At 62.2% G+C, this 56,640-nt stretch carries 52 protein-coding genes, 1 tRNA gene and 2 pseudogenes (1 of these 55 only partly in view); 37 read left to right on the top strand and 18 right to left on the bottom strand.

Annotated features, from left to right (window positions below; translation table 11 throughout):
- Window positions 1–507, top strand: partial view of an AzlC family ABC transporter permease gene (locus tag NO357_RS20800; protein ID WP_306737680.1) — the 3' portion only. Its footprint begins 222 nt before the window's first position; 507 of the gene's 729 nt are visible here — the last part of the coding sequence; the start codon falls outside the window, past its left edge; it ends in the stop codon at window positions 505–507.
- Entirely contained in the window at window positions 504–827 is a 324-nt protein-coding gene (locus NO357_RS20795; RefSeq protein ID WP_306737679.1) for a branched-chain amino acid transport AzlD family protein, read from the top strand. The genes NO357_RS20800 and NO357_RS20795 overlap by 4 nt, the downstream gene beginning before the upstream one ends.
- 27 nt (window positions 828–854) lie before the next feature.
- Here NO357_RS20795 and NO357_RS20790 read toward each other — a convergent pair whose 3' ends face one another.
- On the bottom strand, window positions 855–1,505 hold the full coding sequence (locus NO357_RS20790; RefSeq protein WP_306737678.1) for a hypothetical protein: 651 nt from the start codon (window positions 1,503–1,505) through the stop codon (window positions 855–857).
- A gap of 74 nt (window positions 1,506–1,579) precedes the next feature.
- Entirely contained in the window at window positions 1,580–1,714 is a 135-nt protein-coding gene (locus tag NO357_RS20785; protein ID WP_306737677.1) for an aa3-type cytochrome c oxidase subunit IV, read from the bottom strand.
- Between the two features lie 133 nt (window positions 1,715–1,847).
- Here NO357_RS20785 and ttcA point away from each other — a divergent pair, with 133 nt between their 5' ends.
- The 5 genes from ttcA to yihA all read left to right on the top strand — a co-directional run bounded on the left by ttcA (window position 1,848) and on the right by yihA (window position 7,763).
- On the top strand, window positions 1,848–2,726 hold the full coding sequence (gene ttcA / locus NO357_RS20780) for a tRNA 2-thiocytidine(32) synthetase TtcA (RefSeq protein ID WP_306737676.1): 879 nt from the start codon (window positions 1,848–1,850) through the stop codon (window positions 2,724–2,726).
- An 89-nt stretch (window positions 2,727–2,815) separates the two neighbouring features.
- A complete protein-coding gene (locus NO357_RS20775) occupies window positions 2,816–4,378 on the top strand; it encodes a putative bifunctional diguanylate cyclase/phosphodiesterase (RefSeq protein ID WP_306737675.1) in 1,563 nt (520 codons plus the stop codon).
- 153 nt (window positions 4,379–4,531) lie between these two features.
- Window positions 4,532–6,355 carry a membrane protein insertase YidC gene (yidC, locus tag NO357_RS20770; RefSeq protein WP_306737674.1) on the top strand — a complete coding sequence of 608 codons (1,824 nt, stop codon included), beginning with the start codon at window positions 4,532–4,534 and terminating at the stop codon, window positions 6,353–6,355.
- Window positions 6,352–7,113 carry an MOSC domain-containing protein gene (locus NO357_RS20765; protein ID WP_306737673.1) on the top strand — a complete coding sequence of 254 codons (762 nt, stop codon included), beginning with the start codon at window positions 6,352–6,354 and terminating at the stop codon, window positions 7,111–7,113. The genes yidC and NO357_RS20765 overlap by 4 nt, the downstream gene beginning before the upstream one ends.
- Entirely contained in the window at window positions 7,113–7,763 is a 651-nt protein-coding gene (yihA, locus tag NO357_RS20760; protein ID WP_306737672.1) for a ribosome biogenesis GTP-binding protein YihA/YsxC, read from the top strand. Before NO357_RS20765 ends, yihA begins: the two co-directional genes overlap by 1 nt.
- Window positions 7,764–8,049: 286 nt before the next feature.
- Here the strand turns inward: yihA and NO357_RS20755 are convergent, their stop codons facing one another.
- On the bottom strand, window positions 8,050–8,778 hold the full coding sequence (locus NO357_RS20755) for an SDR family NAD(P)-dependent oxidoreductase (protein WP_306737671.1): 729 nt from the start codon (window positions 8,776–8,778) through the stop codon (window positions 8,050–8,052).
- Between the two features lie 124 nt (window positions 8,779–8,902).
- Between NO357_RS20755 and argB the strand changes: the two genes are divergently transcribed.
- The 6 genes from argB (at window position 8,903) to NO357_RS20725 (ending at window position 13,800) form a co-directional block, all read left to right on the top strand.
- The gene (gene argB, locus NO357_RS20750; RefSeq protein ID WP_306737670.1) at window positions 8,903–9,769 is read left to right on the top strand and encodes an acetylglutamate kinase; all 867 of its coding nucleotides are present in this window, start codon (window positions 8,903–8,905) and stop codon (window positions 9,767–9,769) included.
- A 188-nt stretch (window positions 9,770–9,957) separates the two neighbouring features.
- A complete protein-coding gene (locus NO357_RS20745; protein ID WP_306737669.1) occupies window positions 9,958–10,410 on the top strand; it encodes a hypothetical protein in 453 nt (150 codons plus the stop codon).
- A 12-nt stretch (window positions 10,411–10,422) separates the two neighbouring features.
- Window positions 10,423–11,436, top strand: coding sequence for a hypothetical protein (locus NO357_RS20740; RefSeq protein ID WP_306737668.1), 1,014 nt, complete (start codon window positions 10,423–10,425; stop codon window positions 11,434–11,436).
- 458 nt (window positions 11,437–11,894) lie between these two features.
- Complete coding sequence (locus tag NO357_RS20735) at window positions 11,895–12,689, top strand: sterol desaturase family protein (RefSeq protein ID WP_306737667.1); 795 nt, start codon at window positions 11,895–11,897, stop codon at window positions 12,687–12,689.
- Window positions 12,686–13,303, top strand: coding sequence for a ferredoxin (locus tag NO357_RS20730; RefSeq protein ID WP_306737666.1), 618 nt, complete (start codon window positions 12,686–12,688; stop codon window positions 13,301–13,303). The genes NO357_RS20735 and NO357_RS20730 overlap by 4 nt, the downstream gene beginning before the upstream one ends.
- The gene (locus NO357_RS20725) at window positions 13,300–13,800 is read left to right on the top strand and encodes a SixA phosphatase family protein (RefSeq protein WP_306737665.1); all 501 of its coding nucleotides are present in this window, start codon (window positions 13,300–13,302) and stop codon (window positions 13,798–13,800) included. The genes NO357_RS20730 and NO357_RS20725 overlap by 4 nt, the downstream gene beginning before the upstream one ends.
- Window positions 13,801–13,814: 14 nt before the next feature.
- Here NO357_RS20725 and NO357_RS20720 read toward each other — a convergent pair whose 3' ends face one another.
- The 4 genes from NO357_RS20720 to NO357_RS20705 all read right to left on the bottom strand — a co-directional run bounded on the left by NO357_RS20720 (window position 13,815) and on the right by NO357_RS20705 (window position 21,592).
- A complete protein-coding gene (locus tag NO357_RS20720) occupies window positions 13,815–14,870 on the bottom strand; it encodes a T6SS phospholipase effector Tle1-like catalytic domain-containing protein (protein ID WP_376744410.1) in 1,056 nt (351 codons plus the stop codon).
- Complete coding sequence (locus tag NO357_RS20715) at window positions 14,851–17,148, bottom strand: xanthine dehydrogenase family protein molybdopterin-binding subunit (protein ID WP_306737663.1); 2,298 nt, start codon at window positions 17,146–17,148, stop codon at window positions 14,851–14,853. Before NO357_RS20715 ends, NO357_RS20720 begins: the two co-directional genes overlap by 20 nt.
- 257 nt (window positions 17,149–17,405) lie before the next feature.
- Window positions 17,406–18,812: an amidase gene (locus tag NO357_RS20710; protein WP_306737662.1), complete on the bottom strand. Its 1,407-nt coding sequence runs from the start codon at window positions 18,810–18,812 to the stop codon at window positions 17,406–17,408.
- Between the two features lie 344 nt (window positions 18,813–19,156).
- Window positions 19,157–21,592 (bottom strand): GcvT family protein, encoded by a 2,436-nt coding sequence (locus tag NO357_RS20705; protein WP_306737729.1) that lies wholly within the window; start codon window positions 21,590–21,592, stop codon window positions 19,157–19,159.
- 298 nt (window positions 21,593–21,890) lie between these two features.
- Between NO357_RS20705 and NO357_RS21460 the strand changes: the two are divergent.
- The 6 genes and pseudogenes from NO357_RS21460 to NO357_RS20680 all read left to right on the top strand — a co-directional run.
- Window positions 21,891–22,267: pseudogene (locus NO357_RS21460) on the top strand (helix-turn-helix domain-containing protein); the annotation flags it as partial.
- Window positions 22,268–22,494: 227 nt separating this feature from the next.
- Entirely contained in the window at window positions 22,495–22,662 is a 168-nt protein-coding gene (locus NO357_RS20700) for a hypothetical protein (protein WP_306737734.1), read from the top strand.
- 23 nt (window positions 22,663–22,685) lie between these two features.
- Window positions 22,686–23,165, top strand: coding sequence for a phytanoyl-CoA dioxygenase family protein (locus NO357_RS20695; protein ID WP_306737728.1), 480 nt, complete (start codon window positions 22,686–22,688; stop codon window positions 23,163–23,165).
- On the top strand, window positions 23,165–23,785 hold the full coding sequence (locus NO357_RS20690; RefSeq protein WP_306737727.1) for an HD domain-containing protein: 621 nt from the start codon (window positions 23,165–23,167) through the stop codon (window positions 23,783–23,785). The genes NO357_RS20695 and NO357_RS20690 overlap by 1 nt, the downstream gene beginning before the upstream one ends.
- Window positions 23,786–23,830: 45 nt before the next feature.
- A complete protein-coding gene (locus tag NO357_RS20685; protein ID WP_306737661.1) occupies window positions 23,831–24,196 on the top strand; it encodes a hypothetical protein in 366 nt (121 codons plus the stop codon).
- A 105-nt stretch (window positions 24,197–24,301) separates the two neighbouring features.
- Window positions 24,302–25,042 carry a dienelactone hydrolase family protein gene (locus NO357_RS20680; protein ID WP_306737660.1) on the top strand — a complete coding sequence of 247 codons (741 nt, stop codon included), beginning with the start codon at window positions 24,302–24,304 and terminating at the stop codon, window positions 25,040–25,042.
- Window positions 25,043–25,066: 24 nt separating this feature from the next.
- On the opposite strand, the gene NO357_RS20675 is transcribed toward NO357_RS20680, so the two are convergent.
- Window positions 25,067–26,035: a zinc transporter ZntB gene (locus tag NO357_RS20675; protein ID WP_306737659.1), complete on the bottom strand. Its 969-nt coding sequence runs from the start codon at window positions 26,033–26,035 to the stop codon at window positions 25,067–25,069.
- Window positions 26,036–26,143: 108 nt separating this feature from the next.
- On the opposite strand from NO357_RS20675, the gene NO357_RS20670 reads away from it, so the two are divergent.
- On the top strand, window positions 26,144–29,293 hold the full coding sequence (locus NO357_RS20670) for a valine--tRNA ligase (RefSeq protein ID WP_306737658.1): 3,150 nt from the start codon (window positions 26,144–26,146) through the stop codon (window positions 29,291–29,293).
- Window positions 29,294–29,424: 131 nt separating this feature from the next.
- Window positions 29,425–29,805: a DnaJ family domain-containing protein gene (locus NO357_RS20665; RefSeq protein ID WP_306737657.1), complete on the top strand. Its 381-nt coding sequence runs from the start codon at window positions 29,425–29,427 to the stop codon at window positions 29,803–29,805.
- Between the two features lie 231 nt (window positions 29,806–30,036).
- Here the strand turns inward: NO357_RS20665 and NO357_RS20660 are convergent, their stop codons facing one another.
- Complete coding sequence (locus tag NO357_RS20660) at window positions 30,037–30,828, bottom strand: crotonase/enoyl-CoA hydratase family protein (RefSeq protein ID WP_306737656.1); 792 nt, start codon at window positions 30,826–30,828, stop codon at window positions 30,037–30,039.
- A 354-nt stretch (window positions 30,829–31,182) separates the two neighbouring features.
- Between NO357_RS20660 and NO357_RS20655 the strand changes: the two genes are divergently transcribed.
- Window positions 31,183–32,304, top strand: a complete 1,122-nt coding sequence (locus NO357_RS20655) for a pyridoxal phosphate-dependent aminotransferase (RefSeq protein ID WP_306737655.1) — start codon at window positions 31,183–31,185, stop codon at window positions 32,302–32,304.
- Window positions 32,305–32,374: 70 nt separating this feature from the next.
- Window positions 32,375–32,596, top strand: a complete 222-nt coding sequence (locus NO357_RS20650; protein WP_306737654.1) for a histidinol phosphate aminotransferase — start codon at window positions 32,375–32,377, stop codon at window positions 32,594–32,596.
- A 70-nt stretch (window positions 32,597–32,666) separates the two neighbouring features.
- Here NO357_RS20650 and NO357_RS20645 read toward each other — a convergent pair whose 3' ends face one another.
- Entirely contained in the window at window positions 32,667–33,863 is a 1,197-nt protein-coding gene (locus tag NO357_RS20645) for a pyridoxal-phosphate-dependent aminotransferase family protein (RefSeq protein ID WP_306737653.1), read from the bottom strand.
- Window positions 33,864–34,153: 290 nt separating this feature from the next.
- Between NO357_RS20645 and NO357_RS20640 the strand changes: the two genes are divergently transcribed.
- A complete protein-coding gene (locus NO357_RS20640; RefSeq protein WP_306737652.1) occupies window positions 34,154–36,049 on the top strand; it encodes an ABC transporter ATP-binding protein in 1,896 nt (631 codons plus the stop codon).
- Here NO357_RS20640 and NO357_RS20635 read toward each other — a convergent pair.
- A pseudogene (locus NO357_RS20635) lies at window positions 35,985–36,602 on the bottom strand (TIGR04283 family arsenosugar biosynthesis glycosyltransferase); the annotation flags it as partial. The gene NO357_RS20640 and the pseudogene NO357_RS20635 sit on opposite strands and share 65 nt — an antisense overlap.
- 67 nt (window positions 36,603–36,669) lie before the next feature.
- Here NO357_RS20635 and ygfZ point away from each other — a divergent pair.
- From ygfZ to NO357_RS20620, 3 genes are all read left to right on the top strand, one after another.
- A complete protein-coding gene (gene ygfZ, locus NO357_RS20630) occupies window positions 36,670–37,419 on the top strand; it encodes a CAF17-like 4Fe-4S cluster assembly/insertion protein YgfZ (protein WP_306737651.1) in 750 nt (249 codons plus the stop codon).
- A 354-nt stretch (window positions 37,420–37,773) separates the two neighbouring features.
- Window positions 37,774–38,403, top strand: a complete 630-nt coding sequence (locus NO357_RS20625) for a hypothetical protein (protein ID WP_306737650.1) — start codon at window positions 37,774–37,776, stop codon at window positions 38,401–38,403.
- A 62-nt stretch (window positions 38,404–38,465) separates the two neighbouring features.
- Window positions 38,466–39,308 carry a hypothetical protein gene (locus NO357_RS20620; RefSeq protein WP_306737649.1) on the top strand — a complete coding sequence of 281 codons (843 nt, stop codon included), beginning with the start codon at window positions 38,466–38,468 and terminating at the stop codon, window positions 39,306–39,308.
- A gap of 84 nt (window positions 39,309–39,392) precedes the next feature.
- Here the strand turns inward: NO357_RS20620 and efp are convergent, their stop codons facing one another.
- Window positions 39,393–39,956 carry an elongation factor P gene (gene efp / locus NO357_RS20615; protein ID WP_306737648.1) on the bottom strand — a complete coding sequence of 188 codons (564 nt, stop codon included), beginning with the start codon at window positions 39,954–39,956 and terminating at the stop codon, window positions 39,393–39,395.
- A gap of 215 nt (window positions 39,957–40,171) precedes the next feature.
- Between efp and NO357_RS20610 the strand changes: the two genes are divergently transcribed.
- Window positions 40,172–40,495 (top strand): DUF6280 family protein, encoded by a 324-nt coding sequence (locus tag NO357_RS20610; RefSeq protein ID WP_306737647.1) that lies wholly within the window; start codon window positions 40,172–40,174, stop codon window positions 40,493–40,495.
- 228 nt (window positions 40,496–40,723) lie between these two features.
- Window positions 40,724–42,175 carry a cobyric acid synthase gene (locus NO357_RS20605; RefSeq protein WP_306737646.1) on the top strand — a complete coding sequence of 484 codons (1,452 nt, stop codon included), beginning with the start codon at window positions 40,724–40,726 and terminating at the stop codon, window positions 42,173–42,175.
- A 74-nt stretch (window positions 42,176–42,249) separates the two neighbouring features.
- On the opposite strand, the gene NO357_RS20600 is transcribed toward NO357_RS20605, so the two are convergent.
- The 3 genes from NO357_RS20600 to NO357_RS20590 form a co-directional block, all read right to left on the bottom strand.
- Entirely contained in the window at window positions 42,250–43,470 is a 1,221-nt protein-coding gene (locus NO357_RS20600; RefSeq protein WP_306737645.1) for a hypothetical protein, read from the bottom strand.
- Window positions 43,471–43,543: 73 nt separating this feature from the next.
- Window positions 43,544–44,959, bottom strand: a complete 1,416-nt coding sequence (locus tag NO357_RS20595) for a TolC family outer membrane protein (protein WP_306737644.1) — start codon at window positions 44,957–44,959, stop codon at window positions 43,544–43,546.
- A 41-nt stretch (window positions 44,960–45,000) separates the two neighbouring features.
- The gene (locus NO357_RS20590) at window positions 45,001–45,654 is read right to left on the bottom strand and encodes a protein-L-isoaspartate O-methyltransferase family protein (RefSeq protein WP_306737643.1); all 654 of its coding nucleotides are present in this window, start codon (window positions 45,652–45,654) and stop codon (window positions 45,001–45,003) included.
- A 234-nt stretch (window positions 45,655–45,888) separates the two neighbouring features.
- On the opposite strand from NO357_RS20590, the gene NO357_RS20585 reads away from it, so the two are divergent.
- The 5 genes from NO357_RS20585 (at window position 45,889) to NO357_RS20565 (ending at window position 50,274) form a co-directional block, all read left to right on the top strand.
- Window positions 45,889–46,842: a dienelactone hydrolase family protein gene (locus tag NO357_RS20585; RefSeq protein ID WP_306737642.1), complete on the top strand. Its 954-nt coding sequence runs from the start codon at window positions 45,889–45,891 to the stop codon at window positions 46,840–46,842.
- A 57-nt stretch (window positions 46,843–46,899) separates the two neighbouring features.
- Window positions 46,900–46,973, top strand: a tRNA-Cys gene (locus NO357_RS20580).
- 318 nt (window positions 46,974–47,291) lie between these two features.
- Complete coding sequence (locus NO357_RS20575) at window positions 47,292–47,996, top strand: hypothetical protein (RefSeq protein WP_306737641.1); 705 nt, start codon at window positions 47,292–47,294, stop codon at window positions 47,994–47,996.
- A gap of 87 nt (window positions 47,997–48,083) precedes the next feature.
- Window positions 48,084–49,322 carry a hypothetical protein gene (locus NO357_RS20570; protein ID WP_306737640.1) on the top strand — a complete coding sequence of 413 codons (1,239 nt, stop codon included), beginning with the start codon at window positions 48,084–48,086 and terminating at the stop codon, window positions 49,320–49,322.
- A 194-nt stretch (window positions 49,323–49,516) separates the two neighbouring features.
- Window positions 49,517–50,274 (top strand): IS5 family transposase gene (locus NO357_RS20565; RefSeq protein WP_306737639.1). Its coding sequence is split into 2 segments (ribosomal slippage): window positions 49,517–49,853 and window positions 49,853–50,274, totalling 759 coding nucleotides; the frame shifts between segments, so codons are not numbered across the junction.
- Window positions 50,275–50,394: 120 nt separating this feature from the next.
- Here the strand turns inward: NO357_RS20565 and NO357_RS20560 are convergent.
- A complete protein-coding gene (locus NO357_RS20560; RefSeq protein WP_306737638.1) occupies window positions 50,395–51,459 on the bottom strand; it encodes a YaaC family protein in 1,065 nt (354 codons plus the stop codon).
- Window positions 51,460–51,614: 155 nt separating this feature from the next.
- Here NO357_RS20560 and NO357_RS20555 point away from each other — a divergent pair, with 155 nt between their 5' ends.
- Genes NO357_RS20555 through NO357_RS20545 form a run of 3 tightly spaced genes read left to right on the top strand, consistent with a single transcriptional unit; the run spans window position 51,615 to window position 53,877 of the window.
- On the top strand, window positions 51,615–53,099 hold the full coding sequence (locus tag NO357_RS20555; protein WP_306737637.1) for a tyrosine-type recombinase/integrase: 1,485 nt from the start codon (window positions 51,615–51,617) through the stop codon (window positions 53,097–53,099).
- Window positions 53,100–53,138: 39 nt separating this feature from the next.
- Window positions 53,139–53,381 (top strand): hypothetical protein, encoded by a 243-nt coding sequence (locus tag NO357_RS20550; protein ID WP_306737636.1) that lies wholly within the window; start codon window positions 53,139–53,141, stop codon window positions 53,379–53,381.
- Window positions 53,382–53,391: 10 nt separating this feature from the next.
- Window positions 53,392–53,877 (top strand): hypothetical protein, encoded by a 486-nt coding sequence (locus NO357_RS20545; RefSeq protein WP_306737635.1) that lies wholly within the window; start codon window positions 53,392–53,394, stop codon window positions 53,875–53,877.
- A 121-nt stretch (window positions 53,878–53,998) separates the two neighbouring features.
- Here NO357_RS20545 and NO357_RS20540 read toward each other — a convergent pair whose 3' ends face one another.
- Window positions 53,999–55,804 (bottom strand): DEAD/DEAH box helicase, encoded by a 1,806-nt coding sequence (locus NO357_RS20540; protein ID WP_306737634.1) that lies wholly within the window; start codon window positions 55,802–55,804, stop codon window positions 53,999–54,001.
- Window positions 55,805–56,032: 228 nt separating this feature from the next.
- Window positions 56,033–56,599 (bottom strand): tyrosine-type recombinase/integrase, encoded by a 567-nt coding sequence (locus tag NO357_RS20535; RefSeq protein ID WP_306737633.1) that lies wholly within the window; start codon window positions 56,597–56,599, stop codon window positions 56,033–56,035.
- Window positions 56,600–56,640: the final 41 nt, after the last annotated feature.

The following is a 56,640-nucleotide window of genomic DNA, read 5'->3' as shown; positions in this document are numbered from 1 at the left end:
CTGATCTCGGCGCTGGCGGTTAACCTGCGGCTGGCGATGTATTCGGCGGCGCTGACACCGCATCTTGGGGCCGCTCCGCTGTGGCAGCGCGCCTTCGTCGCCTATATGACCGTTGATCAAAGCTTCACCACCTCGATTGCCGCCTATGATCGCCACCCGCATTGGCGGCTGGGGCAGAAAACAGCCTTCTTTTTCGGCGCCTGCACTCCGGTGCTGCCGGCCTGGCTGGCCGCCACGATCGCCGGCGCACTTGCCGGCCAGCACATCCCGCCGGACTTCGCGCTCGATTTCGCCGTGCCAATCACCTTTCTGGCAATGATCGCGCCGATGCTACGCACGCTGGCGCATGTCGCGGCGGCGCTCACGGCGGTGACGATGGCGCTGGTGCTGGCTTGGCTGCCCTATAATCTCGGCCTGCTGGTCGCCGGGTTCGCCGGCATGGTTGCCGGGGCGCAAATCGAACTGAGGGTCGAGCGCCGCGTGATCGGCGAAGGGCACGGCACATGATCGAAAAGACCACGCTTTGGCTGGTGATCGCCGGGCTGGGTCTCGGCAGTTTCGGATTGCGGTTTCTGTTTCTCGGGCTGGTCGGCAACCGTCCGCTGCCGGCCTGGGTGCTGCGGCATCTGCGCTACACCGCCGTGGCGGTGATTCCGGCCCTGGTCGCGCCGATGGTGCTGTGGCCGCAGGCCACCGGCGGCACGCCTGATCCGGCACGCCTGGCCGCGGCGACGGTCACCCTAGCAGTCGGGCTGATCAGCCGCAACGTGCTGGCCGCCATCCTCGCCGGCGGCGCGACGCTATTCGGTTTGCTCTATCTGGCGTGACCCCGCCCGGGCGCGGGCCGCGATCGGTCAGGGGGTTTTCCTGGGCGTCGTCTTCGCGCCGGCTTTTGTGGTGGCGAACCGTTCCGGATCCCATTGCTCGAGCAGCTTGGTATTGTCGTCGTCGTCATACTCGTGCAGCGTCGCCTCGCGGACACCCGGAACCCTGCGGAACTGCTCGGCCAACTTGACCGGGTACATGCCCTGCCGGATGTTCGCCAACCCCGGCAACCGCCGCAGGATGCCGCTCGTGGCGCTGGCGCAATAGGCATTTGGCACCGCGCCGTTTTCCTCGATCAGCTTCAGCGCGGTCTCGGCGACCTCGGGGCTGACGTCGAGTTCCTGCACGATCACGTGCCAGGTCTTGCGGGCATGGTAGCGCGTATAGACATCGGCGATCTTGGGGGTGATGCCATATAGCACATCGTTGCGTTCCGGAACCAGCGGATGCACGAAGCTGCCCGAAGGATCGAAGATCACCCGCTGCGAAGCGTTGACCATCAGAGAGGTATGGCCACCGGCGCCCGTTTCATTGCTGATCATGGTAAACAGCGTTAGCCGCGATGGAGTCGGGTCGCGGTACTGGACCTGCTCGATGTCGCTCTGCGGCGCCCAGACGGGCTCAGCCCCACAGCCGGCCATGGCAAAAAGCGCCACGAGTGCAAACACCGCCTTGCGCATGTTCCCCCAACTCCCGAAACCGAATACTGGGCCCCGCTGTCTGCACCCGGTGCCCCACCGGGCGCAGCGCGAAATCAGGCGCCGACCAGCGCCAGGAAGGCCAGGATCAGGACGATCACGATGATCGTCCGGGTCACGAACTTGACAAAGCCCTCGAAGGTCTTTTCCTGGACAAAGGTATTCATTTCGCCATGCTTGTGTTCGGCCATTTTCGTGCTCCGATATGTGAACTTTTTGCCTCAATACTGGATTCGAATGGTTCTGTCACCCGTCGAGCGTTCCGTTTCGATGCCGGCACGTGGCCCCTTTCCCAAATGCCGCACACATGCGATATGACGCGCCATGCGCGACGAGATCGATGACATCCATCCGCTCTTTGCCGGGGCGCCGAAAACGACCGGGTTCAAGAAGCTGCGCAAGCGGCTGGTCCAGAACGTGCGCGAGGCTGTCGACCGGTACGGCATGGTCGAGCCAGGGGCGAAATGGCTCGTCTGCCTGTCGGGCGGCAAGGACAGCTACACGATGCTGGCGATTCTGCACGAACTGCAATGGCGCGGGCTGTTGCCCGTCGAGTTGCTGGCCTGCAATCTCGACCAGGGTCAGCCCGGCTTTCCCGCGACCGTGCTGCCGGACTTCCTCGAAGAGCGGCAGGTGCCGCACCGGATCGAATACGAGGACACCTATTCGATCGTGAAAGAGAAGGTGCCGCAGGGCCGGACCTATTGCGCATTGTGCTCGCGGCTGCGGCGCGGAAATCTCTATCGCATCGCCCGTGAAGAAGGCTGCTCGGCGGTGGTGCTGGGCCATCACCGCGACGATATTCTGGAAACCTTTTTCATGAACCTGTTCCACGGCGGGCGCTTGGCCACGATGCCGCCCAAGCTGGTCAATGAAGAGGGCGATCTGTTCGTCTACCGCCCGCTGGCCTTCGTCGCCGAAGCCGATTGCGACCGCTTTGCCCGGGCGATGGGCTATCCCATCATTCCCTGCGATCTCTGCGGCAGCCAGGACGGGCTGCAGCGCCAGCAGGTCAAAGCCATCCTCGACGGCTGGGAGAAGAACGCCCCCGGCCGACGACAGGTGATGTTCCGGGCCTTGATGAACGCGCGGCCCAGCCACCTGCTCGACCCGAGGCTGTTCGATTTTGCCGGGTTGCAGCGCGGAGACGCGCGCGCCGGCGACCCAAGCGCGCCCGATCTGGGATCGGTCGAATTTGACTGAAATTTCCTTCGGCTTGCGGCAGTGGCGTTAAACCGATGTTGAGAGACCGGGCGCTAGCGTGATCCTGTTCTGAACAAGGGATCGCTGCCATGGCCCTTCGCCCGGGTAACTCGCTTTTTCCGCTCCGTACCGTGCTGCGCCGGATACTGACTGGCCCGCAGATGCTGGCTTTTCTGCCCGCGCTGGCGCTCGGGGCCTTCTGGACAGCCGGTGAAGGCGCGCTGGTGGCGGTGGCACTGGGCACGCCGCTGCTGGTGCTGCTATCGGGCGGGTTCGCACCGCTGTCGGACATACCCGGCGGGCCGCGCGATTCCACCAACGGCCTGCCACTCGGTGCCGCGCTCGAGGATCATCTTGAACATGCCCTGATGCAGACCCGGCACCGTGGCCTGAAAACCGCCTGCCTGATCCTGCAAATCGAAGAGTTCGACACCTTCGTGACCCGCCATGGCCTTACAGCAGGCGACGCACTTTTGGAACACTGCGCCCGCCGGATTGCCGGTGCGCTGCGCAGCGGCGACCATCTCGCGTGGATCGGGGGCGCCGGCCCCGGGGCCGTGCGGTTCGGCATCGGGCTGCGGGCGATCGCCAATCTCGATCTCGAATCCGCGATCCAGATTGCCGCGCGGGTGCAGGCCGCGGCCGAAGAGCCGGTCGTGCTCGACGGCACCGCGGTCTATGTTTCGGCGGGGATTGGCTTCAGCCTGTCCAACCGTTGCCCCGACGGGACCGGGCAGGGGATGATTCAGGCCGCGCAGGTTGCGCTGGACGAGGCCCTGCATCACGGTCCCTCGGCGATCCGCGTCTACTCACCCGAGATGGTCCGCACCGGCCAGACCCGCCAGGCCGTGCAGCACGACGCCCTCTCGGCGTTGGAAAATGGCCAGATCGTGCCCTGGTTCCAACCGCAGATTTCAACCGACACCGGTCGGGTCACCGGGTTCGAAGCGCTGGCGCGCTGGGTCCACCCCGACCGCGGCGTCATACCACCGCCGGACTTCCTGGCCAGTCTCGAGCAGGCTGGCCAGATGGAACGGCTGGGCGAGGTTATCCTTTACGGCGCGCTAAAGGCAGTCGCCGCCTGGGATGCGACCGGGCTGCAAGTGCCCTGTGTGGCGGTGAATTTCACCGGTGACGAGCTGCACAACCCCAGGCTGGCCGACAAGATCCGCTGGGATATCGACCGTTTCGAACTTACCCCCGACCGTTTGACGGTAGAGGTGCTGGAAACCGTGATGGTCGGCCCGCCGGACGATACCGCCACCCGCAACATCACCCGGCTGGCCGAAATGGGCTGCCGAATCGACCTGGACGATTTCGGCACCGGCAATGCCTCGATCGCCGCGCTGCGCCGCTTCGCCATCGAACGGATCAAGATTGACCGCAGCTTCATCACCCATGTCGACGAGGATGCCGAGCAGCAGCGCATGGTCTCGGCGATCCTCACCATGGCCGAGCGGTTGGGGTTGGAAACGCTCGCCGAAGGGGTCGAGACCGCCAGCGAACACGCCATGCTGGCGCAGCTTGGTTGCCGCCACGTGCAGGGCTTCGGCATCGCCCGGCCGATGCCGTTCGAGCAGACCGTCGAGTGGATTCGCGACCACGAAGCCAAACTCGCCCGGCCGCCCGTCATCGGGCGCAAATCAGGCTGACGGCCATGCACTGTGCATTTGCGCGCCGCCGACGGCGCCTGCCCGCCAACCGAAAGAGGCGCAAATAGCCTCAATCGATCAATATCGGCTTGACCTTTTGCCATACACTCTGTTGAACCTGCCCCACCTTTCCAGGACGCGTGTGGGCCGACGATGGACGATCAGAACAAGAACCTCATCCTTGCCGTGACTCTTTCGATGCTGGTGATCCTCGCCTGGTCGATCATCTTCCCACCGCCGGAACCGCCGCAGGAGGCCCCCGGCACCGAGGTCACCGCGACCGCGACGCCCAGCGCCGACAGCCCCGCGACCGGCGGCCCGGTGGTCGATACCGCCACGGGCGGTGCCGCCGCAACCACCGAAGCCAGCGCCAGCGCGCTGGCCGAGGCACCGCGCATCACCATCGACACGCCCAGCGTCAAAGGCTCAATCTCGCTGCTGGGCGGTCGTATCGACGACCTCGCACTGAAGAATTACCGCGACACGCTGAACGAGGGCTCGGACATCGTCACCCTGCTGAGCCCGCAGGGTGGTGACGGCGCGTATTACGCCCTGTTCGGCTGGGCCCCCGGCGCCGGGCTCGCGCCCGAAGACGTGCCCGGTCCCAACTCGCTCTGGACTCAGGAAAGCGGCGGCACGCTCGCCCCCGGCGCCCCAGTGGTGCTCCGCTGGCAGAACGGCAAGGGCCTGACCTTCCGCCGCACGATTTCGATCGACGAAGAGTTCATGTTCACCATCCGCCAGGCGGTACAAAACGACTCGGACGGCACCGTGACGCTCGCGCCCTACGGTATCCTGGCGCGCCACGGCGAACCGGCCGAGCTGAAAAACTTCTTCATCCTGCACGAAGGCGTCGTCGCCATGGCCGACGGCCAACTGGCCGAGGTCGACTACGGGGATATGACCGATTTCGCTTTCGATCCCAACGAAGGCGCCAAGGCGCAGGTCACCCGGGTCCAAGGCAACGGCTGGATCGGTTTCACCGACCACTACTGGATGACCACGCTGATCCCCGGCAAGGGCGCATTCAAATCCGTTGCCAAATACGACGACCGGCGCGACATCTATCAGACCGAAGCGGTCATGAAGACCCAGAGCCTCGAACCCGGCGGCAGCACCGAAATGAGCGCCCGGCTCTTTGCCGGCGCCAAGGAATGGGCGACGATCCGCGCCTACCAGAACGAGGGCAGCGTCGACAAATTCCTCGATTCGATCGACTGGGGCTGGTTCTTCTTTATCACCAAGCCGATGTTCGCGGTGCTGCACTGGCTCAACGCCATCATCGGCAACATGGGCTGGGCCATCATCGGGCTGACCATCGTGATCAAGATCATCCTGTTCCCGCTGGCCTACAAATCCTATGCCTCGATGGCCAAGATGCGCGAACTGCAGCCGCAGATGGAGGCGCTCAAGGAACAATGCGGTGACGACCGCCAGAAGATGCAGCAGGAAATGATGGCGCTCTACAAGCGTGAAAAGGTCAACCCGGCCTCGGGCTGCCTTCCGATCCTGCTACAGATCCCGATCTTCTTCTCACTCTACAAGGTGATCTTCGTTACGCTCGAACTGCGCCACGCCCCCTGGATCGGCTGGATCCGCGACCTTTCGGTCCCTGACCCGAGTTCACTTTTCAACCTGTTCGGCCTGCTGCCGTGGGACGGCCCACCGCAAGGCTCGATCCTGGCGCTCGTCTTTCTCGGGATCATGCCGATCCTCTTGGGAGTTTCGATGTGGCTGCAGCAGAAGCTGAACCCTGCCCCCACCGACCCGACCCAGAAGATGATCTTCGCCTGGATGCCCTGGGTGTTCATGTTCATGCTGGGCAGCTTTGCCTCGGGCCTAGTGCTCTACTGGATTGCCAACAACACCATCACCTTTATCCAGCAATATACGATCATGCGCAGCCACGGCTACAACCCGGACGTGTTCGGCAATATCCGCTCGAGCTTCAAGCGCGGCGGCGGGGACGAAACGTGACGGCGCGGCTGGCGCAGATCTGGCGCCACCCTGTCAAGGCGCACGGCCGCGAACGCATCGACATGGCAACGCTGGAAGTGGGCAAGGCTCTGCCCTGGGACAGGGTCTGGGCGGTGGCGCATGAGCGGTCCTGCTTCGACGTTGAGCGCCCGTCCTGGGCGCCGCCCGGCGATTTCTCGCGCGGCGCCTCCTCGCCCCGGCTGCAGCAGATCGAATGCTTCTCCGACCCGGCCTATCGCAGCATCACCTTCTTTCATCCCGACCGGCCTTCGATCTCCATCAACCCGCATGACCACGGCGACGGCTGTGAATTCATCCAATGGGTGATGCCGATCTCGCTCGGCGCCAAGCTGCTGCCGTCGCGCTTCGTGCGCGCGCCTGACGAGGCGATGACCGACACCGGTTACCAGTCGATCTCGCTGATCAACCTCGCCTCGCACCGGGCCCTTGCCGAACACCTCGGCCAGGACCTGTCCGAACTGCGTTGGCGCGGCAATTTCCTGGTCGAAGGCATGGCGGCCTGGGAAGAGCTCGACTGGGTTGGCAAGACTCTTCGGCTGGGGGATGCTGAATTCGAAGTGGTCGAACCGATCCAGCGCTGCCGCATGACCGAAGCCAACCCCGAAACCGGCCGGCGCGACGCCGACACCCTGCGCGGCCTATCCGAAGGGTTCGGACACCAGAATTGCGGCGTCTACCTGAAGGTGACCAAGGGCGGCGAGATCATGGAAGGCATGAGTTTCGAGGTGCTGGGCTGATGCAACTCGCCTTTCCCTTGGCTCCGGACCCGGACGACGCGGCGCGCGAAGCCGGCCGCAGGCTGTTCGCCGGCGGGGCCGAGTTTCTCAAGGGCGTGGTCGCCATGTCGGGCCTGCCGCCCGCCGACCGCATCGAGATCTGCTTCGCCGGCCGCTCCAACGTCGGCAAATCCTCGCTGATCAATGCTCTGACCGGGCGCAAGGGGCTGGCGCGGGCGTCGAACACGCCCGGCCGCACCCAGGAGATCAACTTCTTCACCGTCGGGCCTGAACACTACCTCGTCGACCTGCCCGGCTACGGCTATGCCAACGCGCCGCTGGCCAAGGTCGAGAAATGGCAGCGACTCCTGAAACAGTATCTCTCGGGCCGGCCCAGCCTGCGCCGCGCTTTCGTGCTGATCGACGCCCGCCACGGTATCAAGCCGGTGGACGAAGAGATCATGGCGTTGCTCGACAGCGCAGCCGTCACCTTCCAGGGCGTGCTGACCAAGGCTGACAAGGTGAAGGCGCAGGACCGCGACCGGGTTCTGGCACAGGTGCGCGAGAAGCTGTCGACCCATCCCGCCGCCTTCCCCGAACTGGTGCTGACCTCGTCGGAAAAGGGCGACGGCATCGAAACGCTCAGGGCGATCATCGCCGGGCTGGTCTGATCAAGCGGTGCGCTGGCGCGCGCAGGTCGCTTTTGCGTTCGGGCCACGCAGGCCCTGGGGGACCAGTCCCCCAGACCCCCTGGGATATTTCCGGTCAGATGAAGCAAGGGTTTATTAACCTTGTCCGCCTACTGTCATCTTCGCGGTACAGGCGGGGACGCCGATGGCCGCGTCAGGTGAAGGCCCCTCGTCGTCGGCGAGGGGCCGAACCTTTTTCTGGATCCAAAACTTCATCTGACCCGAAATATCCCGGGGAGCGCGAGGGGCTGGCCCCTCGCGTCTTGCATCAGACGTGCTGCCCGCCGTTGATTTCGATTTCGGTGCCGGTGATGTAGGAGCTTTCGTCCGAACAGAGGAAAAAAATCGTCGCCGCCACCTCCTCGGTCTGGCCAAGGCGGCGCAGCGGGATCTGCTCGACCAGCTTTTCCGTTCCCGGCGACAGAATCGCGGTTTCGATCTCGCCAGGGGCGATGGCGTTGACGCGCACCCCCATCGGGCCGAAGTCATTTGCCATCTCACGGGTCAAGGCCTTCAGCGCCGCCTTCGACGTGGCATAGGCGGCGCCGGCAAAGGGATGCACCTGGTTGCCGGCGATCGAGGTCACGTTGACGACCGCGCCTTTCGCCGCCGCCAGTTCCTGCTTCAGCCCGCGCGCCAGCACGACGCTGGCGAAGAAATTGACGTGAAACACCTTGCCCCAAGCGGCCAGATCGGTGGTCAGGGTCGACAACCTCTCGCCCTCGGGTCCTTTCGGAGAAATGCCGGCGTTGTTGACCAGCGCGTCCAGCCGGCCGTCGAGCCGCCCGCGGATGTCCTCGACCGCGCGCATCGTGTCCTTGGGATCGCCCAGATCGATCTGCACATGGTTTTCGGCGCCGCCGCCCCAGGGGCATTCGGCCGGGAAGGGATGGCGCGAACAGGTGATCACCCGCCAGCCCTCGCGGTTGAAGCGCCGCACGGTGGCATGGCCGATGCCGCGGCTGGCCCCGGTCAGAAGAAGCGTTTTTTGCGTCATGGATCCGTTCCCGCTCTTGCTCTGCAGCGACTTTACCACTGCCGGGCGGCGCGGCAATGGGCGCCTTGGCAGCGCGGGTTGAAAGGCGTAAACCGAACGGGCTTACAAGGACCTGTCAACGCCGATGAGAACGCAGACCATGAACCGCGACTGGATTGCCACCGCCCGCACCCTTTCCGAGGCATTGCCCTATCTTCAGCGCTACACCGGCGCCGTCGTGGTGATCAAACTCGGTGGCCACGCCATGGGCTCGGACGAGGCGATGGAGTTGTTTGCGCGTGACGTGGTGCTGCTGCGCCAGGTTGGGGTCAACCCGGTGGTCGTCCATGGCGGCGGCCCGATGATCAACGAACTCCTGAAAAAACTCGACATCCAGTCCGAATTCGTCGACGGCAAGCGCGTCACCGACGCCGCCACCATGGAGGTGGTCGAGATGGTGCTCTCGGGCCAGGTCAACAAGCGCATCGTGCAGGCGATCAACGATCAGGGCGGCCGCGCCGTCGGGCTGTCGGGCAAGGATGCCCGGCTGGTGACCTGCGTCGCCACCGACCCACGGCTCGGTCTCGTCGGCACACCGTCGAAGGTTGACCCTGGAATCCTCCAGACGCTGTTCGACGCAGGCGCCATCCCCGTGATCGCGCCGCTGGGCGGCGGCGAGGCCGGCCAGACCTTCAACATCAACGGCGACACCATGGCCGGCGCCATCGCCGCCGCGCTCAAGGCCGACCGGCTCTTGCTGCTGACCGATGTCGAAGGCGTCAAGGACAAATCCGGCACACTTCTGACCGATCTCGAGGCGGCGCAGATCCACGCGATGATCAAGGACGGCACCATCGCCGGTGGCATGATCCCCAAGACCGAGACCGCGCTCGGCGCGCTCGAAGGCGGCGCGCGCGCGGTGGTCATCCTCGACGGCCGGGCCCCGCACGCGGTCCTGCTCGAGCTTTTCACCGAACACGGCGCCGGGTCGATCATCCGCCTCGGCCGCTGATCCCCCTCGAGGGCTGACGCCCACCCGCGTCAGACATGGTGGAATACCTGACCTCTCGCGAGAGTTGATCTCCGCTATACTGAACGCAGAGCGGCACGCGATTTTTCGTGTCTCCTGCTTGGTGATTTCCAACCTTCAGGCTGCGTCTTCGCGGCCCATTTCAGACATATTTTTCAAGGATTTGACACATGGACAAGGAAAAACGAACCACACGGATATCAACCTCCGAAGATGTTGCTGCGCTCGAACTTGATCTGCGCAGCTTCAAACGCCGACGGGTGGGGCGGCTGCAACTCGACATTCCCGGCATGGACGACAGCACACAGAATCGCCTCTCGCTGGCGCTTAATCGCAACTATGCCGTCTGCGGCTGTGGCGAAGCCACGGCGCTCGGCCTGGTCGGTCTTGTTGTTGGTGCCGGCTATGCTTGGGCGGCCGGGCTGATCCCCGACGCCTGGCTTGCCGCCCTCGGTTACACTCTTGGCGGTTTCACTCTGGGCGTGGCCACGGGCAAGCTGATCGGCAAGTCCATCGCCCGTGCCCGGCTTTCCCGCGCCGTCGAGGAACTGCGTCAGCATTTCGGCCCCGAGGAACTGCCGCCCGAAAAACCCACCGCGCGCTGCGCGGTGCATGGCACTTGAGGAGGCGGTGCGATGAGAATCTGCGTCGAAACCGCCATCGAACAATTCGAGGAATGCTCGGAATGGGAAGACCAGGGATACGAGACCTGCGACGAATGGGTGGATCAGGGCTATGAATCCTGCGACGATTGGGACGACCGCTGCTGCGACTGGTGGCCCTGTTCCTGGGGCTGCAAGCTTATCACCTGGGTCTGTGTCGGTTGGGTCTGGGTTTCCAACCTCGTCTGCGTCGCCTGGGTCTGGGTTTCCAACCTCGTTTGCGTCGCCTGGACGCTCATCACCACCACGGTCTGCGTGCTCTGGGCGGTGATCGAGGTCATCCTCCTGCCCATCGCCTGGATCGTCGAGGTGATCTCCTCGATCCCGATCATCGGCCGGCTGATCGACATGGTGATCAACCTGATCAACACCATCATCAAGCGGCTGATCGACCTGCCCACGGCGATCCTCGACCTGATCGGCATCCGGCCTCTGAAGCGAATGCAGCTTTGCGTCATCATCCTGCGCGACGAAGACGGCAATCCGGTCTCGGACGAGGCCACGCTACGGCCGTTTCTTGACGAGACCGTCGACACCTTCCGGCGCGAGGCCAATATCCATGTCCATATCGCCGGCATCCACACGGTGGAAAACGCCTCGCCCACCTACGCGCTCGATGTCGGCTGCAACGCCGATGCCTTTCTCGAGGATCTCTGGCTGCCCGGCAGCTATTTCCTGTGGACGGCGATGCTGAACTGTCCGCTGGGCGCAACCTCGCGGATCGGGCCGGTACGGCCGCAAATCGTAGTCTTCGCCGTGCGTGAGATTCCCGGCACCACCGCCGGCTGCGCGCTGGGGCCGCTCAACGATTACCTGACGGTCGAAGGCAACAACCCGGTCTGCATCCCGCACGAGGTCGGCCACAAGGTCGGGCTGTGGCATTGCTGCGATGCCACCAACCTGGCCAATCCGAACTGCGGCGGCATCCGTCTGCAAGGCTGGCAAGTCGCCATCGCGCGCAATTCGAAATACGTCAGCTGGTTCTGAGGAAGTGGGGTCACCAACCTGGCTTGCCGCTGGCGCCCGAGCCAAACGAGCCAAGCTGAAAACATGACTGCTACTGGCCTGGAGGGGACGTTGCCTGTTCGGATCGCGAGCCGCGATCCGAACGAGGCGGGGGAGGCGCTGCCTCCCCCGCACCCCCTCCGGGATATTTCAGGTCAGATGAAGGAAAACACGCTTGTCTTCCTCTTTCTCGAAATATCCCGGGGGGACTGGGGGGCTGGCCCCCCAGTCGGTCGGAGTGGCGAAGCCAATTCGAAACCAATGACCCCTCCAGACCAACAACAGACAACGCGACCGCCGCAATCCTAATGGCTCCAAAGCGAAACCGCCGCGCCTTTTCCCAGCACGACCGGTGGTTTTTCCATGGTCCCGCCCCTGGGGTCGGTTGCGCGACACTTTATTGATTTGGCATCGTCACGAAAACGCCTATGTAATCCGCCATGGAACACGAAACCGTCATTCGCCTTGCCATCTTCCTCGGTCTCTTCTCCCTGTTCGCCGCGGTCGAAGCCTGGGTCCCGCGCCGCCGGCGTACCCAGCCGCGGCAGACCCGCTGGACGACGAACTGGGCGATCACCATCCTAAACACGTTGGTGCTGAGGGCGCTGGCCATCGGCCTGCCGCTTCTGGCGGTGGGCGCAGCGATCGACGCCGCTGCCAATGGCTGGGGATTGCTCAATCGGATCGACGGGCCTGTCTGGCTCGAGATCACGGCCGCCGTGCTGTTTTTCGACTTCGCCATCTGGGCGCAGCACCTGATCACCCACAAGGTGCCACTGCTGTGGCGGCTGCACCAGGTCCACCACGCCGACCGCGACATCGACGTGACCACCGCGATCCGCTTCCACCCGATCGAGATCGCGCTGTCGATGCTGTTGAAGATCGGGCTGGTCTACCTGATCGGCCCGGCCGCCCTTGCCATCATCCTGTTCGAGATCATCCTCAACGGCACCGCCATGTTCAACCACGCCAACATGAAACTGCCGCTCTGGCTCGACCGCTGGCTGCGGCTGGTGCTGGTCACGCCCGACATGCACCGCGTCCACCATTCGGTGCAAAGACACGAACATGACAGCAACTACGGCTTTGCTCTGTCGATCTGGGACCGGATCTTCGGCACCTATGTCCCGCAGCCTGACCAGGGCCACGAGGGGATGGACATCGGCCTGCGGTGGCGCGATGACAATCCCTCGAAACTGGGCTGGAGCCTGACGCTGCCGTTCCGCGAGAAATGAAACTCGCCCCCGCCCCCGAAACCCACGCGCTCATGGTGATGGGCGCCCTGCACGACGCCGGCGACACCATCGTTTTGCTCGGCCCGCACGAGCCGGGCTTCTGGGCGCATTTCACCGCCCAGCCAGAATACCGCGACGGACGGCCCGACCCGCTCGACCGCTGGTCGAAGCGGGCGATCGGGGGGCTCGCCGCCGACTGGAATGGCACCGCGATCTTTCCGTCCGACGGCCCTCCCTACGCCCCGTTCCAGGACTGGGCGCTACGCTCGGGGCAGGCCTGGACCTCACCGGTGGGGATGCTGGTGCAGGCGCAGGCCGGGTTGATGGTCAGCTTCCGCGGCGCGGTGCGCCTCGCCGGCCGCCGCCTGCCCTTGCCCGCCGCCAAGCCCGATCCTTGCCGGACCTGCCCCGACAAGCCCTGCCTGTCGGCCTGCCCGGTCGGCGCCCTCGGCCCCGGACCTTACCGGGTCGACGCCTGCCGCGCCCATCTGGAGACAGCCGAAGGCCGGGACTGCAGGGCGCAGGGGTGCGCTGTTCGGCGCGCTTGCCCGGTCTCACGCTCCTATGGCAGGCTGCCGGAGCAATCCGCTTTTCACATGAGGGCCTTCCGATGAGCCTCCGCCTGATCCTAATGCGCCACGCCAAGTCGAGCTGGGACGATGCCTCGCTCGACGATCACGACCGCCCGCTCAACGGCCGCGGCCGCCGCTCCGCGGTGGCACTGGGCAAATGGCTGCAGGACAAGGGCTATCTGCCCGATACCGTGCTCTGCTCCGACGCCGTCCGCACCCGCGAAACCTTCGAACGTCTGGGTCTCGGCGTTCTGCCGGTGAAATACCTCAAGGAAATCTATCATGCCTCGACCGGCGTGATCCTCGACACTTTGCGCGACAAGGGCGCCGGCAAATGCGTGCTGATCGTGACCCACAATCCCGGCTGCGCCGATTTCGCCGACCGAATCGTGACCGAGCCGGTCAAGCATGACCGCTTCTTCGACTATCCCACCGGTGCGACGCTGGTCGTGGATCTGTCCGCTGACAATTGGGAAGATGTGGCCTTCCACACCGGCACGGCGGTTGATTTCGTGATCCCCCGCGAACTGACCGATTGACGAAATAAGCCGATTCAGGCGACTTGCTTTGCCTCGGCGACGGCCATGTCGCGCTGACCGACGCTGTCATGCAGCCGCTCGGACCGGTCGCGACCCACGACCCGGCGTTTGCGCAACAGGAACAGCTTGCCCCAGCTCATCCACGTTCCGACCGGAGGCGCGCTCGGATCGGTCGGGAACTCGGCCTGCCACCCCGATGGCAGCGGCATGCCACAGCGGGAAAGCTTGTCCAACATCCAGACCAGTGGGATATTCGACAGCGGCCGCGCCGCCGCGTGCCCGCCCAGTTGCCCGCCGACATCGCCATGCGCACCGGGGAACCAGACCTGTTCGACCCGCGCCTCGAGCTCTTCCGGCGTATCCCACAGGACCGGCGCGAAGGCGGATCGGGTTTCATCCAGCGCCAGTGCGTGGAACCCGTGTCGGACCGTGGCGCCGATTTGGTGAGTGTGGAATTCGTGCGCCGGCTCCGACCAGCGCCAAAGGATCGGCAGGCGCAGGCCCAGCGCCTTCACCGTGTCCCACACGCCCACCACCTCGATCTCGACCCAGGCGTGGCAATAGGCCTGGCGGAAGGCGCGCGCCGCGGGGCTGCCCGGCGGTGACTGGTAATGACGATAGGCGGTCAGCACGTTGCGCTCGGTCGCGCAATCGGCCCGGAGCAGGCCGACCTGGTCAATCACACCGGCCAGAGAGCGCACCGCGAAGGCGCCTCGGGAATAGCCCATCAGGAAGATCCGGTCGCCGGGACGGTAGCGCGACGCGAGATAGCCATAGGCGCGGCGGATCTGCCGGTTGATGCCGCGCCCGGTGATCACGTCCCCGGCTGAGCGCCAGTCGCACCACTGCACACCTGCTTCATAGTAGCAGGACACCGGCGCGCCGATGCGGCTCAGCAACTTGTAGGCAAGCCCGGCATTGGTTTCGCAGCCGGGCCGCAGAGAGGACATGGTGCCGTCGAGGATGATCACGTGGGTCATCGCCCCCCGGCCACGTGCCAGCTGCGGTTTCGACCCGAGCTGCCATGGTCGGAGCCAGTTAAAGACCTGTTTACCGACGTTCCTCCACATCCTGAATCATCTTCCACACGCGTTCCGGAGTGAAGGGCATGTCCGCCTGTCGCACTCCCATCTCCCACAGCGCGTCACCCACTGCATTTGCCACGGCAGCCATCGCGCCCACCGTGCCGGCTTCTCCGCAGCCCTTCATTCCCATCGGGTTGGCGGTCGACGGCACCGGCTCGGTCTCGAAACCAAACATGGGCAGATCATCGGCGCGCGGCAAGGCATAGTCCATGAAACTTGCCGTGAGCAACTGGCCGTCCTCGTCATGGACCACCCGCTCCATCAGTGCCTGACCCGCGCCCTGCGCCACCCCGCCATGCACCTGGCCCTCGGCCAGCATCGGGTTGATCAGGTTGCCGAAATCGTCGACCACGTCATAGCGGACCAACTCGACCTTGCCGGTCTCGGGGTCGACCTCGACCTCCGCGACATGCGCCCCGTTGGGGAAGGACCGGCCCGGCAGCGTTGCCCGCTTTTCATGGCTCAACAGATCGGCGCGCCCATCGGCGCGCGCCATCTCGGCCACTTCCAGCAGGGTCGGCGTCAGGTTCGAGCCCGGCGCGCGGAAGGTCTCGTCATCGAACACGATCTCCTCCTCCTTCACGCCCATCTTGTCCGCCAAATAAGGCTTCATCGCGGCGATCATCACCTCGACGGTGGCCAGCGTGGCGTGGGATTGGGTGGTGACAGACCGGGAGCCCCCGGTGCCACCACCCTGTGCGATCAGGTCGCTGTCACCCTGCACGACCTCAATAACCTCCGCCGGAATACCGGTCTGATCCGACAGGAACTGAGCATAGACCGTCTCGTGCCCCTGCCCGTTCGACTGGGTGCCGACGTAAATCGTCACACTGCCATCCTCGTTAAACACGACCTTCGCACCCTCGGAAGGATCGCCCAAAATGCTTTCGATATAGTAACAGAGCCCGAGCCCGCGTTTCTTCCCGCGATTTTCGCTCTCGGCGCGGCGCGCGGCGAAGCCGTCGATATCGGCGAAACGCTCGGCATGGGCCAGCACCCGGCCGAAATCACCGACGTCGATGGTCTCGTCGCTCAACGTCTTGTAGGGGAACTGATCCGGCCGGATGAAGTTGCGCCGGCGCAGCTCCAGCGGATCGACGTCCAGCTCGCGCGCGGCACGGTCCATCAGCCGCTCGATCAGGTAAATCGCCTCGGGCCGCCCGGCGCCGCGATAGGCATCGACCGGCACGGTGTTCGAGAACCAGCCATTCACCTGCAGCCACGCCGCACCGATGTCATAGACCCCCTGCAATACCCGGGAAAACAACCGGGTCTGGATGATTTGGGCAAATTGCGAGTTGTAGGCGCCGAGGTTGCAGTCGGTATGTACCCGATAGCCGGTGATCTTCAGGTTCTCGTCAAAGGCGAAGGCCGCCACATGGTTCAGGTCGCGGCCATTGGCATCCGACACCATCGCCTCGGACCGGGTGCTCATCCAGCGCACCGGCCGGTCCAACATCCGCGCCGCCTGCGCCACCAGGATCTGCTCGGGGTGCGGCTGGCCCTTCATGCCAAACCCGCCGCCGGTGTCGGGGTTGGTGACGCGGATCATCTCCGCATCCATGTCCAGCACCTCGGCCAGCGTCCGCTTCGGCACCCACACGCCCTGCGCGTTCACCGCGAGATGCAGCCGTCCGCCCTCGATCGGCTCGGCATAACAGCCGCGCGGCTCCAGCGAGGCGACGATGACGCGGTTGTCCTCGACCTCCATCTCGACCACATGCGCCGCCTCGGCAAAGGCCTGTTCGGTCGCGGCTTCGTCGCCCAGCCCCCAGTCGAAGGCATGGTTGCCCGGCGCCTCGTCATGCAAGTCGACCTCGCTGCGGCCACGCGCCATCTGTGCCGGCAACTCCTCGATCTCGGGCCAGATCGTCTCGGCCGCGTCGCGCGCCTGGTTCAGACTCTCGGCCACGATCATCACGATCGGCTCGCCGACATAGCGCACCCGGCCCTTGGCCAGCAAAGGCCGTTTCGGCATCGCCGCCTTCGACCCGTCGCGGTTGTCGATCTGCACCGCCGGCAAACCCTTGGTCACCCCGGCCTCGGCCAGGGCGGCCGCGTCCAGCACCAGGTGCACGCCCTCCATCTCCCGCGCCTCGTCCAGATCGAGAGCCGACAGCGTGCCATGCGCCATATCCGAACGCACGAAGTATGCGTAAAGCGCCCCTTCCGGCACGATATCGTCGACATAGCGCCCTTCGCCGCGCAGAAACCGCAGATCCTCGACCCGTTTCACCGGCTGCGACCGTCCGAATTTTTCCATGCCTGCTTCCTCACCTTATTCACGCGCCGCAAGAGTTTAGCTGCCCGGACGACGCAGGCAATGCCCCGCCCCTTATCTTGTCCAAAATACTTGAAAAAACGCCGCGTTACGCCGTCGCATGGTCAGGGTTTGGGCGCCGCTCCCGCCAGCCTGACCGCCGCCGGTGGACTGACGCGATTGAACCTTGCGGCAATGGCCGGCGAATGAGCGCCCGGGCCGGTGAACCGAACACAGTCACCTTCGGCTCGGCTGCCGCTTCAGCGCGGATCAATCGGCCGCAGGTCGAAGCCCAGTTCGTTCTCGATCGCCCCTGCCACCTCGAGACAGACCAGATCGTCCATCCGGTCGCCGATCACCTGGACTCCCAGCGGAATGGGCTTGCTGTCGAGTGTACGCACCGTGGCGGACGGCAGGCCCAGGACATTGACGATGTAGAGAAACCGCTGTGCTGCCATGATCTCGGGCAATGTCGCCGGCTGTTCGATGTCCTGGTCGGCACGGAAGGGCGGTTGGCCCGAGACCGGCAGGATCAGCGCATCGATATCGTCGAACATCCGTCCCCATTCGCGCAGGATCGACATCCGCCGCGCCTGTGCCGCCATGAAGCCGGCCATGTCCGGCACGCCGAAGATCTTGGCATAGCCGTCGATCACCCCCTGCGCCGCCGGCGAGCCCAACTTGCGGATCGCGTCCAGCATCATCACCGCAGTCTCGGCGTTCAACAGTTCGCCCCAGGTCTGCGCCGCCTCCGCTGCCATCGGCGGGGCGATCTCGACCAACTCCATTCCGGCCTGCTGCGCCGCGCCCACCGCCGCCTCGACCGCCCGCGTCACCTCGGCCTGCACCTTGCCGTCCCCGAAGGCATCGATGCACCAGCCGACCCGCAATCTGCGCCCCTCCCTATTGCGACCGCTGTCGGGCGCGGCGCACCACAACGGGTCGTCCGACGAGCGCATCCGCAGCACGTCATGCGCCAGCCGGATATCCCCGACTTCGCGGGCGATCATGCCCTGCACGCTCATCATGTTAGTGGTCATCGGCCGCTCGGCCGGGGCCGAGCGGTTGAAAGCCGGCACCCGCCCCATGGACGGGCGCAGCGTCGCCAGTCCGCAACAATAGGCCGGATAACGCAATGACCCGCCCAGATCGTTGCCATGGCCCAGCACGCCCATGCCGCTGGCCACTGCCGAGGAAGCTCCACCAGAAGACCCGCCCGAGGTCAGCGCCGAGTCCCACGGATTCAGCGTGCGGCCATAGATCGGGTTCGAGGTGAAAAAGCGCAGGCTGAATTCCGGTGTCGACGTCCGCCCGATCACCACGCCTCCGCCCGCGCGGATGTTGCGCACCACCGGCGCATCCTCTGCACAAACGATCTCGTTCAGCCCCGGCAGCCCGTTCGAGTTCGGCAACCCTCTGAAATCGACGTTGATCTTGATCGTGACCGGCACCCCCCAGAGCGGGGGCGGATCGGCCGGTCGATTGGCATCCATCGCTTCGGCCTGCGCCATCGCCGCGTCGTCCAGCGGCTCGACCACCGCCCGCAGCACCGGCTCACAGTTAGCAACGCGGTCAAGATGCGCCCGTGTGACCTCGGCCACCTTGACCTCGCCGCGGGCCAGGCGCTGCGCCGTCTCAACGGCGCTCCAGGTGATGATCTCGTGCATGTCCGACCTCCCTTTGTGCCAAGTTGAACATGCCGCGCTGGACCATGCCAAGCGGATTTCACCCGCAAACCGGAACCTGCCGAAACGTCACGCCGGCAGGTGGCTGGCGGGACAAGCGTCTTCGCGCGGGCATGGTCCGCCAACAGACGAGGCAGGTCGCAGCCGTGGCGCTTTTGGCCTGGAGAGAGTTTACGTCACGCTTGACTTCGATGACAGCTGCGCGGGACTTTCCGGAGTTTCGTTCGATCGGTTTCGAAAAGCACAAATGGCCGTTTGAACACATTGGGCTTTCATCGAAATGCTGCGGCGCGGTTTGCCGTTCCAGAATTTCGCCTCGCCTGAAATCACGCCCGCATTTTCTCATGATCCGGATCATAAGGTGACATCGGCATCACACGCGCTGGGACCGGGGCGCCAAGGATGTCTATTGTGACCTCTGAACTGTCCCGAGCACAGAACGGCTGGACATAAGCATAGGCAAGGTTCAAGCCGGTTCGGTGCCCCCAGTCGCCGGAGGTCACGGTTCCGACGATACCGCCTGAGCCTCGCACCGAGGCCCCGGCCGGTGCGGGCGCCCCTGACGTACCGATCGCCAATGTTACCAGCTTCCGTGCGGGGCCGGTCTTCTGACGTTCCAGCAGGGCCGCCTTGCCGATGAAATCGCCTTTATCGAAGGTGACAAACCGGTCGAGCCCGGATTCGAACGGATCGAACTCGGTCAGGATGTCCGCTTTCCAATGCAGGAATCCTTTTTCAAGCCGCATCGAGTCGACAGCCCGCGCCCCGAACAAGCGCAGGCCATGCGCTTCGCCCGCCTTGCGCAGCGCGGTATAGGCCGCCTGCAGACTTTCGTTCGGCACATGGATTTCATAAGCCAGCTCACCCGAGAAACTGACTCCTAGAACCGTCGCGGGCGCGATGCCGACAAGGGCCTCGCGCACCGATAGCCAGGGGAAAGACTCGCGCGACCAATCCCCGCGCGACGCTTGCGACAGTACCGCGCGGGATTTGGGGCCGGCCAGCACCAGGATGGTCTGCGCGTTTGTCAGGGAACGGATGGTCACGTCCTCGTCATCGTGCAGATGCGCCGTCAGCCAGTCCATGTCGTGAAATTCCGAAGCTGCTGCCGAGCCGTACCAGACGCGGCTCCCGCCCCGATCCGACGCCGGGATATTGGCGATCGTCGCCTCGGACTTGACCATGCCGTGATGGTTCAGCAGGTAGCCCAGTCCGACCCGGCCCGGGCGTTTCTGCACCCGCCCACAGATCATGCGATCGAGGAAGCTGTGCACGTCCCTGCCGGTCAATTCGAACCGGTTGAACCCCGAAACCTCGGTCAGGCCAACTGCGGTGGCAACCGTATTTACCTCGTCTGCCACGACGGCGTGAACCTCGTTGAAACGGAAGCCGAGGGTTTCGGTGAAGTCCGGTGTCGGTTTGACATAGTCGATCCTCTCCCACCCATTTACGGTGCCGAATTCGGCACCCTCGGCCGCGAGGATCGGGGTGAGCGGCGTTGTCTTCATCGGGCGCCCGGCAGGGCGGTGCTCGTGCGGGAAGTGGAAGCGGAACTCGTTGCGGTAATCCTCGATCGCCTTGAGCGCGGTCAGTTCCACCGTCGCATGGCCGGTAAAGCGGCGCGGGTCGATCACCCAGGTGTCATACTCCGCCTCGCCGTGCACGATCTGCTGCGCCAAAAGCCAGCCATGGCCGCCGCCTTCACCCAGCCCGGCCCGGAGCCCGATGATGCAGAAGGCATTGCGCTTGCCGGGGATCGGCCCGACCAGCGGCGCGCCGTCGATCGTATAGGTGATCGGGCCGTTCACTACCTCGCGAATGCCGGTTGTCATCAGCACGGGCATCCGGGCGAATGCCCCTTCCAGCACATCAGTGACACGGTCCAGATCGTCGGGGCAGAGGTCGTTGGAGAACTTGGGATCGATCCCGTCCAGCCCCCAGGTCCGGCAGTCCTGCTCGTAGAAGCCGAGCAGCAGCCCGCCTTTTTCCTGCCGGCAATAGTAGTCGCTGATCGGACAGCGCAACAGCGGTATGCGATGCCCAGCCTCGGCGATGGCGGGGATGTCCTCTGTCAGGAAATACTGGTGTTCCATCGAGACGACGGGGTGTTGAACCCCCATCATCGCGCCGATCTCGTTGCAGCGATAGCCGCCGGCATTGACCACGATCTCGGCTCTCACGTCGCCTTTTTCGGTGTGCACGGTCCAGCTGTAATCGGCATGCTGGGTCAGCCCGGTGACAGGCGTATGCCGGTTGACTTCGGCGCCGGCCAGCCGTGCTCGCCGGGCCAGCGCCTGACACAGCTGCGCCGGGTCGATATGGCCGTCACTCGGATCCCACAGCCCGCCGAGAAGGTTCTCGGTCGATATCAGAGGGTGGCGGCGGGCGCATTCCGCGGCGTCGATCACCTCGAGTTCGACCCCGATACCGGCGGCCATGGAGGCGAAGTGACGATAGCCGTCCATCTGCGCCTCTGTATTGGCAAGCCGGATTCCGCCATCACCGTAATTGTAACCGACAGGATAGTCCGGATCGTCCCGCAGCTCCTGGTAAAGCGCGATGGAATGGCTCTTCAGGCCAACCATGGTCTGGGTCATACCGAAATTGGTGACTTGGGCAGCAGAATGCCAGGTAGAACCCGAGGTCAGCTCGTCACGCTCGATCAGCATGACATCCGTCCAGCCCTCAAGCGTAAGATGGTAGAGTGCCGAGCAGCCGGCGATCCCGCCCCCGATGATGACGACTCTGGCCTGATCCCGCATCGCGATCACTCTTTCCTGAATGGCATTCTCTACCGGGTAGGGAAAATCGCCCCCCACATCGATGTCAATCACGGTTCAGGGCTTCCGGGAACGCTCCTGTCAGAGGAACATAGCCGGTTTCCGCTGGAGGGCTTTCGTAGTCGCCCACCACGACCAAACGCTCCACCTTCAGGTATGTCAATCACAAGTCCCAGATTAGTTCGCCTGTCGGTTTTGCGATAGGTCCGATTTTGGGGATCGATTCATCGGCGGGCGCAACACTTCACTTTTTAGCGACAGAAGGAGCGTTCAACATGGGATATGCCGACCGGTCTACTTCACGCAGAAGCAGAAGGCTGAGATTTGGGATCGCTGGCAGCATGGGGAGTCGATGAGTTCGATCGTTTGTTTGATCGCAACTCGTCGTCGATCTACCCGTTGCTTGCGCGGACGGGTGGTGTATTTCCTCCGGAGCAGAGGCGGTTGCGGCTGTCTCTGACATTAGCCGAACGCGAGGAAATTTCCCGGGACCTTCGAGCAGAGTTGTCGCCGTGCAAGATTGCGCGGCCGCCGAAGCGGGCGCCTTCGACGATCAGCCGTAAGGTGCGGCGCAACGGGGCGCGCCGCCGCTATCGCGCGACACGGTCGGATCAGGCGGCCTGTGGCCGGGCACGGCGGCCGAAGCCCTTTAAGCTGGCCTGTCGCCGGCGCTGACATTGCCACGTAGCGCAAAGGCTATTCCCAGAGCACCCGCGCCGCGGCCCTTGACGCTGTGCGGTCATCATAGACCAGGCGATCGGCCTCGGCCCCGTCAACCCGGAACCCCGCAGGCAGTCCACCAACCCGGCGTCTCATATCACCTTGTCCGACGCCAGTGCCCGGGCAGCACCGTCCCCTGTCCCTCCGACGCCAGCGCCGCCGCCATGATCGTGCTGCCGGCAAACAGAAACCGCACCCTTCGGCAGGTCGCTTTCGATGCAAAAAACCTAGGGGTTACGGAAGATCACCATCAGGTCGTGAAACCCCTGCGCGAAATCCGCGAGCGCATTGCCCATCGACAGAGTCAGGACGATATCGGGGTGCCGGCGTAAAACCCGGGCAGCCCCCCGTCGCCATTTCCAGCGTCCACAGCAACGGCTGGTCCGAAGCGGGGCAGGTCCGCCCCGCTTCGGGCTGCATTGAATTCGCGCGCGGATCGCACGAGGACAGGTTCGACGACAACAATCTGCTCTCCCGCGGCCAGAAAATCCGCATCGACGTCGCCGCCGACGACAAGGTGCCGATCGAGATTCATTCCGGCCAGATCCGCCCGCACCACGGGCGCACCATCCGCGGCTCGGGTCCCAACACGACCGGGGACCGTCGCATCGCCTGCGTCATCCGCTATGTCGACACCGACGTGGCGCAGGAGGTCGGCGAAAAAGACGATGCCATGCCGGTGCGCAGCATCGACCGGCCAGGGCATTTCACCGATTTCGCCCCGCCGCGGGGCAATTTCACCTCTGAAAGCCTTGCACTTCACGATGAAATCCGCTCGGCTCAGGCCAAGGTTATGATGAAGGGCACAAGAAACGCGAAAGGGCTCTGCGCATGATGGACAAGGTCAACTTCACCCAGATGAAGGACGGCACGGCCGAGGAATACGCCTTTCTCACCGAGCACGAAACCGAATACGCCAGCCACACCGCCGACCGGCTGCTGAAGGCCTTGGTCGAGCTCGATGAATCGCTCAGCGGCTACCAGATCACCCGTCTCGGCCATTCGGTGCAATCGGCCACCCGCGCCTGGCGCGACGGCGCCGATATCGACTGGGTGGTGGGTGCGCTGCTGCACGATATCGGCGACATCTACGCGCCCTACAATCACGACGAATACGCCGCCGCCATCCTGCGCCCCTTCGTGCGCGAGCAGGTCGCCTGGTGCGTCCAGACCCACGGCGATTTCCAGATGCTCTACTACGGCGACAAGATCCCCGGCGGCAACCAGCACAAGCGCGACCGCCACAAGGGCCACCCCTATTTCGACGATTGCGCCGAGTTCTGCGAGCGCTGGGACCAGGCGAGCTTCGACCCCGATTACGACGACCTTTCGCTCGATTTCTTTGTCGGTATGGTGCGCGAGGTCTTCGCCCGCAAACCCTATGACCCGGAAGTGATCCGCCCCGGCGCCCGGGAACCGCTGGTCGTCGAGAATGTCGCCGTTGCGCGTCGCTGATCCGAGGCCTGATCAAGACATGCGGTGACAGGAAAAGGGGGAAACATGAGCCGTCTGTCGCAAGGCTTGGTGCTTTTAGCGTTTTCGTTTGCTTTGTGGGCGTTTTGCGGGAGCCTGATCGCCGCCGGACAACTTATCATGAGCATGGATGCAACATTGGTCCTTCACGCCACCGGCGCGCCAATCGGAGCCGTGGTGGCCGCTTGGACATATTTCCGGTTTTTCGGATCTTTCACGCCGCTTGCGGTGGCCCTGGCTTTTCTTGTCACGGCGGTGCTCTTGGACGTTTTCGTTGTTGCCATGCTGATCGAACGCAGCTTCGCGATGTTTGCGAGCCCGCTTGGCACATGGATTCCACTGACTCTCATTTTCTTGGCCGCGCTTGTGACTGGTCTGGCGATGCGACAATGAAACCTCCTCGCATTGGGCGCAGGGTCAAACAGGGTTGCCTTGCGCACCCGTTTGCGAATCCTCCACCAATTGGCAACCCGGTTGGCCGCGGGTAGCATCCGCCGCATGACCGACTGGCCCCACCACAACAAATTCGCCTTCACCGGCCCGCTGCATGGCGGTGGCAGGACGACCCATGACGTCTATGTAAAAGGCGACGGCCCGCCGGTCCTGATCCTGCAGGAACTGCCCGGTATCGGCCCGCAAACCCTGTCGCTGGCCGACAGGCTGGCCGCACGCGGCTTTCGTGTCTATCTCGCCCATTTCCTCGGGCCCTTCGGACGGCTCAGCTTCTTCGGCAACACGTGCCGCGTTCTCTGTATCCGGCGCGAGTTCCACATTTTCGCCCGCGGCCGTGAAAGTCCGATCGGCGCCTGGTTCCGGGCGCTGGTGGCCGAAGTCTCCGCCCGCGAAAACGGCGCACGGGTGGGGGTGATCGGCATGTGCCTTACCGGCGAGTTCGCGCTCGCGCTGATGTCCGAGCCGTCAGTCGCGGGCGGCGTCGCCTCGCAGCCATCGCTGCCGGTGATGGCTGGCGACGCGTTGCACATGGGACCGGACCAGATTGAAACCGCCCGCGTCGGCATGGCCAAAAAGGGACCCGGCCTCGCGATGCGCTACAAGGGGGACCGGATTTCGACCGCCCGCCACCGGACCGCCCTCGAACGCGCCTTCGGTGACCATCTCGAGACCGTGGAATTTGAAGGTCGCAAACACGCGCTTCTGACCGTGCATTTCCACGAACCGGCCTATGTGCGGATGGAAGACTATCTCGCCGCCCGGCTCGGCCTCGGGCGCACCGCGTAGGCCGAGCTTTCGGCACGACCCGCTTCACCTCTTGCCGATCAGCCCCATCCGCCTGAACAGCCACAGCTGGAATGCGACGACGACCAGCAGCAGCCCGCACACACCCCAGAACGCCCAGCCCACCTCCGCCCCCGGAATACCACCGACGTTAATCCCAAGCAGACCGGTGATCAGCCCCAGCGGCAGGAACAGCGCCGCGACCACCGACAACACCAGCATTTGTTTGTTCATTGCCTCCGACCGCATGTCCATGATCTGGTCATGCACCACCTGTGCCCGGTCGCGGATCGCATCAAGCTCCTCGGCCAGCCGCGTCACCCGTTCCGCCGCCTCGCGCAGCCGCGACCGGTCAGGCCCGTGCAGCCAGCCGGTCTCCTCGATTTCCAGCGTGGTCAGCGCATCGCGCTGCGGCGCCATGTAGCGGCGCAGCACGATCGCCATGCGCCGCACGTCGGCCAGGTCGCCGCGCCGCACCGAACCGGCACCTTCAAGAACCTGGTCCTCCAGATCGTCGATCCGCTCGTTGAGGGACATCACCACCGGCTCGGCGCGGTCGGCAAGCCTGAGCGCAATCCGCGCGATCAACTCGCCCGGAGACACCGCGGCCTGCCCGGCCAGGCTCTCGATGATCACGTCACGCACGGCGTAGAGCGGCCGCCGCTGCAGCGTAACGACCAGCCACTCCGACAGGTAGGTCCGGAGCGAGACCATGTCCTCCGGCTCGGCTCCGGGGGTCAGGTTCACGCCCCGCAGGTTCAACAGGATCGTGCCATCATGCACGGTGCAGCGCGGCCGGGTCTCGTCCGCCGTCAGCGCTTCGACCGCCAGCGGATCGAGATCCGCGCGCTCGAACCAGGCGTCGATCTCCTCGGGTTTGCCCGACAGATGCACCCAGACAAATCCCGTCCCAGGTTGCTCCGGCGCCCCGTCGGGCACCGCTATTTCTTCGGCCGCACCCTGGCCATTCAGCCGGAATGCCCTGCTTTCGCTCATGACGTCCTCTCTTCGGATGCCGAAAAACCGGCGTTGCCGCTTTTCCTTTCCGCCCTCATTGGGTAGAGGAACCCGAAACGCAACGCGGATCAAGCAGGACCCTTGAAAATGGCGATGGACAAGACATTCGACGCATCCGAGGCCGAAGGCCGGATCTACAAGGCCTGGGAAGAGGCCGGCGCCTTCAAGGCCGGCGCCCACGCCAAACGCGACGACACCTTCTGCATCATGATCCCGCCGCCCAACGTCACCGGAGCGCTGCACGTCGGTCACGCCTTTAACAACACGCTGCAGGACGTGCTGATCCGCTGGCACCGCATGCGCGGCTTCGACACGCTGTGGCAACCCGGGCAGGACCATGCCGGCATCGCCACCCAGCTTCAGGTCGAAAAGCAGCTGGCGGCGCAAGGTAACGAAAGCCGCCGCGAAATGGGCCGCGAGAAATTCCTCGAAAAAGTCTGGGAATGGAAGGGCCAGTATGGCGGCACCATCGTCGAGCAGCTGAAACGCCTGGGCTGCTCCTGCGATTGGAGCCGCAACGCCTTCACCATGGCCGGCGCGCCCGGCGACCCGCGCACCGGCCACGAGAGCAGCCCCAACTTCCACGACGCGGTGATCAAATTCTTCGTCGACATGTACGAGAAGGGCATGATCTACCGCGGTAAGCGGCTGGTGAACTGGGACCCGCATTTCGAGACCGCGATCTCCGACCTTGAGGTCGAGAATATCGAGGTCGCCGGCCATATGTGGCATTTCAAATACCCGCTCGCCGGCGGTGAAACCTACACCTATGTTGAAAAGGACGAAGACGGCAATGTCGTCCTCGAGGAGACTCGCGACTACATTTCCATCGCCACCACCCGGCCTGAAACCATGCTGGGCGACGGCGCGGTTGCGGTGCACCCGTCGGACACACGCTATGCCCCGATCGTCGGCAAGCTCTGCGAAATTCCCGTCGGCCCGAAAGAGCACCGCCGCCAGATCCCGATCATCACCGACGAGTATCCCGACCCCGACTTCGGCTCCGGCGCGGTGAAGATCACCGGCGCGCATGATTTCAACGACTATGCCGTGGCCCGCCGCGGCGGCATCCCCTGCTACCGCCTGATGGACACAAGCGGCCACATGCGCGCCGACGGCCGCGCCTACGCCGACGAGGCCGCCGCAGCCCAGGACTACGCCCGCGGCAAACCGTTCACCGAAAACGAGATCGACGCCATCAACCTCGTCCCGGACGACCTGCGCGGCCTCCACCGGTTCGAGGCCCGCGCCGAGGTGGTCGAGCAGATCACCGCCGAAGGCCTCGCCGTGACCTGCCGCGCCGACGACCCGCGTCTGGGGCAAACCGCCCTGAAACCGGGCGCCGAGGGCGCCGACGCCATCGTGCCGCTGGTCGAATCGAAGCCGATCATGCAGCCTTTCGGCGACCGCTCGCAGGTGGTGATCGAGCCGATGCTGACCGACCAATGGTTCGTCGATGCCGAAAAAGTGGTCGGCCCCGCGCTGGAGGCCGTCCGCGAAGGCCGCACCAAGATCATCCCCGAGTCCGGCGAAAAAACCTATTACCACTGGCTCGAGAATATCGAGCCGTGGTGCATCTCGCGCCAGCTCTGGTGGGGCCACCAGATCCCGGTCTGGTACGGGCTGGACCTCGCCGCACACGGCTTCAAGGACGACGAAGGCGACGGCGTGCTCGATCTCGTCGAAATGGGCCGCTTCCTCACCAGCCAGCACATGCTCGTGGGCGACGAACGCCATCACGCCGCGCCGGATTTCACATCGGTCAAGACCGGCTTCAAGGACGTTCTGGTCAGCCTGCCGACCCCGCTCGACCATTGCCGTATCATCGAGGTCGAGGACCGCAAGGCCGCGATCCAGGCCTTCGCCGAAAGCCTCGCCGCCTACGAGACAAGCCAGGACCCGACCCGGCTCGTCTACCCGGTCTGGCGCGACCCCGACGTGCTCGACACCTGGTTTTCCTCCGGCCTCTGGCCGCTTGGCACGCTGGGCTGGCCCGAAAAGACGCCTGAACTGGAAAAATATTACCCCACTGACGTGCTGATCACCGGCTTCGACATCCTGTTCTTCTGGGTCGCCCGGATGATGATGCAGCAGCTGGCCCTGGGCTACGAGGAACCCTTCCACACCGTCTATCTGCACCAGCTGGTGCGCGACGAGAAGGGCCAGAAAATGTCGAAAACTAAGGGCAACGTGGTCGACCCGCTGGAGATCGTCGCCGACTACGGCGCCGATGCGCTGCGCTTCACCATGGCCCAGATGGCGGCGATCGGCGGGGTGCTGAAACTCTCGACCGACCGCATCAAGGGCTACCGCAACTTCGGCACCAAGATCTGGAACGCCATCCGCTTCGCCGAGATGAACGGCGTCTACGACATCGCCGCGCCCGACGGCATCCCGCAGGCAGAGGCCACGGTGAACAAATGGATCATCGGCGAGACCGCCCGCGTCCGCGAAACCGTCGATGCGGCCCTGACGGACTACCGGTTCAACGACGCCGCCAACGCGCTTTACGCCTTCACCTGGGGCAAGGTCTGCGACTGGTATCTCGAGTTTTCCAAGCCGCTCCTGCAGGGCGAGGATGAAGCCGCCAAGCTCGAAACCCAGGCTACCATGCGCTGGGTGCTCGACCAGGCGCTGATCCTGCTGCACCCGATCATGCCGTTCATCACCGAAGAGCTGTGGCAGACCACTGCGCAGCGCGACGATTTCCTGATGCTGACCGACTGGCCCGACTACGGCAGCGATCTCATCGACCCCGCCGCCGACCGTGAGATGAACTGGGTAATCGGCCTGATCGAAGAGATTCGCTCTGCCCGCGCCCAGATGCACGTGCCGGCGGGCCTGCACCTGCCGATGCTGCAACGCACCCTCGATACCGCCGGCCAGACCGCCTGGACCAACAACGAGGTGATGATCAAGCGTCTCGCCCGCATCGACAGCCTCACCGAGATGGCAGAGTTCCCGAAAGGCACCGTAACCATCGCCGTCGAGGGCGGCGAGTTCGGCCTGCCGCTGGCCGACATCATTGATGTCGAAGAGGAAAAGGCCCGCCTGCAGAAAACCCTCGACAAGCTGGCGAAGGAAATCGGCGGGTTGAAGGGCCGGCTGAACAATCCAAAATTCGCCGAAAACGCCCCGGAAGAGGTGGTGGCCGAGGCGCAGGACAACCTCAATGCCCGGGAAGAGGAAGAGGCCACGCTCAAGGCGGCGATGCAACGGCTCGAAGACATGGGCTGACCCCTTTCTTCCTCTTGCCAGAAATATCCCGGGGGTGCGGGGGCTGGCCCCCGCTCCTGCCCTCGCCGAGGGCGCGTCGCTCATTTTGGCCGCGTCACCGGGTGGCGGGCGGAAGCCCGCCCGGCGCGCCAATGTTGGCCGGGCTTCAGCCCGGCGCTTTCTGCGCCTATACTGCGCCGATGTCCCGTTCTTTGCGCAATCTCACCGAAGCCCAGATCAGGAAAGCCCAGGCCCAGGGCAAGCTCGATCACCTCGAGGGCGAAGGCAAACCCCTGCCCCATCGCCCCGGCGACGCGCTGATCGATCCCGGCACCGCCATCGGCCACCGCATCATGGCCGAGCACGGCGCGCTGCCGGAGGAGATCAAGCTCAAGAAAGAGCTCGCCGCCGCCCGCGACGCCTGGCAGGCCGCCACGGACCCGGCCGAGAAAAAGCGCCTGATGGCCGAAATCGCCCGGCTGGACCTGGCTTACAACATCGCGGTCGAGGCCCGCCGCAAATTCCTTGACTGAGTCCGCGAGCGGCCCGCGGGTCGACAGCCACGCGGTATCGGACGTCGCCTTTTTCAGCCTCGCATGTCGCCTGCCATGACGACCGTGCGGCGCATTTACTCAATATCCGGTTAAGAAATGCCGCGGCGCAGCGCCATACAGCGTGCCAGCCAGCCGGCCAGCCGGGTTGCCATACACCCCGGCTTTCTGCACCGCGGCGTCGTTAACCTGACCGTACGCTGTCGCTTAGTCTCAACCGAAATCCGGCGCGCGCTTTTGCATATTGGCAGCGATCACCTCCATCTGGTGCGGTTTTCCGATCAGATCCGCCTGCTCCCGGCTTTCCGCCAGCAACACCTCGGTCTCGTCCGTGCCGCTCTCGGCCACGGCGATCAGCCGTTTTGCCGCCCGCACCGCGCTGGGGCTTTTTTTCGCAATGATTTCAGCCAGTTGGCCAGCGGCCACCAATGGGTCTTCGGCCAGCTCGGTGACGAACCCCCAGTCCATCCCCTGCGCTGCCTTCACCGGCTCTGCGGTGTATGTCATTCGCCGGATCACGTCCGAGCGCATCAGCCGCGGCATCAGCACCATGCCGCCCATGTCGGGCACCAGCCCCCATTTCATCTCCATTACCGACAGCTGCGTCTCAGGATGGGCAATGCGGATATCCGCCCCCAGCGCCAGCTGGAACCCCGCCCCGAAAACGACCCCGTGCAGGGCCGCGATCACCGGCACCGGCACCCGCCGCCAGACCATTGCAACTTCTTGAAAAAGATTGGTATTCTTTCCTTCCAATCGCGACATGATCCGGGCGTGCGGATCGCCTGCCGCGAGCTGCGCAAAGCTCGCCACGTCGAGCCCGGCGCAAAACGCCCGTCCCGCGCCTGACAGCACCACGGCGCGGATATCGTCGTTACCGACCAGCGCCTCACCGGCCGCCACGATGGCCTCGGCCATCGCCTGGTCGACGCCGTTCATCTTGTCGCCCCGCGTCAGCGTCACATGGGCGACGTGATCGCGGATTTCGGTGCTAACGCGGGCCATCGGATCCTCCTCTTTCTGTTGAAACAAGATTGCCCGACCCGGGCACCGGCGAAAACCCCTGACCCTGCGGCACAGCCGGGGGTGATGGCAGGGCCGGTTCCCCGCCGCACCTTGCCGTAAGGGATTGGTCACAAACTTGCGTCAGAGTCCGCCTGTGTCCGCCTGTCGCCGGATTTCCCCACGGTCCGCGACCCATGCGGCACCACGCCCGCGGCCCATGTCTCCGCGACAAAGCTGCGGCTTGTCAGGTTGACCATCTCTGCTTCTCCGCTCGCGGGTCATGGTGACGTCGAGCAGTCGGCTCAGCTATTCAATCCCTTGCCGTGCCAACCCCTTCGCGGTTAACTCGCGCCCATGACACAGAACCGCAGACACGGTCCCCGCCTGACCGCCCTCGCCGAATCGTTGCCCGCCTCCGTTCCCTTCGTCGGCCCTGAGGCGCAGGAACGCATCCAAGGATTTGAATTCAAAGCGCGATTGGGCGCCAACGAGAACGTTTTCGGGCCCTCACCCAAGGCGATCGACGCGATGGAACGGGCGGCGCGCGACATCTGGATGTATGGTGACCCGGAAAGCCACGACCTGCGCCACGCGCTGGCGGCGCATCATGGCGTGAACCCAGAAAACATCATGGTCGGCGAAGGCATCGACGGGCTGCTGGGCTATCTTGCCCGTCTCACCGTCGGTCCCGGCGATACGGTGGTCACCTCCGACGGCGCCTACCCCACCTTCAACTACCATGTCGCCGGTTTCGGCGGCGTGCTCGAAAAACTGCCTTACCGCGACGACCGCGAAGACCTGCCGGCGCTCCTCGCCCGAGCCGCCGAGGTCGATGCCAAACTGGTCTATTTCGCCAACCCCGACAACCCGATGGGAAGCTGGCTGACCGGGGCTGAGATCGAGGCCGCGCTCGACGATATCCCTGATGGCACAGTGCTGATCCTTGACGAGGCCTATGTCGAATTCGCGCCCCTGGGCACCGCGCCGCAGATTGACATCGACGACCCGCGCGTGATCCGGATGCGCACCTTTTCAAAGGCTTACGGCATGGCAGGGGCGCGGGTCGGCTATGCCATGGCGGCGGAACCGCTGATCACCGCCTTCAACAAGATCCGCAACCATTTCGGCATGAACCGCGCCGCCCAGGCAGGCGCCCTGGCGGCGCTGGCCGACCAGCAATACCTAGCCGAAAACATTGCCAGGGTTGCTGCCGCGCGTGAACAGATCAACCGCATCGCCGCCGAGAACGGGCTAACGGCGCTGCCCTCGGCGACCAATTTCGTGGCTATCGACTGCGGTGGCGACGAGACCCTCGCCAAGGCGGTGCTCGATGCGCTGGTCGCGCGCGGCATCTTCGTGCGCATGCCGTTCGCCGCGCCGGGTAACCGCTGCATCCGCCTCAGCTGCGGACCCGACCGCGATCTCGCGCTGTTCGCTTCGGCTTTGCCAGGGGTATTGCAGGCGGCGCGCGGCTGACTTCACGTTGTCTTTACGTATTATTTGCTAATTTCGGGCTATCCTGCGCAAAAGCCAAGGAGAGCCACCAATGCGGGACCGTGACCGCAAGGCCGCACCGAATTACACCAATGCCGTCCTCGTGATGGGCTTCGTCAACCTGATGTGGAGCCTTCTGCTGATCTGGGCGACACTGGGCCTGCCCGCGGCCTTGGTCGCGGCGGTTTTCGTTGACTATCTGATCATGCGGCTCGACCGATACCGACGCCGCGTCGCCAAAAGCCCGTCACGTCCGCCCTCGCCAGGTGGCTGACCCCGGCTTCACCACACGCCCCCCCCCCCCGCAAAGAATATCGAACACAGCCAACCCAGGCCAACGCGCGTCACACTGCCGCGAGTTCCACCGCCGCCGCTTCCAGCGCGCCCTTGCCATGCGGCACGTCCAGCGCCACGAAGGCAGTCTCGATCCCGCCCAGCAGCCCCATGATCATCTGCGCGTTGACATGCCCCATATGGCCGAGACGGAAGAACCCGCCGCCCGAGGGATCGCCCTCCTCCGACATGCCGAGCCCAATGCCCAGCGTCAGTCCGGCGTGTTTTTCGACCCATTTGCGCAGCCGCGGCCCGTGCGGCAAACCGATGCGCAAAGAGGTGACGGCCCGGGATCGGTGGGCCCGGTCCGCAATGTTCAAGCGCAACGGTCCCCCCTGCCCCCAGGCCTCGCATGCCGCCCAGATGGCGCGGGCATGGCGCTCGTGCCGGGCCCAGATCGGTTCGATGCCTTCGGCGCGGATCATGTCGAGCGCGGCGCGCAGCCCGTAGAGGTGATGCGTCGGCGCGGTGCCGCCGAAATATTGATAATAGATCTCGGGATTGGCGCGCGGCAGCCAGTCCCAATAGCGGCTGACCCGCTGCATGTTCTTGCGCACCTCGGCGGCACGGTCGTTGAAAAAGACCAGCCCCAGGCCCGGTGGCACCATCAGCCCCTTCTGGCTGGCGGCCACTGCCACATCGACCCCCCAGGCATCCATCTCGAACCGGTCGCAGCCCATTGAAGCAATGCAGTCGGCCATCAGCAGCGCCGGATGGCCAGCCGCGTCAATCGCGGCACGCAGCCCGGCCATGTCGTTGAGAACGCTCGAAGACGTGTCGACATGGGTCGCGATCACGGCCTTGATTTTCCGGTCCTTGTCGGCGCGCAGCGCCTCCTCGACGCGGTCCGGATCGAGCGGGGCCGCGCGGCCGAAATCGATCAGTTCCACATCAGCGCCCAGCCCCTCGGCCATTTCGGCCCAGCCATGGCCAAACCGCCCCGTCGCCGGCATCAGCAACCGGTCGTCCGGCCCGGCGACATTGGCCAGAGCCGCCTCCCAGGCGCCGTGGCCGTTGGCGATATAGATCGTAGCGTGACCCTCGGTCTGGGCAACGTATTTCAGATCGGGTATCAGCGAATGGGTCAGTTCGTGCAGCTCGCCCTCGTAAATGTTGGGTGCCGCGCGATGCATGGCGCGCAACACCTCCTCCGGCATCACCGAGGGCCCGGGAATGGCCAGATACTCCCTGCCGCCTGACAGTCCCATATGCGATTCTCCTGATCCGATGCGTCCGCTGACCCTAGCCCGCCGCCAGCCCGCGTCAATCCCGCCGCATCGCTCTGGCCAGCGCGCACGCTTGCCAGCGGCCACGGGCTTCTCTACATGGGGACAACGTCGCAACAGCACCTGGCCGCCCGAATGACGTCGACCGCCAAACTGAACGCCTGGGAGCGCGATCTGCGCCAAGAGCGACCCATTCGCGCCCACGACCACTTCGGCGATGGGCGCCCGCGCGGCTTTCTCACGACCCAGCCACAAACCAAACAGGGCCGGACATGAGCGGCAGCGCAGCCGAGATCACTGAAAACAGCCGCGCGCTGGTCACGTGGCACTGGCGCCGCTATCTGCGCCGCCATATCGGCCTAATCGCGGCGGCCTTTGTGCTGATGGCGCTCGAGGGCAGCATGCAGGGCGCGATGGCGCTGATGATGCAGCCAATGTTCGACGAGGTATTCCTGGCCGGCGACCGCAACCTGCTCATCTGGGTCGGCCTCGGCGTGTTCGCGATTTTTACGCTTCGGGCGCTGTCAGGTATGGGGCAAAAAATCCTGCTGATGCGCATTTCCCAGCGCGCCAACGCCGACATGCGGCTCGACCTGCTTGATCGGATGATGCGGCAGGACGGCAGCTTTCACCAGCTCCACCCGCCGGGGCTGTTGATTCAGCGGGTGCAGTCCGACGTGGCGACGATCAACCTCGCTGTTCTGGGCATTCTCAACGGTGTGGGGCGCGATTTGCTGTCGGTGATCATGCTGATGGCCGTGGCGGTGTCGGTCGACTGGATCTGGACCCTGGTGGCGCTGGTCGGCGCGCCGCTGTTGGTTGCGCCCTCCCAAATCGTGCAACGCTTCGTGCGCGCCCGCGCCCGCGAGGCCCGCGATCTTGGCGCCCGGCTCTCGACGCGGCTGGACGAGGTTTTCCATGGCATTATCCCGGTCAAGCTCAACCGGCTCGAACACTACCAGAATGACCGCTATCGCGCCCTCAGCGACGAACTGGTCCGCGCCGAAGTACGGGCGACCGCCGGGGCGGCATCGATCCCGGGTCTGGTCGACATCATGGCCGGGCTGGGCTTTATCGGCGTGCTCTGGTTCGGCGGCGGAGAGATCATCTCGGGCGAAAAGACCGTGGGCGAGTTCATGTCCTTCTTCACCGCCATCGGCTTCGCCTTTGAACCGCTGCGCCGCCTCGGCGCGCTCGCCGGTCAGTGGCAGGTCTGCGCTTCGGGGATCGAACGGGTCAAGGCGCTGCTCGATGCCGAACCGAAGCTGGTCTCGCCCCCCAAACCGGTTGCGCCGCCAAAAGGCGTGCCGGGCGTCGCGCTGTCGGATGTCACGCTTGCCTATGGCGATACCGTTGTGCTGAACCGCACCACGCTCGTCGCCGAGCCTGGCCAGACCACCGCGCTGGTCGGGCCGTCGGGCGCGGGAAAATCGACCATCTTCAACCTGCTCACCCGTTTGATCGACCCGCAATCGGGCCGTGTCGAGATCGGTGGCGTGGCGGCGAGCAGGATGCGGCTGGAAGACCTGCGCGATCTGTTTTCGGTGGTCAGCCAGGACGCAGCCCTGTTCGACGAGACCCTGCGCGAGAACATTCTTCTCGGCCGCACGGATGTCAGCGAGACCAAGCTCCGCGACGCGCTCAAGGCCGCCCATGTCACCGATTTTTTGCCTAAGCTCGAACATGGGCTCGACACACCGGTCGGCCCGCGCGGCTCGGCGCTTTCGGGTGGCCAGCGCCAGCGCGTTGCCATCGCCCGCGCGTTGCTGCGCGACACACCGATCCTGCTGCTCGACGAGGCAACCTCTGCGCTCGACGCTGAATCCGAGGCCGTCGTCCAAGAGGCGCTCGACCGACTATCCAAGGGCCGCACGACCTTGGTGATCGCGCACCGGCTCAGCACCGTCCGCAATGCCGACAAGATCGTGGTGATGGACCGCGGCAAGGTCGTCGACGAAGGCCGCCACGAAGAGTTGCTGGCGCGCGGCGGGCTCTATGCCCGGCTGTACAGCCTTCAGTTCAAGACCGAGGGTCCAACTGCCGATAGCGTTGCACTAGCCGCTCAGGAGACGCGCCGGCGAGGAAACGGAGCTGGAGACGCAGATTCCGCCCCCCGCGACGGAACCAACCTTCTGTCGCGTATTTTCGGGCGCTGGTTCGGGCAGTGACCGGCAACATCGCCAGCCGCCCGCGCCCAAGCGCGCGGGCCATGGCCACGTCCTCCATCAGCGGGATATCTCGAAATCCGCCAACCGAGTCATAGAGCGCCCGGCTGATCAGCAGGCCCTGATCGCCGAACGGCAGGCCCAGAACCCACGTGCGCACATTGGCCCAGCCGGCCACAAATCGCGGCCGGGCGCCGCAGACATCGAAGCCCAGGCGGAAGACCCCCGCCCGCTCCGGCGTGGTTGCCAGATGCTCAAGAACCGCTCTGCTCCAGCCCGGTTCGAGCTGCGTGTCGGCATGCAGGACCAGGAACCATTCGCCCTGCGCCGCCGCCGCACCCCGCCGAAGCTGCCCGCCGCGCGACGGGGCGCTGTCGATCACCACCGCCCCCACTTCCTCGGCGATGGCTCGCGTGGCATCCTCCGAACCGCCGTCCGCGATCACCAGTTCGCGGATCACCCCGGTCTCGACCCCTTCCATCAAGGCGGCCAGGCAACCGGGCAAGGTCTCACCGGCATTCAAGGTCGGGATCACGACCGATACCGCTGCCCGCATGTCCTTCCCCCTTTTGTCCCGACGCGCTCTCTCTATATTACACGCACGTACAGGACGGGAGAGGTATATGACGCGCGCGATCTATCGCATCACCGGGGCCGACCGGGTAAGTTTTCTGCAGGGGCTGGTATCGAACGACGTGAACAAACTGAAAGACGGGCTGGTCTATGCCGCGCTACTTACGCCACAAGGAAAATACCTTGCCGATTTTTTCCTGGTGCCTGCGGGTGACGCCATCCTGGTCGACATCGCCGCCGAGATCGCGCCGGCGACAATACAACGGTTGTCGATGTACAAGCTTCGGGCCGATGTTGAGATCGAAGAAACCCGGCTTTATCTTCACCGCGGGCTGGGCGAGGCCCCCGAAGACGGCTTCTCTGATCCCCGCCATCCGGCGCTCGGTTGGCGCGCCTATCGCGAAGCGGCCCCGCGGAAGTCGGACGAGGCGCCCGACTGGGACGCGATCCACGTCGCGCATGTTATCCCGGAAACCGGAGAGGAGCTCACCCCCGACACGTTCATTCTCGAAGCCGGCTTCGAACGCCTGCACGGGGTTGATTTCCGCAAGGGCTGCTATGTCGGTCAAGAGGTGACGGCGCGAATGAAGCATAAGGCCGAGCTGCGCAAGGGCCTTGGTCGCATCCGCCTTTCAGCTCCTGTCACCCCGGGGACCGAACTTACATCGGGCGGCAAAATGGCGGGTACGGTCCATACCGTGTCGGGCGACCACGCCATTGCCTATCTACGGTATGACCGCGCCAGCGACGGTCTCATGGCTGGTGACGTGGTTGTGGAATGGGAGCGTGATGTGGTCTGAAAAGGAACGGGGCCGGATGCGTCCGACCCCGCCCCTTCGTGGCGCACGTGAACCGATTGTTACTGGTCTATTTCCCACGAAACCTGTGTCTCCCCGCATCGTCTGCAACAGTCCGGCGGGACCATAATACTCACTACTTCCCCAAGGGGGGCCGGATGTCGCTGCGGGGCATCAGGTGTCCCGTTTATGGCAAAATTGTCCGAGGCCGCGGCAGGGGAAATTTTCCCGGCCTTTCCCATCAACTTTGACGAGCATGATCGCAACGCGCACCCGCATTCCGCTTGATTTGCGCCTTTCACAAATGCTGATAGAATTCCACTCAACTCAGAGCTTCCAACCAGGGGAGGTAACGCCATGACTGAAGACACGGCTCAAGCACCGCCCCCCGGAACCGACGCAGTTCCCGCACCTGACAGCCGCCTCGTGTCGCTGGCGGTCAAGACCGTTCTGGTGCTTGCCGTCTTCTTCTTCCTGGTGTCGCTGGTGCAGCTGAGTTACCTGCACTGGACCCTGCAGAAGACCTTGCCCAGCGGCGTTCCGGGGTTCGCCGAACGGATCCTCAACGCTCCCGATCCCGGTGACATCGCCCGACAGAAGCTCGCCGTGGCATCGCTCCTGGAAAGCGAAGCCATCGTCCGGCGCCACGAGAACGCGCACGTCACCCAGATGGGGCATCTCTGGATCCGCTATCTCGGATCGGTGACGGGCATGATCATGGCGGTGATTGGCTCGGTTTTCATCCTGGCCCGGGTCCGAACCCCGGGCCGCAGCGAAATCAGTGGCGAATACCAGAACTTCAAGCTGGCGATGGCCAGCGCCTCGCCCGGTCTGATCCTGGTCGTGCTCGGCTGCCTGATGATGACCATTGCCGTGCTGTCGCAGAATACCAGCACTGTTACCGACGGCGCCCTTTATGCGCCCTTCGCCGGTTCCGGCAGCGCCGGAACCGAATTCACCGTGCCGAACCTGCCATCGCAACCGTGAAACCAGCCCCAAGCGGCCAAGCCATCCGCGGCAGATCAGCACTCCGAACCAGGGAGGCCCAGATGTACAAAATTTTCGATCGCTCGCGACGGGCCGTCTGTGCCAGTGCCGCCAAATTGTTCCTTGCTCTGATCGCCTGGATCACCTTTTCGTCCGGTCAAACCATGGCGCAGCCAGTTCTGAGCAACGATCAACTCTACAGTGCCGCCCGAAATGCCTGGAACAATCGTGATTACGTGCGCAGCTACGGCTATCTCGAGGCGTATTTTCAGCGTAACCCGAGCGAGCTGCAGGACGCGGGTTTCAAGACCGCCATGCAAGACTGGTACCAACGTGCCTATGAGCAGGCAAAGGCCGCCACAACGACCGCCAGCAGCGGCAGTCCGGGTGGAAGCGGCAACATCGGAAGCAGCCAGCACGGGCTAACATACAACCCGCCCGACAAATCCAGGCACCCGCGCAGCTATCGCCTGCGCTGCACCGGCGGTGGCCAGATGGCGGTACACTACGCGCCCGGCGCCGATGTGCACAGCCTGTCGGTCCGGTTCTCACGCTCCGGGCGCGCCGCCGGCAACGGCTGGCCCGAGCCTGGCCGCTGCGCCTGGATAGACCGGCCGTTGCAGGGCGACGAGCCCTATGTGCTGCTCTGGCAATTCGACCCGCACGACAGATCCGTCGGACGCGTCACTTTCGGAGCCCACACCGGCGCGCCGGGCGTCAACATTCCGCGCAACACCGGCACGGGGATTCTCGCGCGGATAATGTATGTCACCGATCAGCCAGCCGGCACGCTCAGCCGGTTGCTGAATGCGATGCACTATGGCCGGCATTTCGAGGTCAACTGCTATAACAACCGTCGCGGACAACTGGTCGTCACCGACGTCACCTGGCCGGGCCAGGAATAGCCGCGCACCACGTCACGGGGGCGGTAAACACCGAGCGGTCAGCCGGGGCGACGTTTCGCCACAGGAGACACCGGGCTGCCGCGATCAGGCACGTTCGGAGTATTCCATGGTCTCGGTGTTGACCACGATGGCTTCGCCCGGGCCCACGAATGGTGGCACCATGACCTTTACCCCGTTGTCGAGCAACGCCGGCTTGAAACTGTTCGCCGCGGTCTGGCCCTTCACCACCGGCTCGGTCTCCTCGACCGTGCACGTCACCTTCTGCGGCAGCGTGGCGTTGAGCGCCTCGTTCTCGTAGAACTCAACGACAATGGTCATACCGTCCTGAAGAAACGGCCGGCGATCCCCAAGCAGTTCAGCCGGGAGCTCGATCTGGTCATAAGTTTCGGTGTCCATAAACACCAGCATGCCATCGTTTTCGTAGAGGAATTGCTGGTCTTTCTGCTCGAGCCGCACACGTTCGACCTTGTCGGCGCTGCGGAACCGTTCGTTCAGTTTGGAGCCGTTACGCAGGTTTCGCAGTTCGACCTGCGCGAACGCACCGCCCTTGCCGGGCTTGACGTGCTCGACCTTCACCGCGGCCCACAGGCCGCCATTGTGCTCCAGAACGTTGCCGGGGCGAATCTCGTTTCCGTTAATTTTGGGCATTGTGTCAAAACCGTGGCAAAAGGTTGATCATGATTTGGCGGCACCTATATCTGGGGTTCTCTAAGAGGGCAAGACGACGATATCTCGCTCATGGACCGGCAAAGCCATGCGCTTCTTGCATGAAAGCTATGCACTGTCGGGCTATCCGAATCGGCGAAAACTCGTCATAAGGGTCCCCACGTCAGAATTACAAGAGCAATAACAAAGGACGAAACATGAAGGATTTCGTTGACGGCACGGCCTTCAATAACGAACAAGGCAACCGTGCGCGTAAACTTTTTGCAGCCGTTGTGCTGGCTGCGCTGGATGACGCGATTGCAGACGACAAAAAGTACGGCAACGGGCCGGAACAGATCGCCCGCTGGGCCCGGTCGCGCGATGGGCGCGAGGTTCTGAGCTGTGCCGGAATCGACCCCAACGAACGTGTCGTCAAGGGGCTGATGGAATTTGTCGCCAAGGGCGTGCGTACCTCCGTCGCACTGTCGCGCGAGGAAAGCGAACGGCGCAACGCAGCCGCGCAGCAGGCAGAAGCCGCCTAACCTATTCCTAGTTATTCGGCCCAATCCGGGTCTGCCAACCCCGTCTGCCGCCCGGCAGGCGGGGTTTTGCAGTCCTGCATGCCCACCAGCTCACTTGCCGCCGGCACCGTTGTGAAATGAATCCAATCGACGCCGAAAGCCACTTCGTCGAGGCGCTGCCGCGGTTAGAACGCTTTTCCTTGTCACGCTGAATTCGTATGAACAGCTTGGCACAGGTTCGGGGGAAAAGTGACTCGCGCGATCATGATCCAAGGGGCCGGCTCGAATGTCGGCAAGTCGATTCTTGTGGCAGGCATTGCCCGGGCGCTGGTCAACCGTGGCCTGTCGGTCGCCCCGTTCAAGCCCCAGAACATGTCAAACAACGCCGCCGTCACCGTCGACGGTGGCGAGATCGGTCGCGCGCAGGCGGTGCAGGCCTGGGCCGCGCGGCGCGATCCGGTCGTCGACATGAACCCGGTCCTGCTCAAACCCGAAAGCGATATCGGCGCACAGGTGATCGTGCAGGGCAAGAGGGTGGCGACGCTGAAGGCGCGCGACTATGCCCGCGCTAAACCTAGCCTCCTCGCCCCGGTGCTGGAAAGTTTCCGCAGGTTGGCGGCATCGGCGGATGTAATACTGGTCGAGGGCGCCGGCTCGCCAGCCGAGATCAACCTGCGCGCCGGCGATATCGCCAATATGGGCTTTGCCGAGGCCGCCGGCGTACCGGCGATCCTGGTCGGCGACATCGACCGCGGCGGTGTAATCGCCCAGATCGTCGGCACCAAGTCCGTGTTGTCGTCCGCGGATGCAGCCCGGATCAAGGGCTTCGCGGTCAACAAGTTTCGCGGCGACGTAAGGCTGTTCGACGATGGCCTGACGGCGATTACTGATCACACTGGCTGGCCTTCGCTTGGCGTTCTGCCCTGGTTCGACGAGGCCTGGCGCCTGCCTGCCGAGGACGTGATGGACATCGCCTCGGCGCCGAAGCGGGACGGATTGAAGATCGCCGTGCCACGGCTCGCCCGGATCGCCAACTTCGACGATCTCGATCCGCTTTCCGCCGAGCCGGGCGTCAGCGTCGAGATCATCGAATCCGGCCACCCCCTGCCCGGCGATGCCACTCTGGTCCTGATCCCCGGGTCGAAGTCGACGATTTCGGACCTGGCGTTTTTCCGCGCTCAGGGTTGGGATATCGACCTTGCAGCACACCTACGTCGTGGCGGTCACGTTCTGGGCATCTGCGGCGGTTACCAGATGCTCGGCCGCAGCATCGCCGACCCCGAGGGCATCGAAGGCCCGCCGGGAGTGGTCGAGGGCCTCGGGTTGCTCGATATCGAGACGGTGATGACACCCGAGAAGCATCTGACCCTGCAACAGGCACGCTATCTGCCAACCGCAGCGGCGGTCGAAGGCTACGAGATTCATATCGGTGAAACCACAGGCCCCGATTGTGCCCGCCCTTGGCTCATGATTGGGGAACAGCCGCAGGGCGCGGCATCACCGGATGGCCGGGTGCTGGGGTGCTATCTGCACGGGCTTTTCCGGGCCGACGGATTCCGCAGCGATTTCCTGGCCCGGTTCGGGACCAGCGTAACCATCGCGTACGCCGCTGAAACCGACGCCGTACTCGACCGGCTGGGCGCGCATGTTGCCACCCATTTCGATCTCGACCTGCTGCTGGAGCTGTCACAGGAGATCTGACATCAGATCTGAAATCCGACAAAACGCCGAATCGGCACCGCTTATCTGACCGATTTCCGAAAACCCCGAGACGATCAGTCGAATTCTCGCGCGGCCAGCGCCCTGTGGATTTCGCGCCGCACCAGCTTGCGGACGTTGCGTGTGATCCGCTCACCCAGCACGCCCTGCAATTCGCGGCGCACAATCTCCGCCACCAATTCACGCAGTGCGTCCTCGTCGATTACCGACGCTTGGTCCGTCAACAGGTCGAATTCGTCGGGGCCAAGATCCTGTGCAAACGTAACATTGGCTACAGACGCTTCCCCGCCTGCCGTTTCGTCCACTGGCTCCGCCGCGATATCCAGCTGCGACTGATCGGCAGTCTCGACACCACGCGCACCATCCGTCTCGGGTGCAACCTTTTCCTCGGTCAGCGCAGCGCCTGCTTCGGCTGGCTCGGCCGTGGACAGGCTGTCGGACTTTTTCATCGCGTCAAGCCGATCGGCGCCCCAAGCATGGCTATGGCCGGTTTGATCGCTGACGTCGTCTTCCCAATTTAGTGCTTCGACCGGCGCGCCGGCATTCTCACCCTCGCCGTCACCATCGGGGTCCCAGTGATCGTCGCGAGCCGCAACCGCATCCTCCAGTTCGGCAATCCGGCTGGCGAGTGAGGTGCTCCCGGCCTCGTCGCGGTCATCCTCCGGCTCAGGTTCGGAATGGGAGAACTTAAGCGCCGTGAACAGCGCCTCCGTCGCTTCTTCTTCCTCGGCATCTTCTTCGGCCTTTTCCGCGTCTGCCTCGTCGGCCGCCAGGAACCCGGCCTCTTCAACCCCCGCCTCATCCTCGGCCGCATCCGCTTCACCGAAAATATCTGCCGTTGCCTCATCGACAGCATCGGCGACAATACCCTTCAGTGTCCTGCCGGTGTCGTTCTCGCTCAGGTCTGCGATCTCGGCCATTTCAGCGGCCTCTTCGACCACCGTCTCGGCCCCGTCATCAGCCCAATGATGACTTTCTTCCGGCAAGATCTCGGGTTGTCGCAACATGTCGGCAGGTGTGGCATCGTCCGCGTCTTCGGCGACGGGGACAAGTTGCTCGGGTGTCAACAAAAGCATGCCTGCGGCATCACCGGCGCCGCCTTTCGCGTCGCCGCTCTCCTGACGCGGTGCCGCGTCCTCGGCAGTTTCGGACTCCTCCGCGTCCCGCTCCGGACGACGCACCACTGCCCGCGCCTCGCTTCGCGCGTTTTCCGACACGAGACGGCGGATTGACGACAGCACGTCCTCGATTTCGACATTTGTCACGGGATCAGACATAAATGAATACCACTACTTGCCTCCCAACAAGTGTAACAAGGCACCGGGATTCTCACAACAGGAAGGGAAAACTCTACTCTTTGCCCAACGCTTTAAGAACACTGTCGAGTTTTCGACCCTGCTCGCTGTGAAGCGCCGGCGCATCCTTGACCATGTTGTAATAGGCCGCCGGATCGTACTGCGGCACTTTCAGCTTCATACGCTCGGCGGTCAGCAGACCCATCGCCGCCAACAACTGATAGGCGGCCGTATGCTCATCGATCGTGGCCGAGATCAGGTTGGCCTTGGCATCCAAAAGCTCTTGCTCGGCATCGAGCACGTCGAGCGTAGTGCGCGCGCCCAGAGTCGCCTCTTCACGCACACCGCGGAAAGCGACCGTGCTGGCACGGACCTGGCGCTCACTGGCTTGGCGACTTGCCCGGGCAACCTGCAGCTGCGCCCAGGCATTGCCCACGTTCTGTGCCAACGTGTGGCGCACGATATGCAAACCCGCCCGCGCCGCATCGCGCCGCGCCACGGCCTGGCGGGCGATCGAGGCCAGTTTGCCACCCTGGTAGATCGGCCCAGACGCTTCAATTCCGATCGAGCCACCATTGGAATAGGACGGGCCATCCAATTGCGTCGACACCCCATAGCGGCCGGTCAGCTTGATGCTCGGGTTGACCGCACCCTTGGCGGCCAGAATACCCAACTCGGCCGCCGTCACCTCATGCTGAACCTTGATCATCTCGGGATGGTTAGCCAGCGCCGTCGCCTTTGCGGCCTCGACCGATTTTGCGGTCTGTGGCACCCGCGGCAGCCGCGACAACCGCCCCGGCTTGCGCCCGACCGCGGCACGGAATTCCTCAATTGCCGCGGCCAGCCCACCTTGGGCGGCGGCCAACGACGCCCGCGCACCGGCCAGCCGTGCCTCAGCAATCGACACATCGGTGCGGGTCACCTCCCCCACCTCGAAGCGATCGCGTGCGGCACGCAATTCCACGGTGATCACACGCACGTTGTTTTGCCGCAGGTTAACGAATTCCTGATTACGCAGGATCTCGAGGTAGGCCTGCGCCGCGCGCAGCAGCACCGACTGTTCGGCCGACAAAAGAGCCTGGCGCGTAGCCAACACGCTTTCCTTGGCGATGTCGATCTTGATGCGGCTGGTGCCGAAATCATATAGCAGCAATTCGGCAAGGATCCCGACCGATGCATCCCAGCTTGCGTTACCCCGCGAAGCCGCAAGCGTGCTGACATAGGCCCGTCCCCAACTGCGGGTGATATCAGCCGACCAGTTTAGGATCGGCTTGAGCGCGGAAACCGCCTGCGCCACGTCTTCGTCGGCCACCCGCAGCAATGCCCGGTTCTGGTCGACGAGCCCGTTGTGCTCATAGGCCGAGGCCATGGCGTCGGCCAGCGTTTCGGCCGTGGCCTTGACCGGGCCCAAGGCCATCGCCATCGCCAGCCCCGCCACCGCCAGTTTCGCCTTCATTCGCGCAAAAACCATGTCCTGCTCCTGTCATCCTCTCGCGGCAGTACCGCCACCGCTCACAGGGTGAAAGCCTTGTGGCGTTCGAACCCCGGCAGCACGGGCGCGCCCGCATTGAAGGCAAAGCGCCAGTTCATCTTTCCGTCGATCTTGTAGCCGATCCGCACAACGCCCAGCGCCCCTTCGGCGAACAGCGCCGCCATACGGCCACCATCCTTGAGCTGGTCGGTAAGAGCTTGCGGAAGATGCTCCACGGCGCCCTCGATGCAGATCACGTCATATGGCCCGTGCTGCGCCGCACCTTCTGCCAGCGCCGCTTTATGCACGGCGACGTTGTCCGCCCCGTGCTCGGCCAACACGGTTTGCGCATCCTCTGCCCAAGCTTCGTTCTCCTCGACTGCCACGACAGCCTCTGCCATGCGCGCGATCACCGCGGCGGAATAGCCCAACGCAGACCCGATATCGAGCACAAGCTCGTCGCCCTGGACGTCGAGCGCATCGAGCATCTTGGCCAGCGTCCGCGGTTCCAGAACTACGCGCCCGCCTCCAAGATCGAGGTTTTCCCCGACATAGGCCGCTTCGCGCCGCTCCTCTGGAACGAAGGCCTCGCGCGGGACCGACAGCATCGCGTCTATCACTGGGAATTTGGTCACGTCCGAGGGGCGGACCTGCGTGTCCACCATCATCGTCCGGCGTGCGGGAAAATCGGTCATGGGAAAGGCCTGTTGTTCTGAGCAGAATCCTGTGGCCTCTCTTTCGCATATCTACCGGGCAGCGGCAATGTCTGGTGCACCCTTGCGGGGCTGCATCCGGTCGGTTCAACCGTCCGCGCGGCTATGGCAGGCATATCCGATCAGCTGAAATTGCCGGCAAAACCAGTTGACGGATGGCAGCGAAACCGCTTGCTTGGGATTGCCGACATGCACTCAGCCAGGGGAGGGCCGCACATGATCCGAATTCTTTCCACCCGCACGATCCGCCATGTCGCTTGGGCCGCGCTCATGGTCCTTACCGCCGGAGCACCACCGGTCGCAGCGCAGGACGAGACGGCCCCGGCCGCCGATACGGTGACCGGCCGCACCTTCGATGCGCCGGTGAACTCCCGACCAATAGCCGAGAAATTCTGGTGGTCCGACGACTGGTATGATCGCGGCGTGATCGAGGTGCCCGACAACTTCGCCGTCACCGAAACACGGGTCAGCTACACCAATCCTGCCGACGGCACCGAAGTGCCGGCGATTCTCTACCGTCCGGAAGGTGACGGCCCGTTCCCCGGCGTGCTGTTCCAGCATGGCCGACGCGGGCTTGACGTCTATGTCCAACGCCTAGCCCGACGCATGGCCGCCCGCGGCTTCCTGGTGCTGGCCCCGGATGTCTATGAGGCGCGTTTCATCGAAGTCTTTCCGCTCGAACACGACCCGGCAACCGAGGGCGACGTCGATGCCGGTGTCGATTTCCTGCTGTCGCACCCCGACCTAAAGGGCGACCGCATCTGCCTCTACTCCCATACCCGGGGCGGCTACTATACGCTGCGCGTCGCGGTCGAGTTCGCCCGCCAAAACACCGACGTGGCCTGCTATGTCTCGTTCTATCCGCACTGGCAGGATCCCAATGCGGTCGAGCCATTGCAGGTCTACCGTTACCACTCCGATCTCGACCGGCTGGAGATCCCCACAATGGTCTTCATCGGTGAATACGAACAATACCAGCGCCGCCGCTCGATCGAGACCGCGGTGCGCTTCATGAAGGAGGCGGGACGTGACGTGCGGCTCATCGTCTACCCCGGCGTCGGGCGTGGTTTCGACTTCCGTCCGCCAAATGTCCGCACCTTCGCCGACGACCTCGCCACCCGCGACGCAACCCTGCGCACCGCGGCCTTTCTGAAACGGCATCTCGAATGACCGGACTATCTGGACAAGCCTGGCAAAACCGGCAATAAGGCAGGCTCACACCACGGCGGCGAGTTGGCGGAGTGGTGACGCAGCGGATTGCAAATCCGTGTACACCGGTTCGATTCCGGTACTCGCCTCCAATAAAACCAATGACTTAGCGTCATTTTTGCCCTCAAAATCCCGATACACACCTAATGCACACTTTTGCTAGTGTGCTGCTTTGCGTCTATGAGGCTGAATCACTGTGTTGAACACAGTGTTTTGGAACACTGCCGCAAACACAGCTTTCCCCAACTCATTGTTTAAGAACGTATTTGCGAACACGGTTGACGAGCGGCGTTGAAAGAGACGCTTGGGTGTAGGCGCACTAAAGGCGCGTCGGAAACATCACGCGAACTTGAAAAGACTTGTGCGTGTGTCCATGTTTGTTGACAGCTGCGCAGCCTGGAGAGCTTGAGATGCCCTTGCCTTTACTTGCATATCCCGTCCTTCACTCCTCTGGCCAATGGATCGCCTATGCCGGTGCCGGATACGTCGCAAACACGCTTTCCGCTACATGGATTGGTGCCTTCATTCTAGGAAACTCCTCGCTGCTGGCTAGTGTGGGCCTCGTTTCCGGTGCGGGTTTTGCTGCTGCATCTGGAGCTCTCGCAGGATTTGGAGCTTCCGCTGCAGCGGGTCTTGGAAAAGCACTTACTGCCGTGGGGCTTGGTGGAGTTGCCTCATGGTTGGGCATCGCACCTACAGTAACTTTCCTCGGTCTGACGCCAGCGGGGTGGGCCGCGATCGGTATGGCTGCAGTTGTCGCGGTGCTGGGCGCAATATTCTCTCGGCGCTTTATGAAGAAACTCAACGATGAGCGAGTAAAGGGTGGGCTGGGCCCCATCACGGTTCGTCAGATCGTTAGTGAAGTTCAAAAGTTTGAAGGTGACGCGAAGCGACGAGTACTTGAGGCACTTGCACAGCAGGGCACCGATATTCAGATCGACGGCGACGATGTACAGATTTTAGGCCAAGTCTATTCGATCGAAAGGTTGAGATACCGGATCAACAAAGATGGGTCGGAAGAGATCGGTTACGTTACACGTCTCGGGCGGTTCGTCCGCATTTATCTTGTTAAGCCTGGTGATGAACCGCAGAGTGGCGACCCACTACCAATATGACACCCCAGAGGTCGGTTTCGCTGGAAACAAATCGACTGACTTTTCAAAAGTTGAAAATACCATTTCTCGCTGCGACGTAACCTTTTAATGCATATGAGTTCGAACAACCCTCTTGAGCCGCTTGAGACACGGCGCACTAGAGTAGCGAAGCTCGCTGATCAAGTTAGGTCACTGCAGGGGGCGCAGGAGAACCTCCAGAAGACTATTGAGAGCTTCAAAGCCTTTGAGCCAGATGTGCAAAAGGGTACCATCGAGCGTCTCGAACAAAGTGCAGCAGATCTTTCACGAAAGATCTCTGACCAAAAAGTCAATCATGCTAACTTAGAACGCCGCCTTCAGATCGCACTGGATGCCAAGGCAAATCCGATAGTTTTTTGGAAGTTTTTCAAAGCAGAACAGAAACAACTACGTGCGGAAGCAAAACGGCTCGCGGACAAGGTTTCTAAAGTTGAGCAGGAACTGTCCAGCAACGAAAACGCACTGCAAAAAGCGCGCTCTGACATAAGGCACGCCCAAAGGCGCATTTCAGAGCATGAAACCTTTGATCTCAAAGACGCGGAAACGAGACTTGGATCAGTCCAGACGCAACTACAGAGCACCGGCAGTGATCTAGCTGAAGCGAGAAGCGAACTTAAAGAGATTGAAGCAAAGATAAGTCCGCACACTCAGAAACTCGACAGTCTGAAATCCGAACTTCGCGAACTCAATGCAGACATTGCAAGAGCCGATCGTTTTGATCAAAAACTAGCCTCTGCGGCCAACAGTTATGAAAGGGCAATGATCCACCAAGACTGTGAGGCAGAATTTGGTACGGGTAGCCCAAAGCAGGTTATCAAAGACCGCAGAGGAAAAATTCGGCGGCTTGAAAACAATATCCCTAAACTAGAACGACGGCTTCGAGATGAACTTCGCAAACTGGATAGAAAGATTACTCACCTTCTAATCGACGGCAACAATGCGTGCTATGAAGGGCAGACTTTTATCGAACTACGCGGGATTTCTGCGCTCCTCAAGGGATTGGGTGACCGGTTCGAAGTCACCGTTGTTTTCGATGCATCAATTCGCGCTATGCTCAAGATGGATAACCAAGGCGTTGAGCAGATACTGGGCCCATCGGTGACGACCCACATCGTACCAACAAAAGACCAAGCAGACGAATATCTAATGAAGCTTGCCGGAACCAATAAAGGCGCCTTTATCCTTAGCAATGACCGATTTGGAGAATATCACGACTACGATGTCGTCAAGTCCAATCGTGTTCTTCGGTTTCTTATTGCCAACGGTAAGTTCATAGTCAACGATCTCGACGTTACCGTCAGCATATGATCAACTACCTTCATAATGAGGATCACCTTACGAAGCCTTGGGGTAATTCCCCCATTTTTCGAGGGGCGCTTCAGTAGAACCTAAGCTGCTTTCAGTTTCTGTATTGGGGTGCTTTCCCAACAAAACCCTAGGGTCAGGACCCATTGATTTCTGACTGGCAGCGTGATTCACGGTTCGAAAAGCGAGCGGTGAACATGTCTGATCTTTTCTGGTTGAGCGACGCGCAGATGGCGCGCCTTGCGCCTTTCTTTCCTAAATCCCACGGCAAGCCTCGCGTCGATGATCGGCGCGTCCTGAGTGGGATTATCTTCATCAATCGCAATGGCTTACGGTGGCGTGATGCACCCGCCGCTTATGGCCCACACAAGACGCTGTACAACCGTTGGAAGCGGTGGAGCGACAAGGGCGTCTTTGCCCGGATGATGGTGGGTCTGGCTGCCGAGCACGACGAAGAAAAGACCGTCATGATCGACGCGACCTATCTCAAGGCCCACCGAACAGCGACCAGCATGGGCGTGAAAAAAGGGGGCGTGGACGCCTGATCGGTCGGACCAAGGGCGGGATGAATACCAAACTGCACGCCGTCTGCGACAGCCAGGGCCGACCGCTCAAACTCTTCGTCACGGCAGGACAAGTCAGCGTTTACATCGGCGCCCGCGCTTTGGTGGGCAGTTTGCCAAAGGTGGAATGGCTGCTGGGAGACCGAGGATATGATGCCGACTGGTTCAGAGAAACATTGAAAGACAGAGGGATACGCGCCTGCATCCCCGGCCGGAAACAGCGGAAGAAACCGGTGAAGTACGACGAGCGCCGCTACAAACGCCGCAACCGGATCGAGATCATGTTCGGCAGGCTGAAAGACTGGCGACGCGTGGCAACGCGATACGACAGATGCCCCAAGGTCTTCCTCTCAGCCATCGCCCTTGCTGCAACCGTCATCTTTTGGCTATGAGTCCTGACCCTAGGTCAAGGGCCTGGTTTGCCTGACCCCGGCTGAGATTGCAGTCTTACTCCGGCCAGTGAACCGTTTTGCTAGCATTACTCCGTTCGTAGGGACTTGCTATTTCGAGGATCAAATACGCGCATAAGGTATTACACACAGCGAGCCAGTAATTCGGCTGGCAATTTGATAGAGAAACTGGCGTGGACAAAGCGCGCAAGCCTCTGTCACGGACTGACGAAGGTCGCCCGCAAGCACATCGCTGATTTCAGTTGGGCGATACCTTGCCGCAGTACCCAGATAGTACATTACAATCAGCGCGTTGCAGAGGTGGTGATATGCGCTTGGTGAAAGGTCTAGGTAATATTGGTAGCCATTGCGAGTAAGTATGGAACAGATGTCAAAATCCTCATACTCGGCAAGTATAGAATTGTAAGCTCTGGTTAGGTTCCTCCAATTGGCAGGTGTCCGCGTCCTTTGGCAGACAAGCCAAACTTGCCCGTTATGCGCCTCGGGAGGCCGAAAGTATTGCTTCCTTTTGCCTTTGAAAATTCTGCCATGTGTGACTAAACCCTCCGCTTTCTTGTCGTACACCATAGCAGTCAGTAATCGTCGATGACTTGAGTCCGTCAAAAATTTGACGTCGATTGCGAGGAACCTATTTTTCTCATCCGGCGCAAACGACTTGCGAGCAGAGTGCAACTCTGGGACTCCTGCAATTGCATCTTCCACTGAGACGCTTGTTTCAGCAGCTACCGGAGTACCGAGAAGGCGTGCAAACTCGGCGAAAATCGAAACTTGACCAGCGCCAGGGTTCGATACTTTGACTTTTCTCTTAGTACCCAAAGGTAGCGTAAGGCCGTGATGCTCGTATGTTCTTTCAAGCTCTACTCCAGAGATGGACAAAACTACTTTGGCCATATTGAGCATGCCATAGTACAGCAGTGTCGCCTTAGCGGGCAGATCAGCGGCATCTGCCGCATTGTAAAAGTTCTGAGCCAGCTCAAGGAAAAAGATTGCTCGGTCAAAATTCTTCTTGTTCTTGCCGCGTCGTTTGTCGTGACCTCTCAACAAAAAACTGTGCGTATAGGACCACGGATCAGCAGTAAGCGCATAGTCGGCACCTGGCGGTATGGAGATATGTGAATACCTAAGCGGTCGATAATTCGTAAGTGCCGCTTCGTATCCATCAATCATCCCAATCTCCTTGCTTCCTAATCGCACCGAGTAGTGGTGTGAACGATCTCTCCGCAACCATTTCGCACACCGGAGAACCAAAAGACAAACCATGGGATAGCGGTTTGCTTACACACTACTAGATCGTAAGCTACGGACAAAGAGAGCAGAAAGGCATGTCGCAGGGCACGAAAACTATCCGCATCAACGAACGCGTTCGCCTGGACAAGCGCGAGCGCAGCTCAAAGTGGCAGGCTCGCGTGAAGCTGGCAGACGGCACGTGGCACCGTTTCTCCACCAAGACTGAAGATCAGGACAAGGCCACAGAAGTGGCGATGAAGTTCTTCTACACTGCCGAGGACCGGCTGAAGAACAACCTGCCCCAAAGCACCCGGAAGTTTCGCCGTGTGGCCGAGTTTGCACGAGATCGGATGCAGGCGGAGCTGGATGCGGGTGGCGGCAACATCGTCTTCAAGGATTACATCACCGCCATCGACAAGTACCTGGTGCCCTTCTTCGGCAACTATGATGTTGCGAATATCGATACCAAGGCGCTGATCGAGTTTGGCAAATGGCGCACTCAAGAGCTGGGTCGAAAAGCACACCACAGCACCATTAACACGCACAACACAGCCCTGAACCGTGTGTTGGATGAAGCGCAGGAGCGCGGCTGGATCACGCATTCTATACGCCCCAAGCCAATCAACGACGGCACAAAAACCGAAAGCCGTGGCAGCTTTACACCTGAAGAGTACAAAACGATCTACACAGGCCTGCGCTCTTGGCACAAAGCAACCAGCAACGAGAAAACCGCAGCCACACGAGAGGTGCTGCGCAACTATGTGCTGATCCTCGCCAATACCGGGATGCGGCACGGGACCGAGGCGTTGAACCTCAAGTGGAGCAACCTCCTTTGGGTCAACGATGGCAAGGACATCTATTTAGGCATCTATGTTGACGGCAAAACTGGCAAACGACCTTTGATTGCGCGAGATCGCGCAATCCGCCCACTTGAACGCCAGATCGAGTTGAACCCGCAATTAACGGGCATGAACTTGGGCGAAGTGATTGACGCCAAGATCGACGATTACGTGTTCAAAACACGTGATGGCGAACGGGCTGCTCGAGCAAATCTTTCCAGAAACTTCGAAAGTTTCTTGGAGGCAAACAAGCTCACGCACGGCGCAGACGGCAAGAAGCGCACTCTGTACAGCTGGAGGCACTTCTATGCCACGCTGGACCTACAGCGTGGTGTCAGTACGCACGCGCTAAGCCGACAAATGGGCAGCGGCACCGGCGTGATTGACCGCTTCTACAGCAAGCTTTCCCCTTTCATGAATGCCGCACAACATTCTGGACGCGCAGATCAGGCATTGCGGGACGCAGTGAAGGCAGATGCAAAGGCCAGCGACGAAAACACTGTGGTTGAAAACACTTCCGCAAACGCCGTTGAAACGCCAGAAACCACTACCCTATCCGCTGCCGAAAAAGCTTTCGACCTGTTTGACGCAGGCAAACTTTCTGAACCTGCTCTGCTCGTCGCGCTCGGTGTAGGGCGTGATGGGTATGAGCTAGAGGAAGCTCTGCGAGTGCGGGCGCTGTCTGCATTTGAGGAAGAGCGGCTGAGTGAGGATGGGCTGATCAAGGTGCTAGACGGCTGACTGATTGGCCATTTGCACTGCGCAGAAGGAGAAACTTAGATGGGAATAGATGATACAATCGACAGGTTTAAGGGTCGCGAAGCCGAGTGGGCAGCACTTTGCGCCTTTGACGGTATTGAAATGAGCGATGAACAGTTTCTCCCTGAACACGCACCAGAACTCATTGAGGCGGTTTGGGACTTCGTTACTCAGACCTGTGAAGAAGAAGGACTCGAGGTACCAGCAAGATCAGCCGCAATATCTGAGCTTAAGAAGTTGATTTCGCACGGCTGCGGCGATTAGCCTGCAAAACATGCACGTACCAATCATACTTTTGGAAGAAACTGCTGCCAAATGCCTCTACGCCACTCAGAATGATGAAGAGCAGTGGTCCTATCTTTTCAGGACTGAGGGCAATCAGGAGTTTTGGTATTACACGACAGATGATCTCGAGGACTTAGAAATTGAAGTCGCTGATTATGGCCAAGACTTCTTCACTGATTTTGACAACCAGCGGCTGGCTCAAATCTCAAATGGTGAGGACGAGCCGAGCCCAGAAGAGCTTTCCAAACTAAGAAAAACAGTCGCACGCTGGCAGCTTGAGCAAGGTTATGATGACGCACGCACAGGCTTTATTGTTCCAGTCTCAGTGGGTTCCGTCGTAGCAGGATATGCCGTCTTCGACTGCGGCAGAATTGAAGGTTTTGATGATCCTGCGCTGGTCAGCGCCTATCACTCGATAGAAGAAGCGCGCAAAGCCGCCCGAGACATGGGCGAAGTCGTTCATATCTTCGTCTAAAACCAAATTGGCGTAAGCGTTTACTACAATAACTCAACCGCCTGGCTGAGCTGCTAGGCGTTCACGTCGAAATAACCTTGCGTTGGGCGGACGTCATACGTGTTGTTCAGTTCGAGAATTCTTACGTTTCGGGCAGGCGTACACGAACGGGACTCGAGTAGTCGCCCTTATGATCCCAAAGACGCTTTGCTCGTTGAGCTATGGCACTGAGATGTGGGTTTCGTAGGTCGGCGGCTCCTACGAGTATTATGAGATGCGCCTGCGCACGAGAGGCAGCGACATTTATCAAGCGTCCTCCAGTGTCGCTGTTCAAAAATGGGCTTCCGGCGTCGACTGGATCGAATATCACGATCTTCCTTTCACTACCTTGCGCACGGTGAACCGTACTGACGCGTATGTCCCTCCGCCCATCTCTACCAAGCATGGATCTGATTAGCGCCCTCTGAGCGCGAAATGGCGTGAGCACCAAAATGTCGTCGGCTTCCACGTAGGAACTCAACAACTCATTGACGTATGCAGAAACAAGCTGTGCAGACTGAAATCGTATCTTGCCATTATATTTCTTCGACCAGGTTGCATCGCCCGCGCGGTCATCTACCAGAACCCGAGGAATTTCTCGCCCGTCTAAGTACCAAGGAGAACGACCCCGCCTCCACTCCTCTTCGCACTTTGCCTTCCGGCAGACAACAAGCCGATCCTCGTAGAAAGTGTGGGAGACGACGTCACACACGCCAGCACACATCCGCGACTGCTCGTTCAAGAAGACGTTTGGTGCATCTTTAAAAACGTCAAACGCGGTCTTGCCAAGAACAGCTTCAACCGATGGATCATTGCTTTGAACTATCGGAGCAAGCTGGTTTGGGTCACCTGCAAACGTTGCACATTGCGCTAAACTTGCTGCCATAAGTGCAGCCGGTAGCATTATTTGACTAGCTTCGTCGGCGATAGCGAAGTGCCAACGTTGTCCTCCCGGCCGCGCGAAACTGTCGAAGTGTAGAAATAAGGTATGTGTAGTAGCAGCCACGACCCGAGAAGAAGCAGCTATGGTCGCAACATCTGTCTTCAGATTGGCACGAGCAGCTTCGATTTTTTCCTTCCAGGCCACATACTTTTCAATGTCAGTCTTAGATGGTTCCTCCAGTTCAAGCATAGACACTTTAAGAGAAGCTTCATAAATCCCCTTAGCCAGAAGGTGATCCCGCCCCCGAAACTTTTTCGTTTCGAACCTTGAACCTACCCGCTTCATGGTGACACGAAGATCATCCTCTCCGATGCGAGCAAGCCATTCGTCTGCAGAAATAAGTGCTGAGTCTACCGCTGTGTTTGTAGGCCCAGTAATAAGCACCTTCGAGTTCCGGAACCTTACAAGAAGGTAGGCAATCATCGCGCCAATCGTGAAGGTCTTCCCCGTCCCTGGCGGACCATGAAGTAGACCAATGCGATCTAGCGGAAGCGAGATTGCCTCCGCCTGGCGTTTCCTTAGGACAGAGAAGGAATTTCCGAGTGACCTAGGCTCGGCCACAGCCTCCCTTGCGCCACGTCTCATGACCGCAGCAGCTTTCTTCCGCATGTTTTTGTCTTGCCAAAGCTCAATTAACGGCGTCAGAAAATCTTGCGGATACAGCATCATATAATCGTTAGCGTCTGGAAGCTGACCTTGCACGAAGCGCAAGGTGAATTCACCTCGCTCTGGATCAACGACGACAACCTCGCCTCGACCGCCAGTCTCACCGAACCAAACGGCTTTTGAGCCCTCAAGGCTTTCATCCAGCGCTGAGCTCTTTCCGCCCTCGCGGCTTGGCTCAACTGTTAAGATTGCCAAGAGGCCTTGGCGCCGAGCAGAAAGTACCTTGAACGACAAACCACGTTGAGCAGCCGTGCGCTCATCCTCGAGGCTTGAAAGAATTCTCTCGGTGGTAATTGCCATCAGTCTGTAACCTGGCGTTTCACGCCGGGCTCAATCTCATCACTGCTCACCCTCATTAGATCAAGAGATCTACAAGTGTAAGATAGAGCGAAGCCCTTCTTTACTCTAGTGTTTTTCCTACGAGCTAATGTCTCTCAAGCATATGTCGGTAAACGAAAAAGTGGATTTGATCGACTGGAAACATCAATAGCGACCTTGCGCAAAGGCATTGTCTTGCCTGACTTAACGTTATAGTAGCTCTACGGCTTGGGCTAGCTGCTCTGCATTCACGTCAATGTAGCGCTGTGTCGTGCTTATATGGCTATGACCCGCTAGCTCAGCCAGCAAACGCACGCCGACACCCTTGTTCGCAAGCCTTGTGATGTACGTCCGGCGACCGCTGTGACTGCTGGCGTCCTTGAACCCACAAGCTTTGTAGATGTCGAGGAACAGCTGACACATGGTGTTAGCTGAGAAGTGCCCGCCCTTTTGGCTCTCGAAAAGAGGATGAGCTGGATCGTTCAGGCGGATCGTGTCGCCGTATTCGCTGAGCGACCGGCGCAGACGCTGGCTCAGATATACAGTGCGTGTCTTGCCACCCTTGCTTTGCGTCGCGCGAAGCACGAACTGCTCACGCACAGCGCCTTCATCGTCAAACACGTCGCCCACCGTCAGCGCTGCGATCTCCTTGGCCCGCAGCCCTGCGTAGAAGCTGACCATTATTATCGTTTGGTCTCTGACCGGATGACGACGACTGCGGCAGTAGTGTAAAACGCGACGCAGTTGAGCTTCGTTCAATGTCTGAGCTTGGCGCATGGCAGGACCTCCGAAAATCTAATCCTTTGCTGCAAACAACA

It is taken from the genome of Marimonas arenosa, from assembly GCF_030848945.1.
Lineage (GTDB): Bacteria > Pseudomonadota > Alphaproteobacteria > Rhodobacterales > Rhodobacteraceae > Marimonas > Marimonas arenosa.
Note: the sequence above shows the minus strand (reverse complement) of the source record. Positions and strands in the feature narration are given on the sequence as shown.

Excerpts from the sequence above, each read along its gene's own strand:
- NO357_RS20795 (WP_306737679.1), top strand. The coding sequence starts at position 504 with ATGATCGAAAAGACCACGCTTTGGCTGGTGATCGCCGGGCTGGGTCTC.
- NO357_RS20790 (WP_306737678.1), bottom strand. The coding sequence starts at position 1,505 with ATGCGCAAGGCGGTGTTTGCACTCGTGGCGCTTTTTGCCATGGCCGGC.
- NO357_RS20785 (WP_306737677.1), bottom strand. The coding sequence starts at position 1,714 with ATGGCCGAACACAAGCATGGCGAAATGAATACCTTTGTCCAGGAAAAG.
- ttcA (WP_306737676.1), top strand. The coding sequence starts at position 1,848 with ATGCGCGACGAGATCGATGACATCCATCCGCTCTTTGCCGGGGCGCCG.
- NO357_RS20775 (WP_306737675.1), top strand. The coding sequence starts at position 2,816 with ATGGCCCTTCGCCCGGGTAACTCGCTTTTTCCGCTCCGTACCGTGCTG.
- yidC (WP_306737674.1), top strand. The coding sequence starts at position 4,532 with ATGGACGATCAGAACAAGAACCTCATCCTTGCCGTGACTCTTTCGATG.
- yihA (WP_306737672.1), top strand. The coding sequence starts at position 7,113 with ATGCAACTCGCCTTTCCCTTGGCTCCGGACCCGGACGACGCGGCGCGC.
- NO357_RS20755 (WP_306737671.1), bottom strand. The coding sequence starts at position 8,778 with ATGACGCAAAAAACGCTTCTTCTGACCGGGGCCAGCCGCGGCATCGGC.
- argB (WP_306737670.1), top strand. The coding sequence starts at position 8,903 with ATGAGAACGCAGACCATGAACCGCGACTGGATTGCCACCGCCCGCACC.
- NO357_RS20745 (WP_306737669.1), top strand. The coding sequence starts at position 9,958 with ATGGACAAGGAAAAACGAACCACACGGATATCAACCTCCGAAGATGTT.
- NO357_RS20740 (WP_306737668.1), top strand. The coding sequence starts at position 10,423 with ATGAGAATCTGCGTCGAAACCGCCATCGAACAATTCGAGGAATGCTCG.
- NO357_RS20735 (WP_306737667.1), top strand. The coding sequence starts at position 11,895 with ATGGAACACGAAACCGTCATTCGCCTTGCCATCTTCCTCGGTCTCTTC.
- NO357_RS20730 (WP_306737666.1), top strand. The coding sequence starts at position 12,686 with ATGAAACTCGCCCCCGCCCCCGAAACCCACGCGCTCATGGTGATGGGC.
- NO357_RS20725 (WP_306737665.1), top strand. The coding sequence starts at position 13,300 with ATGAGCCTCCGCCTGATCCTAATGCGCCACGCCAAGTCGAGCTGGGAC.
- NO357_RS20720 (WP_376744410.1), bottom strand. The coding sequence starts at position 14,870 with ATGTGGAGGAACGTCGGTAAACAGGTCTTTAACTGGCTCCGACCATGG.
- NO357_RS20715 (WP_306737663.1), bottom strand. The coding sequence starts at position 17,148 with ATGGAAAAATTCGGACGGTCGCAGCCGGTGAAACGGGTCGAGGATCTG.
- NO357_RS20710 (WP_306737662.1), bottom strand. The coding sequence starts at position 18,812 with ATGCACGAGATCATCACCTGGAGCGCCGTTGAGACGGCGCAGCGCCTG.
- NO357_RS20705 (WP_306737729.1), bottom strand. The coding sequence starts at position 21,592 with ATGCGGGATCAGGCCAGAGTCGTCATCATCGGGGGCGGGATCGCCGGC.
- NO357_RS20700 (WP_306737734.1), top strand. The coding sequence starts at position 22,495 with ATGATCGTGCTGCCGGCAAACAGAAACCGCACCCTTCGGCAGGTCGCT.
- NO357_RS20690 (WP_306737727.1), top strand. The coding sequence starts at position 23,165 with ATGGACAAGGTCAACTTCACCCAGATGAAGGACGGCACGGCCGAGGAA.
- NO357_RS20685 (WP_306737661.1), top strand. The coding sequence starts at position 23,831 with ATGAGCCGTCTGTCGCAAGGCTTGGTGCTTTTAGCGTTTTCGTTTGCT.
- NO357_RS20680 (WP_306737660.1), top strand. The coding sequence starts at position 24,302 with ATGACCGACTGGCCCCACCACAACAAATTCGCCTTCACCGGCCCGCTG.
- NO357_RS20675 (WP_306737659.1), bottom strand. The coding sequence starts at position 26,035 with ATGAGCGAAAGCAGGGCATTCCGGCTGAATGGCCAGGGTGCGGCCGAA.
- NO357_RS20670 (WP_306737658.1), top strand. The coding sequence starts at position 26,144 with ATGGCGATGGACAAGACATTCGACGCATCCGAGGCCGAAGGCCGGATC.
- NO357_RS20665 (WP_306737657.1), top strand. The coding sequence starts at position 29,425 with ATGTTGGCCGGGCTTCAGCCCGGCGCTTTCTGCGCCTATACTGCGCCG.
- NO357_RS20660 (WP_306737656.1), bottom strand. The coding sequence starts at position 30,828 with ATGGCCCGCGTTAGCACCGAAATCCGCGATCACGTCGCCCATGTGACG.
- NO357_RS20655 (WP_306737655.1), top strand. The coding sequence starts at position 31,183 with ATGACACAGAACCGCAGACACGGTCCCCGCCTGACCGCCCTCGCCGAA.
- NO357_RS20650 (WP_306737654.1), top strand. The coding sequence starts at position 32,375 with ATGCGGGACCGTGACCGCAAGGCCGCACCGAATTACACCAATGCCGTC.
- NO357_RS20645 (WP_306737653.1), bottom strand. The coding sequence starts at position 33,863 with ATGGGACTGTCAGGCGGCAGGGAGTATCTGGCCATTCCCGGGCCCTCG.
- NO357_RS20640 (WP_306737652.1), top strand. The coding sequence starts at position 34,154 with ATGAGCGGCAGCGCAGCCGAGATCACTGAAAACAGCCGCGCGCTGGTC.
- ygfZ (WP_306737651.1), top strand. The coding sequence starts at position 36,670 with ATGACGCGCGCGATCTATCGCATCACCGGGGCCGACCGGGTAAGTTTT.
- NO357_RS20625 (WP_306737650.1), top strand. The coding sequence starts at position 37,774 with ATGACTGAAGACACGGCTCAAGCACCGCCCCCCGGAACCGACGCAGTT.
- NO357_RS20620 (WP_306737649.1), top strand. The coding sequence starts at position 38,466 with ATGTACAAAATTTTCGATCGCTCGCGACGGGCCGTCTGTGCCAGTGCC.
- efp (WP_306737648.1), bottom strand. The coding sequence starts at position 39,956 with ATGCCCAAAATTAACGGAAACGAGATTCGCCCCGGCAACGTTCTGGAG.
- NO357_RS20610 (WP_306737647.1), top strand. The coding sequence starts at position 40,172 with ATGAAGGATTTCGTTGACGGCACGGCCTTCAATAACGAACAAGGCAAC.
- NO357_RS20600 (WP_306737645.1), bottom strand. The coding sequence starts at position 43,470 with ATGTCTGATCCCGTGACAAATGTCGAAATCGAGGACGTGCTGTCGTCA.
- NO357_RS20595 (WP_306737644.1), bottom strand. The coding sequence starts at position 44,959 with ATGGTTTTTGCGCGAATGAAGGCGAAACTGGCGGTGGCGGGGCTGGCG.
- NO357_RS20590 (WP_306737643.1), bottom strand. The coding sequence starts at position 45,654 with ATGACCGATTTTCCCGCACGCCGGACGATGATGGTGGACACGCAGGTC.
- NO357_RS20585 (WP_306737642.1), top strand. The coding sequence starts at position 45,889 with ATGATCCGAATTCTTTCCACCCGCACGATCCGCCATGTCGCTTGGGCC.
- NO357_RS20575 (WP_306737641.1), top strand. The coding sequence starts at position 47,292 with ATGCCCTTGCCTTTACTTGCATATCCCGTCCTTCACTCCTCTGGCCAA.
- NO357_RS20570 (WP_306737640.1), top strand. The coding sequence starts at position 48,084 with ATGCATATGAGTTCGAACAACCCTCTTGAGCCGCTTGAGACACGGCGC.
- NO357_RS20560 (WP_306737638.1), bottom strand. The coding sequence starts at position 51,459 with ATGATTGATGGATACGAAGCGGCACTTACGAATTATCGACCGCTTAGG.
- NO357_RS20555 (WP_306737637.1), top strand. The coding sequence starts at position 51,615 with ATGTCGCAGGGCACGAAAACTATCCGCATCAACGAACGCGTTCGCCTG.
- NO357_RS20550 (WP_306737636.1), top strand. The coding sequence starts at position 53,139 with ATGGGAATAGATGATACAATCGACAGGTTTAAGGGTCGCGAAGCCGAG.
- NO357_RS20545 (WP_306737635.1), top strand. The coding sequence starts at position 53,392 with ATGCACGTACCAATCATACTTTTGGAAGAAACTGCTGCCAAATGCCTC.
- NO357_RS20540 (WP_306737634.1), bottom strand. The coding sequence starts at position 55,804 with ATGGCAATTACCACCGAGAGAATTCTTTCAAGCCTCGAGGATGAGCGC.
- NO357_RS20535 (WP_306737633.1), bottom strand. The coding sequence starts at position 56,599 with ATGCGCCAAGCTCAGACATTGAACGAAGCTCAACTGCGTCGCGTTTTA.